55 protein-coding genes and 1 tRNA gene (2 of these 56 cut by a window edge) are annotated in these 56,071 nt (G+C 68.2%); 24 read left to right on the top strand and 32 right to left on the bottom strand.

Annotated elements, in window-relative coordinates:
* Both AB0I34_RS18710 and AB0I34_RS18705 read left to right on the top strand, forming a co-directional pair.
* Positions 1-667: the 3' portion of an adenosine deaminase gene (locus AB0I34_RS18710; protein ID WP_360446554.1), read on the top strand. 347 nt of this gene lie to the left of the window's left edge; the window shows 667 of its 1,014 coding nt (coding positions 348-1,014); its start codon lies off the left edge, out of view; its stop codon occupies positions 665-667.
* A gap of 73 nt (positions 668-740) precedes the next feature.
* Positions 741-1,697, top strand: coding sequence for a hypothetical protein (locus AB0I34_RS18705; protein WP_360446553.1), 957 nt, complete (start codon positions 741-743; stop codon positions 1,695-1,697).
* A 3-nt stretch (positions 1,698-1,700) separates the two neighbouring features.
* On the opposite strand, the gene prmC is transcribed toward AB0I34_RS18705, so the two are convergent.
* The 11 genes from prmC to AB0I34_RS18650 form a co-directional block, all read right to left on the bottom strand.
* Complete coding sequence (gene prmC, locus AB0I34_RS18700) at positions 1,701-2,528, bottom strand: peptide chain release factor N(5)-glutamine methyltransferase (RefSeq protein ID WP_360446552.1); 828 nt, start codon at positions 2,526-2,528, stop codon at positions 1,701-1,703.
* Positions 2,525-3,601: a peptide chain release factor 1 gene (gene prfA, locus AB0I34_RS18695; RefSeq protein ID WP_360446551.1), complete on the bottom strand. Its 1,077-nt coding sequence runs from the start codon at positions 3,599-3,601 to the stop codon at positions 2,525-2,527. Before prfA ends, prmC begins: the two co-directional genes overlap by 4 nt.
* A 172-nt stretch (positions 3,602-3,773) precedes the next feature.
* Positions 3,774-3,980, bottom strand: coding sequence for a 50S ribosomal protein L31 (rpmE, locus tag AB0I34_RS18690; RefSeq protein ID WP_130387310.1), 207 nt, complete (start codon positions 3,978-3,980; stop codon positions 3,774-3,776).
* 109 nt (positions 3,981-4,089) lie between these two features.
* Positions 4,090-6,171, bottom strand: a complete 2,082-nt coding sequence (gene rho, locus AB0I34_RS18685; RefSeq protein WP_360446550.1) for a transcription termination factor Rho — start codon at positions 6,169-6,171, stop codon at positions 4,090-4,092.
* A gap of 337 nt (positions 6,172-6,508) precedes the next feature.
* Positions 6,509-7,441, bottom strand: coding sequence for a homoserine kinase (thrB, locus tag AB0I34_RS18680; protein WP_360446549.1), 933 nt, complete (start codon positions 7,439-7,441; stop codon positions 6,509-6,511).
* Positions 7,441-8,517 (bottom strand): threonine synthase, encoded by a 1,077-nt coding sequence (thrC, locus tag AB0I34_RS18675; RefSeq protein ID WP_360446548.1) that lies wholly within the window; start codon positions 8,515-8,517, stop codon positions 7,441-7,443. Before thrC ends, thrB begins: the two co-directional genes overlap by 1 nt.
* A 4-nt stretch (positions 8,518-8,521) precedes the next feature.
* Positions 8,522-9,814 (bottom strand): homoserine dehydrogenase, encoded by a 1,293-nt coding sequence (locus tag AB0I34_RS18670; protein WP_360446547.1) that lies wholly within the window; start codon positions 9,812-9,814, stop codon positions 8,522-8,524.
* On the bottom strand, positions 9,811-11,217 hold the full coding sequence (gene lysA / locus AB0I34_RS18665) for a diaminopimelate decarboxylase (RefSeq protein WP_360446546.1): 1,407 nt from the start codon (positions 11,215-11,217) through the stop codon (positions 9,811-9,813). The genes AB0I34_RS18670 and lysA overlap by 4 nt, the downstream gene beginning before the upstream one ends.
* A complete protein-coding gene (argS, locus tag AB0I34_RS18660) occupies positions 11,214-12,872 on the bottom strand; it encodes an arginine--tRNA ligase (RefSeq protein WP_360446545.1) in 1,659 nt (552 codons plus the stop codon). Before argS ends, lysA begins: the two co-directional genes overlap by 4 nt.
* An 85-nt stretch (positions 12,873-12,957) precedes the next feature.
* Complete coding sequence (locus tag AB0I34_RS18655) at positions 12,958-13,488, bottom strand: hypothetical protein (RefSeq protein ID WP_360446544.1); 531 nt, start codon at positions 13,486-13,488, stop codon at positions 12,958-12,960.
* Positions 13,489-13,534: 46 nt separating this feature from the next.
* A complete protein-coding gene (locus tag AB0I34_RS18650) occupies positions 13,535-13,720 on the bottom strand; it encodes a PspC domain-containing protein (protein WP_131356108.1) in 186 nt (61 codons plus the stop codon).
* 215 nt (positions 13,721-13,935) lie between these two features.
* On the opposite strand from AB0I34_RS18650, the gene AB0I34_RS18645 reads away from it, so the two are divergent.
* Positions 13,936-14,007, top strand: a tRNA-Arg gene (locus AB0I34_RS18645).
* Positions 14,008-14,321: 314 nt separating this feature from the next.
* On the opposite strand, the gene AB0I34_RS18640 is transcribed toward AB0I34_RS18645, so the two are convergent.
* From AB0I34_RS18640 to AB0I34_RS18605, 8 genes are all read right to left on the bottom strand, one after another.
* Complete coding sequence (locus tag AB0I34_RS18640; protein ID WP_360446543.1) at positions 14,322-14,471, bottom strand: DUF6338 family protein; 150 nt, start codon at positions 14,469-14,471, stop codon at positions 14,322-14,324.
* A gap of 36 nt (positions 14,472-14,507) precedes the next feature.
* Positions 14,508-14,861, bottom strand: coding sequence for a fumarate reductase subunit FrdD (gene frdD, locus AB0I34_RS18635; RefSeq protein WP_360446542.1), 354 nt, complete (start codon positions 14,859-14,861; stop codon positions 14,508-14,510).
* On the bottom strand, positions 14,858-15,238 hold the full coding sequence (locus AB0I34_RS18630) for a fumarate reductase subunit C (RefSeq protein WP_360446541.1): 381 nt from the start codon (positions 15,236-15,238) through the stop codon (positions 14,858-14,860). Before AB0I34_RS18630 ends, frdD begins: the two co-directional genes overlap by 4 nt.
* Entirely contained in the window at positions 15,235-15,978 is a 744-nt protein-coding gene (locus tag AB0I34_RS18625; protein ID WP_360446540.1) for a succinate dehydrogenase/fumarate reductase iron-sulfur subunit, read from the bottom strand. Before AB0I34_RS18625 ends, AB0I34_RS18630 begins: the two co-directional genes overlap by 4 nt.
* Before the next feature lie 2 nt (positions 15,979-15,980).
* Positions 15,981-17,723 (bottom strand): fumarate reductase (quinol) flavoprotein subunit, encoded by a 1,743-nt coding sequence (gene frdA / locus AB0I34_RS18620; RefSeq protein WP_360446539.1) that lies wholly within the window; start codon positions 17,721-17,723, stop codon positions 15,981-15,983.
* Positions 17,723-17,956, bottom strand: coding sequence for a hypothetical protein (locus tag AB0I34_RS18615; RefSeq protein WP_360446538.1), 234 nt, complete (start codon positions 17,954-17,956; stop codon positions 17,723-17,725). Before AB0I34_RS18615 ends, frdA begins: the two co-directional genes overlap by 1 nt.
* 89 nt (positions 17,957-18,045) lie before the next feature.
* The gene (gene zwf, locus AB0I34_RS18610; protein WP_360446537.1) at positions 18,046-19,542 is read right to left on the bottom strand and encodes a glucose-6-phosphate dehydrogenase; all 1,497 of its coding nucleotides are present in this window, start codon (positions 19,540-19,542) and stop codon (positions 18,046-18,048) included.
* Positions 19,543-19,610: 68 nt separating this feature from the next.
* Positions 19,611-19,988, bottom strand: a complete 378-nt coding sequence (locus tag AB0I34_RS18605) for a VOC family protein (protein ID WP_360446536.1) — start codon at positions 19,986-19,988, stop codon at positions 19,611-19,613.
* Positions 19,989-20,134: 146 nt separating this feature from the next.
* On the opposite strand from AB0I34_RS18605, the gene AB0I34_RS18600 reads away from it, so the two are divergent.
* The 3 genes from AB0I34_RS18600 to AB0I34_RS18590 are packed head-to-tail and all read left to right on the top strand — an operon-like array spanning position 20,135 to position 22,311.
* A complete protein-coding gene (locus AB0I34_RS18600) occupies positions 20,135-20,464 on the top strand; it encodes a YciI family protein (protein WP_360446535.1) in 330 nt (109 codons plus the stop codon).
* On the top strand, positions 20,461-21,648 hold the full coding sequence (locus AB0I34_RS18595; RefSeq protein ID WP_360446534.1) for a sigma-70 family RNA polymerase sigma factor: 1,188 nt from the start codon (positions 20,461-20,463) through the stop codon (positions 21,646-21,648). Before AB0I34_RS18600 ends, AB0I34_RS18595 begins: the two co-directional genes overlap by 4 nt.
* Positions 21,649-21,681: 33 nt before the next feature.
* Entirely contained in the window at positions 21,682-22,311 is a 630-nt protein-coding gene (locus AB0I34_RS18590; RefSeq protein WP_360446532.1) for a maleylpyruvate isomerase family mycothiol-dependent enzyme, read from the top strand.
* Here AB0I34_RS18590 and AB0I34_RS18585 read toward each other — a convergent pair whose 3' ends face one another.
* Positions 22,312-23,415 (bottom strand): hypothetical protein, encoded by a 1,104-nt coding sequence (locus AB0I34_RS18585; RefSeq protein ID WP_360446530.1) that lies wholly within the window; start codon positions 23,413-23,415, stop codon positions 22,312-22,314. It abuts the gene before it with no gap.
* A 632-nt stretch (positions 23,416-24,047) separates the two neighbouring features.
* Here AB0I34_RS18585 and AB0I34_RS18580 point away from each other — a divergent pair.
* The 5 genes from AB0I34_RS18580 to AB0I34_RS18560 all read left to right on the top strand — a co-directional run bounded on the left by AB0I34_RS18580 (position 24,048) and on the right by AB0I34_RS18560 (position 31,825).
* On the top strand, positions 24,048-27,365 hold the full coding sequence (locus AB0I34_RS18580) for a hypothetical protein (protein ID WP_360446528.1): 3,318 nt from the start codon (positions 24,048-24,050) through the stop codon (positions 27,363-27,365).
* Complete coding sequence (locus tag AB0I34_RS18575) at positions 27,343-28,212, top strand: hypothetical protein (RefSeq protein ID WP_360446526.1); 870 nt, start codon at positions 27,343-27,345, stop codon at positions 28,210-28,212. Before AB0I34_RS18580 ends, AB0I34_RS18575 begins: the two co-directional genes overlap by 23 nt.
* Positions 28,213-28,739: 527 nt before the next feature.
* Positions 28,740-29,273: a helix-turn-helix domain-containing protein gene (locus tag AB0I34_RS18570; protein WP_360446525.1), complete on the top strand. Its 534-nt coding sequence runs from the start codon at positions 28,740-28,742 to the stop codon at positions 29,271-29,273.
* 10 nt (positions 29,274-29,283) lie between these two features.
* Positions 29,284-30,042: a precorrin-6A synthase (deacetylating) gene (cobF, locus tag AB0I34_RS18565; protein WP_360446523.1), complete on the top strand. Its 759-nt coding sequence runs from the start codon at positions 29,284-29,286 to the stop codon at positions 30,040-30,042.
* Positions 30,043-30,247: 205 nt separating this feature from the next.
* A complete protein-coding gene (locus AB0I34_RS18560; RefSeq protein ID WP_360446521.1) occupies positions 30,248-31,825 on the top strand; it encodes a carboxylesterase family protein in 1,578 nt (525 codons plus the stop codon).
* On the opposite strand, the gene AB0I34_RS18555 is transcribed toward AB0I34_RS18560, so the two are convergent.
* The 3 genes from AB0I34_RS18555 to AB0I34_RS18545 all read right to left on the bottom strand — a co-directional run bounded on the left by AB0I34_RS18555 (position 31,818) and on the right by AB0I34_RS18545 (position 34,445).
* The gene (locus tag AB0I34_RS18555) at positions 31,818-32,429 is read right to left on the bottom strand and encodes a TMEM175 family protein (RefSeq protein ID WP_360446519.1); all 612 of its coding nucleotides are present in this window, start codon (positions 32,427-32,429) and stop codon (positions 31,818-31,820) included. The genes AB0I34_RS18560 and AB0I34_RS18555 overlap by 8 nt on opposite strands.
* 22 nt (positions 32,430-32,451) lie before the next feature.
* Complete coding sequence (locus AB0I34_RS18550) at positions 32,452-33,882, bottom strand: MFS transporter (RefSeq protein WP_360446517.1); 1,431 nt, start codon at positions 33,880-33,882, stop codon at positions 32,452-32,454.
* Between the two features lie 80 nt (positions 33,883-33,962).
* The gene (locus AB0I34_RS18545; protein WP_360446515.1) at positions 33,963-34,445 is read right to left on the bottom strand and encodes a MarR family winged helix-turn-helix transcriptional regulator; all 483 of its coding nucleotides are present in this window, start codon (positions 34,443-34,445) and stop codon (positions 33,963-33,965) included.
* Between the two features lie 145 nt (positions 34,446-34,590).
* Here AB0I34_RS18545 and AB0I34_RS18540 point away from each other — a divergent pair, with 145 nt between their 5' ends.
* From AB0I34_RS18540 to AB0I34_RS18500, 9 genes are all read left to right on the top strand, one after another.
* Entirely contained in the window at positions 34,591-35,754 is a 1,164-nt protein-coding gene (locus AB0I34_RS18540; RefSeq protein WP_360446513.1) for an MFS transporter, read from the top strand.
* 10 nt (positions 35,755-35,764) lie between these two features.
* Positions 35,765-36,868: a precorrin-3B synthase gene (locus AB0I34_RS18535; protein WP_360446511.1), complete on the top strand. Its 1,104-nt coding sequence runs from the start codon at positions 35,765-35,767 to the stop codon at positions 36,866-36,868.
* The gene (locus AB0I34_RS18530; protein ID WP_360446509.1) at positions 36,862-37,497 is read left to right on the top strand and encodes a precorrin-8X methylmutase; all 636 of its coding nucleotides are present in this window, start codon (positions 36,862-36,864) and stop codon (positions 37,495-37,497) included. The genes AB0I34_RS18535 and AB0I34_RS18530 overlap by 7 nt, the downstream gene beginning before the upstream one ends.
* Positions 37,494-39,020, top strand: a complete 1,527-nt coding sequence (locus AB0I34_RS18525) for a precorrin-2 C(20)-methyltransferase (protein ID WP_360446507.1) — start codon at positions 37,494-37,496, stop codon at positions 39,018-39,020. Before AB0I34_RS18530 ends, AB0I34_RS18525 begins: the two co-directional genes overlap by 4 nt.
* 77 nt (positions 39,021-39,097) lie before the next feature.
* Complete coding sequence (locus tag AB0I34_RS18520) at positions 39,098-39,832, top strand: hypothetical protein (protein WP_360446505.1); 735 nt, start codon at positions 39,098-39,100, stop codon at positions 39,830-39,832.
* An 86-nt stretch (positions 39,833-39,918) separates the two neighbouring features.
* Complete coding sequence (locus AB0I34_RS18515; RefSeq protein WP_360446503.1) at positions 39,919-40,614, top strand: hypothetical protein; 696 nt, start codon at positions 39,919-39,921, stop codon at positions 40,612-40,614.
* Positions 40,615-40,665: 51 nt separating this feature from the next.
* Positions 40,666-41,817, top strand: a complete 1,152-nt coding sequence (locus AB0I34_RS18510) for a N(5)-(carboxyethyl)ornithine synthase (RefSeq protein ID WP_360446501.1) — start codon at positions 40,666-40,668, stop codon at positions 41,815-41,817.
* A 106-nt stretch (positions 41,818-41,923) separates the two neighbouring features.
* Positions 41,924-42,598 carry an SDR family oxidoreductase gene (locus tag AB0I34_RS18505; protein WP_360446499.1) on the top strand — a complete coding sequence of 225 codons (675 nt, stop codon included), beginning with the start codon at positions 41,924-41,926 and terminating at the stop codon, positions 42,596-42,598.
* Between the two features lie 11 nt (positions 42,599-42,609).
* A complete protein-coding gene (locus AB0I34_RS18500) occupies positions 42,610-43,092 on the top strand; it encodes a 2,4'-dihydroxyacetophenone dioxygenase family protein (RefSeq protein ID WP_360446497.1) in 483 nt (160 codons plus the stop codon).
* On the opposite strand, the gene AB0I34_RS18495 is transcribed toward AB0I34_RS18500, so the two are convergent.
* The 5 genes from AB0I34_RS18495 to AB0I34_RS18475 all read right to left on the bottom strand — a co-directional run bounded on the left by AB0I34_RS18495 (position 43,082) and on the right by AB0I34_RS18475 (position 48,711).
* Positions 43,082-44,080, bottom strand: coding sequence for a LacI family DNA-binding transcriptional regulator (locus AB0I34_RS18495; protein WP_360446495.1), 999 nt, complete (start codon positions 44,078-44,080; stop codon positions 43,082-43,084). The two genes, AB0I34_RS18500 and AB0I34_RS18495, sit on opposite strands and share 11 nt — an antisense overlap.
* 85 nt (positions 44,081-44,165) lie before the next feature.
* On the bottom strand, positions 44,166-45,497 hold the full coding sequence (locus tag AB0I34_RS18490) for a GH1 family beta-glucosidase (RefSeq protein WP_360446493.1): 1,332 nt from the start codon (positions 45,495-45,497) through the stop codon (positions 44,166-44,168).
* Between the two features lie 33 nt (positions 45,498-45,530).
* On the bottom strand, positions 45,531-46,424 hold the full coding sequence (locus AB0I34_RS18485; RefSeq protein ID WP_360446491.1) for a carbohydrate ABC transporter permease: 894 nt from the start codon (positions 46,422-46,424) through the stop codon (positions 45,531-45,533).
* The gene (locus AB0I34_RS18480) at positions 46,421-47,353 is read right to left on the bottom strand and encodes a sugar ABC transporter permease (protein WP_360446489.1); all 933 of its coding nucleotides are present in this window, start codon (positions 47,351-47,353) and stop codon (positions 46,421-46,423) included. Before AB0I34_RS18480 ends, AB0I34_RS18485 begins: the two co-directional genes overlap by 4 nt.
* A gap of 2 nt (positions 47,354-47,355) precedes the next feature.
* The gene (locus tag AB0I34_RS18475) at positions 47,356-48,711 is read right to left on the bottom strand and encodes an extracellular solute-binding protein (protein ID WP_360446487.1); all 1,356 of its coding nucleotides are present in this window, start codon (positions 48,709-48,711) and stop codon (positions 47,356-47,358) included.
* A 136-nt stretch (positions 48,712-48,847) separates the two neighbouring features.
* On the opposite strand from AB0I34_RS18475, the gene AB0I34_RS18470 reads away from it, so the two are divergent.
* Positions 48,848-49,627: a VOC family protein gene (locus tag AB0I34_RS18470; protein WP_360446485.1), complete on the top strand. Its 780-nt coding sequence runs from the start codon at positions 48,848-48,850 to the stop codon at positions 49,625-49,627.
* A complete protein-coding gene (locus AB0I34_RS18465; protein ID WP_360446483.1) occupies positions 49,624-50,367 on the top strand; it encodes an SDR family NAD(P)-dependent oxidoreductase in 744 nt (247 codons plus the stop codon). The genes AB0I34_RS18470 and AB0I34_RS18465 overlap by 4 nt, the downstream gene beginning before the upstream one ends.
* Here the strand turns inward: AB0I34_RS18465 and AB0I34_RS18460 are convergent.
* Positions 50,364-51,257: a LysR family transcriptional regulator gene (locus tag AB0I34_RS18460; protein ID WP_360446482.1), complete on the bottom strand. Its 894-nt coding sequence runs from the start codon at positions 51,255-51,257 to the stop codon at positions 50,364-50,366. The genes AB0I34_RS18465 and AB0I34_RS18460 overlap by 4 nt on opposite strands.
* Here AB0I34_RS18460 and AB0I34_RS18455 point away from each other — a divergent pair.
* On the top strand, positions 51,256-52,368 hold the full coding sequence (locus tag AB0I34_RS18455; RefSeq protein WP_360446480.1) for an oleate hydratase: 1,113 nt from the start codon (positions 51,256-51,258) through the stop codon (positions 52,366-52,368). The two genes, AB0I34_RS18460 and AB0I34_RS18455, sit on opposite strands and share 2 nt — an antisense overlap.
* Before the next feature lie 17 nt (positions 52,369-52,385).
* Here AB0I34_RS18455 and rox read toward each other — a convergent pair whose 3' ends face one another.
* Together rox and AB0I34_RS18445 are read right to left on the bottom strand one after the other, a co-directional pair.
* On the bottom strand, positions 52,386-53,846 hold the full coding sequence (gene rox / locus AB0I34_RS18450; RefSeq protein WP_360446478.1) for a rifampin monooxygenase: 1,461 nt from the start codon (positions 53,844-53,846) through the stop codon (positions 52,386-52,388).
* Between the two features lie 56 nt (positions 53,847-53,902).
* Complete coding sequence (locus AB0I34_RS18445; RefSeq protein ID WP_360446476.1) at positions 53,903-55,153, bottom strand: MFS transporter; 1,251 nt, start codon at positions 55,151-55,153, stop codon at positions 53,903-53,905.
* Between the two features lie 125 nt (positions 55,154-55,278).
* Between AB0I34_RS18445 and AB0I34_RS18440 the strand changes: the two genes are divergently transcribed.
* Positions 55,279-55,806, top strand: a complete 528-nt coding sequence (locus AB0I34_RS18440) for a 2'-5' RNA ligase family protein (protein ID WP_360446474.1) — start codon at positions 55,279-55,281, stop codon at positions 55,804-55,806.
* Here AB0I34_RS18440 and AB0I34_RS18435 read toward each other — a convergent pair.
* On the bottom strand, positions 55,796-56,071 hold the 3' portion of the coding sequence (locus tag AB0I34_RS18435) for a DUF5937 family protein (RefSeq protein WP_360446472.1). 780 nt of this gene lie beyond the right edge of the window; the window shows 276 of its 1,056 coding nt (coding positions 781-1,056); the start codon falls outside the window, past its right edge; it ends in the stop codon at positions 55,796-55,798. The two genes, AB0I34_RS18440 and AB0I34_RS18435, sit on opposite strands and share 11 nt — an antisense overlap.

Below are 56,071 nucleotides of genomic sequence, written 5' to 3'. Positions count from 1 at the left end.
CGAGGCGCTTGAGGACGCGCGGGTCGCGGCCGAGAAGGAACTCGGGATCACGCTGCGGTGGATCTTCGACATCTCCGGTGAGGACGGGGTGCCGGGCGCCGACGAGACCCTGCGGATCGCGACCGGGATCCGGCCCGAGGGCCTGGTCGGATTCGGCCTCGGCGGACCGGAGATCGGCGTACCGCGGCCGCAGTTCCAGCCGCACTTCGAGGCCGCGCTCGCCGCCGGACTGCACAGCGTGCCGCACGCGGGTGAGACGACCGGTCCGGAGACGATCTGGGACGCGGTCCGGGTGCTGAAGGCCGAGCGGATCGGCCACGGTACGTCGGCCATGCAGGACCCGGCGCTGGTCGACTACCTGGGTGAGCACCGGATCCCGCTCGAGGTGAGCCCGACGTCGAACATCGCCACCCGCGCGGTCGCGTCGTACGACGAGCACCCGCTGCGCGCGATGGTCGACGCCGGCCTGGTCGTCACCATCAACTCCGACGACCCGCCGATGTTCGGCACCAACCTGACCAACGAGTACGCCGTCGCCGCCCGTCTGCTCGAGCTCGACGAGGCCGGTGTCGCCGAGCTCGCCAAGACCGCCGTGCGGGTGTCGTTCGCCGAGGACTCCGTGAAGCACGCCCTGCTCCAGGAGATCGACGCCTACCTAGCCGGTTAGGGCGTGACGGGCGACCTGCGGCTGGGCGGCGTGAGTGGGTTGGTTCCTGCGCGGTTCGTGGTTGGCTGGAGCGATGCGGAAAGTCTGTGAGGTGCTGGCCATGGCCGGCGTACTGGTCGGCGCGGCCGCCTGCAGCGACGCGCCCGCGAGTGTCGGCTCCGCGCCGGCACCGGCGAAGACCACTCCCAGTCCGTCCGCTCCTGCCACACCACCGCCTCCCCCACCTCCGTCGGGCAACGGCGGCCTGCCGCGGGGCGGGCGCGTGATCTTCCCGAAGTACCAACTCGTCGGGTACGTCGGCCTGCCCGGCTCACCCGCACTCGGGCCATTGGACAAGGACCTGGAGAAGAAGGCGGCGACGCTGGAGAAGCTCTCCAAGTCGTACGCCGCCGAGCGCACACCGCAGCCGGTGATGGAGCTCATCGCGGTGGTCGCGAAGGGGTCGCCGGGCAAGGACGGGCTGTATCGCGGACGGCTGGCGGACGCGGCGATCGACGAGTACCTGACGGTCGCGCGCAAGCACAAGATGCTGTTGCTGCTGGACATCCAGCCAGGCCGGGCGAAGATCCTGCCCGAGGTGAAGCGGCTCGAACGCTGGCTGAAGGAACCCGACGTCGGCCTCGCGTTCGACCCCGAGTGGGCGGTCGGTCCGAGTCAGGTCCCCGGCCGGGTCTACGGTCACACGACCGGTGCCGAGCTCGACAGCATCGCGTCGTACCTGTCGGGTCTGGTCCGCGCGAACAACCTGCCGGAGAAGGTGTTCGTCTTCCACCAACTCTCCACCCGCATCGTCAGCAACGAGAAGGCGCTGACGAAACACCCCGGCGTCGTCACGATCAAGTCCGTCGACGGCATCGGCGCCCGCACCGACAAACTGAAGACCTGGGGCAAGCTGACGGCCGCCCTCCAACCGTCGGTCCATGCCGGCTTCAAACTCTTCTACACCGAAGACGCCCGGCAGGGCCCGCTGATGACCCCACCCCAGGTCCTCGCGCTCAAACCCCGCCCGGAGTTCGTGGTCTACGAGTAGGTGTTAGATCTTGCGGCCGGTGCTGAAGCGATGGCGGCCGGAGAGATCCAGTTGGTCGCGGACCTCGGCGAAGGACCGGGTAGCGGTGAACACGGCCGGAGCTGATTCGCCTTGTACGTCGGCGTGTTCGCAGGCGAACCAACCACCTGGTTTGAGCAGGCGGGCCGCGGTGGTCGCGACGACCTTGATCTCGTCGAGGCCATCATCTCCGGACCACAGGGCCAATGCCGGGTCGTGGTCGCGGACCTCGGCGGTGACAGATTCCCAAGCGGTCAACGGGATGTACGGCGGGTTCGCGATCACCGCGTCCACCTGACCGTCGTACTCCGGGAGACATCCGTCGATGTCGCCCTCGTGGAGGGTCGCACCGGTGCCCGCCAGGTTGCGGCGGGCCCAGACGCAAGCCTCGGCCGACAGTTCGACCGCGTGGACCGTGCTGTCGGGACGTTCGGTTGCGACCGCACCCGCGATCGCGCCGGAGCCGGTGCACAGATCGACCACCAGCGGGGACTTCACGTCAGCGAGGCGGTCGAGGATCCAGCCGACCATCACCTCCGTCTCCGGCCTCGGTACGAAGACACCGGGCCCGACCGCCAGCTCCCGATAGCGGAAGGCCGCCGTACCGGTCAGGTGCTGGAGCGGTTCGCGCTGCGCGCGGCGGGCGATCAGCTCGTCGTACCGGCGTACCTGATCCTCGGTCGGGTCGCCGAGATTGAGCCGGCTGGTGCCGGTGACGAAGGCGAGCAGTTCCGCGGCGTCGAAGTCAGGCGACGCGACGCCCGCGCCGCGCAACCGGGCCGCGGCGTCGGCGACCAGGGTCTTGGTGCTCACTGGGATTCGACGGCCTCGAGCCGGGCGGCGAGGTCCGCGTCGGTCAGCGCCTGGATCACCGGTGCCAGGTCGCCGCCGAGGACCTGGTCGAGGTTGTGCGCCTTGTAGCCGACGCGGTGGTCGGAGAAGCGGTTCTCCGGGAAGTTGTAGGTGCGGATCCGCTCGGACCGGTCGACGGTCCGGATCTGCGAACGGCGGGCGTCGGACGCCTCCTGGTCGGCGGCCTCCTGCGCGGCGGCGAGGAGCCTGGCCCGCAGGACACGCATCGCCTGCTCACGGTTCTGCAGCTGGGACTTCTCGTTCTGCATCGACACCACGATGCCGGTCGGCAGGTGGGTGATGCGGACGGCCGAGTCGGTCGTGTTCACGCTCTGCCCACCCGGACCGGACGATCGGAACACGTCGATGCGCAGATCGTTCTGGTCGATCTCGACGTCGACGTCCTCCGCCTCCGGCAGCACCAGGACACCGGCCGCGGAGGTGTGGATCCGGCCCTGCGACTCGGTCACCGGCACCCGCTGGACCCGGTGCACGCCGCCCTCGAACTTCAGCTTCGCGTACGGCGCCTCACCCGGCTCCGGAGTGCCCTTCGCCTTGACGGCGACGGTGATCGACTTGTAGCCACCGAGGTCCGACTCCGCGGAATCCAGAACTTCGGTCTTCCAGTGCTGCGACTCGGCGTACTTCAGGTACATCCTCAGCAGGTCGCCGGCGAACAGGGCCGACTCGTCGCCGCCCTCACCGGCCTTGATCTCGAGGATCGCGTCCTTGTCGTCGCTCGGGTCCCGCGGCACCAGCAGCACCTGCAGGCGCTCGGCCAGCTCCTCGCGACGGGCGGTCAGCTTCGCCGCCTCCTCCGCGAACGCCGGGTCCTCGGCCGCCAGTTCCTTGGCCGCGCCGATGTCGTCCGCGGTCCGCAGCCACTCGTCGTACGTGCGGACCACCGGCGCGAGCGCGGCGTACCGCTTGCCGACCCGGCGGGCGTTGGCCTGGTCGGAGTGCAGCGCCGGATCCGACATCTGCCGCTCCAGCTCGGCGTACTCGGCCTTGAGCGTCTGAACCGCCTCGAACATCCCGCACTCCTCCTCTCGCAACGCGCCGATATCCCAGCCGCGCCAGCCCCGCGCAAAGGGGGTGCGGGTGGCGAAGCCCCCGCTCGCGGCAAGCGAAGCGCGGCCGCACAATACGCGAGGGCGAGGTGGCCTGCGCTGTCCGCAGGCACACCTCGCCCATCGCCGTCGCCAGCTACTTCTTGGCGTACCGCTTCTCGAAGCGGGCCACCCGGCCACCGGTGTCGAGAATCTTCTGCTTGCCGGTGTAGAAGGGGTGGCACTGCGAACACACGTCGGCGTGGATCACGCCGTTCTCCGCGGTCGAGCGCGTGGTGAACGTGGCGCCACAGGTGCAGGTCACCGTGGTGTCCACATACGTCGGGTGGATGTCGCTCTTCAAAGGATCTCCTAGGTTCAGGTGCCCCGGGTCGCCCGCGGACGCGGACGTGAACCGGAACCGACAGACCAGTTTGCCACCCGAGGGCGGCAAACTGGTAATCGACTGCTTCTCAGTTCCCGTCGTCGGTGCTGCGCGCGCCGCCGGCCGACGGGGTCGTCTTGTTGACCTGGAGCAGGAACTCGATGTTCGACTTGCTCTCCTTGAGCTTGCCGATCAGGAGCTCCAGGGCAGCCTGGCCGTCGAGCGCGGACAGCACCCGGCGGAGCTTCCAGACCACGGTGGTCTCGTCCTTGCTCATCAGCAGTTCCTCGCGGCGGGTGCCGGAGGCGACCACGTCGATGGCCGGGAAGATGCGCCGGTCGGCGAACTCGCGGCGCAGCCGCAGCTCCATGTTGCCGGTGCCCTTGAACTCCTCGAAGATCACCTCGTCCATCTTCGAGCCGGTCTCGATCAGCGCGGTCGCGAGGATGGTCAGCGAGCCGCCGTCCTCGATGTTGCGGGCCGCACCGAAGAACCGCTTCGGCGGGTACAGCGCGGACGAGTCCACACCACCGGACAGGATCCGGCCGCTGGCCGGCGCCGCGATGTTGTACGCCCGCCCGAGCCGGGTGATCGAGTCGAGCAGTACGACGACATCGTGGCCGAGCTCGACCAGCCGCTTGGCCCGCTCGATCGCCAGCTCCGCGACCGTGGTGTGGTCGTCGGCCGGACGGTCGAACGTCGACGCGATGACCTCGCCCTTCACGGTGCGCTGCATGTCGGTGACCTCTTCGGGCCGCTCGTCCACCAGCACCACCATCAGGTGCACTTCGGGGTTGTTCGTGGTGATCGCGTTCGCGAGCGCCTGCAGCACCATCGTCTTACCGGCCTTCGGCGGCGAGACGATCAGGCCGCGCTGGCCCTTGCCGATCGGGCTGACGATGTCGACGATCCGGGTGGTGAGCACACCGGGCTCGGTCTCCAGCCGCAGCCGCTCGGTCGCGTACAGCGGGGTCAGCTTGTTGAAGTCCTGCCGCTGCTTGGCGATCTCCGGGTCCGCACCGTTGACGGTGTCGATCCGGACCAGCGGGTTGAACTTCTCCTTGCGCTCACCCTCCTGCGGCTGCTTCACCGCACCGGTGATCGCGTCACCCTTACGCAGGCCGTAGCGCTTCACCATCGACAGCGCGACGTACACGTCGTTCGGGCCGGGCAGGTAGCCGCTGGTCCGGACGAACGCGTAGTTGTCGAGGACGTCGAGGATGCCGGCGGCCGGGACGAGGACGTCGTCCTCGCTGATCGTCGGCTCCGGGTCGAACCGCTCGCCGCGGCCCCGGTTCCGGCTGGTGTCGCGACCGCTCTGGGTCTCCCGGGTGCGGTCCCGGTCCCGGTCGCGGCCCCGGCGGCGCCGGCGACGGCTCTCGCCTTCCTCGCCGCGGTCGTTCTGGTCCTGGCGGTTCCGCTGGTTGTCCCGCTGGTTGTCGCGGTCCTGGCCACCCCGGGTCTGGGTGTCCCGGTTGCGGTCGCGGTTGCCGTCACGGTTCTGGTTGTCCCGGTCACGGTTCGCGTCACGGCTCGCGTCGCGGTTCCCGTCCCGGGTGTTGTCCCGGTTCCGGTCGCGGTTGCGGTCACCGTCGCGGTTGTCACGGTTGCGGCTCTCACCGCCCTGCTCGGCCCTCGGCTCGGCCGTCTTCGGCTCGGCCGCTTCGACCGGGGAGGAGCCGTTCTGCGCGGCGCTGTCCTGCGCCGGAGCCTGCGCGGCCGGCGCCTCGACCGCGACCGGCGCTGCCGTGGCGTGGTCGGCATCGGACTGGCCGGCACCGTTCTGGCCGACGGTCTTCTCGGCCGCGGCGCGGGTCCGGCGGCTGCCGCCCTCGCGCTTCTCGGCCCGCCCGGCCCGAGCGGCCGGGGCGTCGGCCGTCGGCGCCTCGGCGGCACCCTCGTCCAGGGTCGGCTGGCTCGACTTCGGGCGCGAACCGCCCGTGGAGCTACCGGCCTGGGCGGCCTTGATCGCCTCGATGAGCTGGCCCTTGCGCAGCGCGCCGGTGCCCTTGATGCCCAGCGTCCCGGCGAGCTGCTTGAGCTCGGGGAGCAGCATGCCCTCGAGGCCGCCTCCGGCCTTCCGGCGACGCGTGGCGGTGGTGGCCGCGGCGTCAGTACCCGGGGCCGGTGACGTACCGGCTCCGCTGGAGGCTTCAACAGTTTCTGTCACGTGAGGTCCTTCCCACACGGATGGACGATGTCCCTGAAAGGCTCATCGCCCGGAATCATCACCCACGACCGACGAAACGGCGACGTGGGTATCAAGAGGCTCTCGCTCGATCTGAGTCCCTCCGGACGTTTCCGGCGCAGGCGGCGCAAGATCAGTCCGCAGGAGGGTCGCCACACAACACAAGGTGCCGGGAGCACAGCCCGGATCGTGGCGAGAGTTCACCGATCACCTGGAGGGGATCGGGTGAGTCGAGACTAGCACCACTGTGGGTCGTTCTGCTGACTCGAGGGGTACAACGTGTGTCAATTGCCGATCATTCCCCTTCGGCCCTGGCACGCTATCCGGACTCCATCGACCAGACCTGCACGCCGACTGGATCAATGGCCAGGTCGTACCGCGTCCAGCCGTCGGGTGCGTCCGGCGTACCGCGGAAGAATGCGGGCTGACCTGCAGCTTTACCTGCCGGCGCAGAGGTTTCAGCTGGGCGGCCCAGTACGGCAACCGTCGGGCCGGCACCGCTGACGATCGCGGCCAGTCCGCTCCCTCGCAACTTGTGCACCAGCGCCAGGCTCTCCGGCATCGCGGGCGCGCGGTACTCCTGATGCAGGCGATCCTCGGTCGCGATCAGCAACAACTCCGGGCGCGTTGTCATCGCGGCAACCAACAATGCAGCCTTCCCCGCATTCGCGGACGCGTCACTGTGGGAAACAACGCCAGGCAACAATCCGCGCGCCTCCTTTGTCAGCACGCGATTGTCGGGTACATAGGCCACCGCAGCGAGCCCGTCCACAGGGTCCAACCTGATCGCCCGTCCTGCGTCCCCTTCGGTCCACGCGATCGTGAATCCACCCAGTGCGGCCGCGGCCACATTGTCCGGATGCCCTTCGATCTCGTTCGCCAGTACGACGATCCGATCGCGATCCACCGGTACGCCGGCCAGCCCGTACGCCGCCGCGAGTCCGCCGACGATCGCGGCCGATGACGAACCGAGCCCGCGGCCGTGCGGGATCCGGTTCTCACACCGCACCGTGAATCCGGGCACCGGCACACCCAACGCGTCCAGGCCGGCACGGATCGAACGGACCACCAGATGCGACTCGTCCAACGGCACCTCGCCCTCGCCGGACCCGGTCACCTCGACAGTCACCCCGGATCCACCGGGCGTCACGACCAGGTCGTCGTACAGGGTCAAGGCCAGGCCGAAGGCGTCGAAGCCCGGGCCGAGGTTGGCGCTGGTCGCGGGCACCCGCACCCGGACCTGGTCCGGCATCAGGCGAGGCCGGCGACGCGCGCAACGGCGTCGGTGTCGGGGGGTGTGACCGGGGACTCGTCCACCTTCGCGTGATCGAGCGCCGTGTCGATGTCCTTCAGGCCATGGCCTGTGACAGTGATCACGACGGTCGAGCCGCCGTGCAGCCATCCGTTCGCCTTCGCGTGCAGCAATCCGGCGACACCGGCCGCCGACGCCGGCTCGACGAACACACCCTCGCGGGCGGCGAGCTCACGTTGTGCGGTCAGGATCTGCTCGTCGGTGACCATCTCGATGCGGCCGCCGGACTCGTCCCGGGCGGCCTCGGCCAGCGTCCAGGACGCTGGGTTCCCGACCCGGATCGCGGTCGCGGCGGTGTCCGGCTTCTCGACGATCGCGCCGCGCACGATCGGGGCCGCACCCTCGGCCTGGAAACCCCACATCTGCGGGGTCCGCGAGGCCAGCTTGTCCTTGGCGTACTCCTGGTAGCCCTTCCAGTAGGCCGCGATGTTGCCCGCGTTGCCGACCGGGAGCAGATGTAGATCGGGTGCGTCGCCGAGCGCGTCGCACACCTCGAAGGCCGCGGTCTTCTGGCCCTCCAGGCGGACCGGGTTCACCGAGTTCACCAGCGCGACCGGGTAGTGCTTGCCGAGCTCGCGGACGATCCGCAGGCAGTCGTCGAAACCGCCGTCGATGGTCACCAGCCGGGCACCGTGAACGATGGCCTGCGCCAGTTTGCCCTTCGCGATCCGGCCGGCCGGGATCAGCACGAGCGGGACCAGCCCGGCCCGGACGGCGTACGCCGCGGCCGACGCCGAGGTGTTGCCGGTCGAGGCGCACACCACGGCCTTGTCACCGGCCTGTGCGGCGAGCGAGATCGCGACCGTCATACCGCGGTCCTTGAACGAGCCGGTCGGGTTGTTGCCCTCGACCTTGAGCCAGACCTCGCAGCCGGTCTGCTCGCTCAGCCACTGCGCGGCCACCAGCGGCGTCCCGCCTTCGCCGAGCGTGACCACGGGAGTGTCCGCCGAAACAGGCAGTCGGTCCCGGTATTCCTCGATCACGCCTTGCCACTGATGAGGCCGCTGCTGAGCCATGCCGTTATCCGCCTTCCACCCGCATCACACTGCTGACTTCACGAACGATGTCCATGTCGCGCAGGGTCTCCACGGTTGCGGACAATGCGGCGTCGGTCGCGGTGTGGGTGACCACCACCAACTGCGCGTCACTCCCCCGGCCCTCCTGGCGGACGGTCTGGATCGACACGTCGTGCTCAGCGAAGGCGTGGGCCACCGCCGCCAGCACACCGGCCTTGTCGGCCACGTCCAGCGACACGTGATAGCGGGTCACCGCGTCACCCATCGGCCGCACGGCCCGCTGGGTGTACGACGACTCGCCGACCCCCGGCACACCCTTGAGCCGGTTGCGCGCGGCGGACACGAGATCCCCGAGGACTGCGCTGGCCGTCGGGGCGCCGCCGGCACCACGACCATAGAACATCAGCTGCCCGGCTGCCTTGGATTCCACGAAGACGGCGTTGTACGCGTCCCGGACGGAGGCGAGCGGGTGGTTCGCGGGGATCATCGCCGGGTACACCCGGGCGCTGACCGAGTCGGTCGTCTCGTCCAGCTCACAGATCGCCAGCGACTTCACCACACAGCCCATCTCGCGGGCCGAGGCGATGTCCGTCGCGGTCACGTCGGTGATGCCCTCGCGGTGCACGTCGGCGATGGAAACCCTGGTGTGGAAGGCCAAACTCGCCAGCAGCGCCGCCTTCGCGGCCGCGTCGAAGCCCTCGATGTCCGCGGTCGGATCGGCCTCGGCGTACCCGAGCGCCTGGGCCTCTTCCAGCGCCTCGTCGAACCCGGCGCCGGTGCTGTCCATCTTGTCCAGGATGTAGTTCGTGGTGCCGTTGACGATGCCCATCACCCGGGTCACGTCGTCACCGGCGAGCGACTCGCGCAGCGGCCGCAGGATCGGGATCGCCCCGGCCACGGCGGCCTCGAAGTACAGGTCGCGCTGGTACTTCTCCGCGGCGGCGAACAGCGTCGGGCCGTCCTCCGCCAGCAGTGCCTTGTTCGCCGTGACCACGGACGCGCCGTGCTCGAGCGCGGACAGGATCAGCCCGCGGGCCGGCTCCAGCCCACCGATCACCTCGATCACCAGGTCCAGGTCGCCGCGCGACACCAGGGCCTGCGCGTCGGTGGTGACCAGGGACGGATCGACGGCGATGTCCCGCTCGCGACCGGCCCGGCGTACCGCGATGCCGGCGATCTCCAGCCGGGCGCCCACGCGGGCGGCGAGGTGATCAGCCTGCTCGGTCAGGATCCGCACGACCTCCGTGCCGACCACGCCACAACCGAGCAGGCCCACCTTCAAGGGTTTCTCGTTCACGCGTCCGCCCCCATGTCGAGTGCCAGCAGGTCGTCTTCGGTCTCCCGGCGTACGACGACCCGTGTGTGACCGTCCTTCACCGCGATCACCGGTGGCCGCGGTACATGGTTGTAGTTGCTCGCCATCGACCGGCAGTACGCACCCGTCCCCGGTACGGCGATCAGGTCGCCCGGCCGCACGTCCGACGGGAGGAACTCGTCCTTGACCACGATGTCACCCGACTCGCAATGCTTGCCGACCACGCGGGCCAGCGACGGCTCGCTGTCGGAGTACCGGTTGGCGAGCGTGCAGGAGTAGTCGGCGTCGTACAGCGCGGCGCGGATGTTGTCGCTCATCCCGCCGTCGACCGAGATGTAGGACCGGGAGGCGCCGTAGTCGAGCTCGACCTCCTTGACCGTGCCGACCGAGTAGACCGTGCACATGGCCGGGCCGACGATCGCGCGGCCGGGCTCGATCGAGACCCTCGGCACCTCGACCTCGAAGGCGCGGCACTCGTGCTCGACGATCTTGCCCAGCTCGGTCGCCAGCTGCGCCGGGTCGGACGGGTCGTCCTGGGTGGTGTAGGCGATGCCGAAACCTCCACCCAGGTCGAGATCCGGCATATCCACGCCGAGCTCCTCGGAAACCCTTGCGTGCAAGGCGATCACGCGCTTCGCGGCGACCTCGAACCCGGACGAGTCGAAGATCTGCGAGCCGATGTGCGAGTGCAGGCCGAGCAGCTCCAGCTCCGGCGCTTCGTTGACCCGGGCAACGGCTTCGAAGGCGGCACCGGAGGTGATCGAGAAGCCGAACTTCTGGTCCTCATGCGCGGTCGCGATGTACTCGTGGGTGTGCGCCTCGACGCCCGCGGTGACCCGGATCATCACCGGTGCGGTCGTGTTCCGCTCCCGGGCCAGCTCGATCAGCCGGGTGATCTCGTACTGCGAGTCGACGATGATCCGGCCGACGCCGGCGTCGAGCGCCCGCGCCAGCTCCTGCTCGGACTTGTTGTTGCCGTGGAACCCGAGCCGCTTCGGGTCGGCGCCGGCGCGGAGCGCGACGGCCAGCTCTCCCCCGCTGCAGATGTCCAGGTTCAGGCCTTCTTCCATCACCCACCGGACGACCGTCGTACACAGGAACGCCTTGCCGGCGTAGTACACGTCGAAGTCCTTGAAGGCGTGCTTGAACGCGCGGGCGCGGGCGCGGAAGTCGTCCTCGTCCAGCACGAACGCCGGGCTGCCGTGCTCGGCGACCAGGTCGCGGAGGTCGACGCCGCCGATCACCAGCGAGCCCTCGCCGGACTTCTTCGCCGTGGACGACCACAGCTGCGGGACCAGGTCGTTGACGTCGCGCGGGGTGCTCAGCCAGGCGGGCCCGCGGTGCCCGGCCTGCGCGTGCAGGGCCCCCGCCTCGTGCGCCCTCACATCCGCTCCGGTGCGGAGACGCCGAGCAGGTCCAGCCCGTTGGCGACCACAGTCCTGGTCGCGCCGACCAGGGTCAGGCGAGCCTTGTGCACCGGCTCCACCTCCTCGTCGCCGCGCGGGAGCACGCGGCAGCTGTCGTAGAACTTGTGGAAGGCGGACGCGGTGTCCTCCAGGTAGCGCGCGACCCGGTGCGGCTCGCGCAGCTCCGCCGCGGTCGCGACGATCCGCGGGAACTCGGCCAGCGCGCGGAGCAGGTCACCCTCGCGCTCGTGGCTCAGCAGGCCCGGCTCGAACTCGTCCAGCTTGATGCCGAGCTCGTCCGCGTTGCGCAGGATCGAGGCGAGGCGGGCGTGCGCGTACTGCACGTAGTACACCGGGTTCTCGCTGACCTGGCGGGTCATCTCCTCGATGTCCAGCGTCAGCGGCGAGTCGACCGGGTAGCGGCACAGCGTGTACCGCAGCGGGTCGACGCCGCCCTCCTCGACCAGCTCGGCCAGCGTGACGATGGTGCCGGCCCGCTTGGACAACCGCATCTCCTCGCCGCCCTTGAGGATCTTCACCAGCTGGCCGATCAGGATCTCGATGTTGTGCTCGGGGTCGTCGCCGGCGCAGGCCGCGATCGCCTTCAGCCGGTTCACGTACCCGTGGTGGTCGGCGCCGAGCAGATAGATGCAGATGTCGAAGCCGCGCTCGCGCTTGTTCACGTAGTACGCCGCGTCGGAGGCGAAGTACGTCGGTTCGCCGTTCGAGCGGATCAGAACGCGATCCTTGTCGTCGGTGAAGTCCGTGGTCCGCATCCACAGCGCGTCGTCGGCGTCGTACAGGTGGCCCTGCTCGCGGAGCTTCTCGATCGCGTGGCCGACACCGTCCTGCTCGTGCAGGCTGCGCTCGGAGAACCAGACGTCGAACTTGGTCCGGAAGTGCTCGAGCTGCGCCTGCTGCTCCTTCAGTTGGCGCTCGTACCCCGCCTCGCGGAAGGCGATCGGCTGCTCGTCGGCGGGAAGCTCGGTGATGCCTGGGACCTCGGCGACGATCTGCTTGGCCAGGTCCAGGATGTACTCGCCGTGGTAGCCGTCCTCGGGGATCGGCTCGCCGTGGGCCGCGGCCTGCAGGCTGGCACCGAACTTGTCCATCTGGGCGCCGCGGTCGTTGATGTAGAACTCGCGGCTGACCTTCGCGCCGGCCGCGGTCAGCACCCGGGCCAGGGCATCGCCGACAGCAGCCCAGCGGGTGTGGCCGAGGTGCAGCGGGCCGGTCGGGTTGGCCGAGATGAACTCCAGGTTCACTGTCTGGCCGTGCAGGCTGTCGGAACCGCCGTACGCCGGGCCGGCGTCCACGATCGCCTGCGCGATCTTGCCCTGGGCGTCGGCTGCGACCCGGATGTTGATGAAGCCCGGACCGGCGATCTCCACCGCGGTGATCGCGTCGTCGTCCTGCAGCTTGCCGGCCAGCAGCTCCGCGAACTGGCGCGGGTTCAGCCCGGCACGCTTGCCCAGCTGCATCGCGACGTTGGTGGCGTAGTCCCCGTGCTCGGGGTTCTTGGGCCGCTCGACCTTCAGCTCGCGCGGCAGCCCGCCCTCGACGGTGATGGTCCCGTCGTCGGCGAGCGCGGCCAGGGCCTGGAGGATCTTCGCAGCGAGCTGTTCCGGAGTCACCGCCTCAGCCTAATGGCCCCGCCCCGAAACCCTTGACTCACCATCCACAGCCCGGTACACGCCCGGGACGGCCAGGCCATCACCGTCAGTGGGTGGCGGTGATCTGGAATTGGGTCTTGGGGGTTAGCTCGGCGTCCCACGCGACGGGTTTGCCGTTGGCGGTGACCGTGAGAGTGGTGCAGGCGTCTGCCAGGCATTTGCCGTCGTACTTGACGCCCCAGAGGGTGAAGAACTGTTGGAGGGTGGGACGCTCGGCGGTCGTCTTGGCCTCGACGTACACCAAGCCGTCCGCGGTATGCGTATGTACGGCGGCCTGCTCGGCGCGGACCCGGTCGACGCCGACTCCGGCCGGCACCTGCACCGCCTTGCCGTCGACCGAGACCGCCATCCTCACCGTGTACGGCGACGGGCCGGAGAAATCGAGCGGGAGACGTTCGAACCCCGCCATGTCGATGTACGACACCCCGTCACGCGGCGCGTCCCACGGCGGCGGACCGGTCCGGATCTCGGCCGGACCGGGCGGCGCGGGACCGACCTGGCAGCCGCCGGCCACACTCGTCACGAGGAGCAGGGCGGACGCCGTCGCACCCGCCCGGCGCCACCTGCCTGCTCTCATGACGAGCCAGGTTGCCATGGGGCACCGGGGGTGCGGACCGCCGGGGTCAGTACTCCGACGGCATCAGGATCCAGAGCACCAGATAGATCAGGACCTGCGGGCCCGGGAGCAGACAACTGACCACGAAGATCAGCCGCATCGTGTTGGCCGAGATACCGAACCTGCGGGCCAGTCCGGCACAGACACCGCCGATCCAGCGACCGCTCGACGGGCGAACCAGTGTGCTAGCCATGAGTTCAGGTTTCCTTTCCACAGATGGACTTACCACCACTATGACTCCGAATCCGCCCGAGTCGATCCCTCCACACCGGCGATCCAGGGTGCGCTCAGGGTGCCCCGGGCACCCAGCTCGGTGACCCACCTGGGCCGGGTACGCCGGGCGCCGCGCGGAGCGCACCCGATTCGGGACTCAGCGCACTTTCCTGCTACTGTTCTGCACGTTCCTGAGCCCCCGTAGCTCAGGGGATAGAGCACCGCCCTCCGGAGGCGGGTGCGCAGGTTCGAATCCTGCCGGGGGCGCGGACGATCTGGGCGATTCATGCTCGCGGAGTGCGCGAGCTGTGGATCGCCCGTCGTGTTTTGTGGGGGTGCGACCCCCACACCCCGCCCGGAGGGGCTTCGCCCCCCGGACCCCCCATGGCGGTGGTTGCCGTGGGTGCCAACGGTTCCGGCCGGAGGTTGTGTGGGTGCCAACGGCGGGGGTTGCTGTGCCTACGGCTCCGTTTCGGCGGTGGTTGCTGTGCCTGCGGCTCCGGCTGCGGCGGTGGTTGCTGTGGTGCCTGCGGCTCCGGTTGCGGGGCGGTGGTTGGTGTGGGTACTGCGGGTGCGGTGGGTTATCGGGTGGTTGCTCGTAGTACTGCTTTGGGGTCTCGGGTGAAGGGGACCGGGCCGCGCCAGCGTTCGCGGAGAAACTGATACGTGATCCCTGGCAGCACGAACAGGGCCAGCAGTGCCACTTGAAGCACGGTCGAGGGCGTTCCCATTCGACTGAGGCTACTGCTTGGACAGCACCAGTCGGGTCAGACCGTCAGGAGGAGTGCGGCGGCCAGGACGGATCCCACGACCGCGCCGCCGTAGCACAGGATCACGATTGGTACGGCGTAGCGCTTGAGCTGTAGGCCGTCGTAGAGGGTGTAGCGGAAGCGGTGGGCCCAGTGGAAGAGGGCCAGGACGGACAGGCCGAACAGCACCAGCCGGGTCAGCGGATTGTGCAGTACGGCGAACAGATGCGCATGCGTCGGCGGTGTCAGCCAGTCCAGCGGGAACGCGAGACCGAACAGGAAAAGCAGGATCGGGAGCATCAACGCCGCGACCATGCCGCCGGAGCTGAACAGCATCCACAGCAAGGGTTCGGGCGAGCGGCGGTGGTTCATCGCAGCACCAGCCACGCGACGATTGCCGACAGCACCAACCAGGCAAGGTAGTGCGCGGCAACGATCTGCCGCGCCGGCACCCGGCGCCCGCGCGCCTTCACCACCATGGCTCGCGGCGCCAGCCCGAACCAGGTCACCACATGCAGCAGCAGGAACAACATCGCGATCACGTTGATCGCAACCATCCACCACTCGCCACTGCGGTCCAGGAACCGCTGGTACGACGCCGGCCCGTCGCTGACCGCGTTGACCAGCAGCAGCAGGTAGACCACCGTCCACGCGACGAACACGCTGCTCAACTCGCGGAGCACGAAGAGCAGATAGGAGCGCCGCTCGAGCCACCACAACAGGTGGACCGGCCGCTCGTACACACTCACCGCCGGCTCCTCGGCATCAGCAGGCCCTTGATCGCCTGGGTCGCCGCGGTCAGCTTGTACCGCTGGATCGCGCCCGCCGGGTCCACGCCCTTCGGACACGCGGCACTGCACTCGCCGACGAACGTGCAGGACCAGATCCCTTCCGGCGACGACAGGACGGCGAGCCGCTCGTCGGCACCCTCGTCCCGCGAGTCGAGGTTGTAGCGCTGCGCGAGCGCGATCGCCGCCGGTCCGACGAAGTCCTGGTCGAGGGCGTACACCGGGCAGGCCGAGTAGCACAGCATGCAGTTGATGCACATGCTGAACTGCTGATAGTCCTCCATTTGCTCCGGTGTCTGCAGGTACTCGCCTTCCTCGAGCGGGCTGTGCACATCCCGGACCAGCCACGGCTTCACGGTCGGCAGCTTGTCCATGAAGTCACCGATGTCGACGACCAGATCGCGGATCACCGGGAAGTTGTGCAGCGGCTCGATCCGGATCGGTCCGGGCGCATAATCGGTGAGGAAGGTGGCACAGCTCAGCTGGGGATCGCCGTTGACCGTCATCCCGCAGCTGCCGCAGATGCCCATCCGGCACGACCACCGGAAGGACAGCGTGCCGTCCAGATGATCCTTGATGTAGCTGAGGCCGTCCAGGACCGCCCACTGCTCACGCAGCGGAACCTGGTACGACTGCATGACCGGTTCGGTGTCCACCCCAGGCCGGAAGCGCGCGACCTCGAGGGTGATCTCGTCTGCCATCACTACCTCCCGTACACGCGTTCGCCCGGTGGCCAGCGGGTGATGGTCACCGGTAGGTAGGTGACGCGGCCGGTGCCGTCCGGTTGACGGCGTACCAGCGAATGCGCCAGGAAACGATCGTCGTCGCGGGCCGGGAAGTCGGTACGCTGGTGTGCACCGCGCGACTCCTCCCGGCGGAGCGCACAGGCGATGATGCTCTCGGCAACATCCAGCATGAACCCCAGCTCGAGCCACGCGATCAGCTCGGTGTTGAAGTTCGTGCTGTGGTCGTCGATCGCCGCGTGCTGGTACCGCAGCCGCAGCTCGGCCAGCCGGTGCTCCGCCTTGGCCAGCGAGTCGCCGTCGCGATAGATCCCGGCGCCGTTCTCCATCGTGGTCTGCATCTCGGTGCGGATGTCCGCGATCCGTTCATGACCCTCGGCACGCCGGGCCAACTCCCCGGACAGCCGCCGCTCCTCGTCCCGGCCCTGCGCCAGCACAGCCTCGGGTACGGCGACCCGGTAGCGGCCGGCGAACACCGCGGCGGCCCGGCCGGCCCGGGTGCCGAACACCAGACACTCGGGCAACGAGTTCGACCCCAGCCGGTTGGCGCCGTTGATGCTGACACAGGCCACCTCGCCGGCGGCGTACAGGCCCTCGAGCGACGTGGCGCCCCGGATGTCGGTGTGGATCCCGCCCATCATGTAATGCACTACCGGCCGCACCGGCACCAGTTCCTTCACCGGGTCGATGTTCTGGTAATTCGTGCACAGCTCGCGGACGAACGGCAGCTTGGCGTCGATCAGCTTCGCGCCCAGGTGCCGCAGATCCAGGTGGACGACCGGCCCGTACGGCGTATCGGTCGTCCGGCCCTTCTCCACCTCGTGGACGAACGCCTGGGACAACCGGTCCCGCGGGCCGAGCTCCATGCTGCGCATGACCGGCGTCGGCGACGGCGTACCGAGGTCGTAGTCCTGCAGGTAGCGATAGCCGTCCTTGTTCAGCAGCCAGCCGCCTTCGGCCCGCGTCGCCTCGGTGATGAGGATGCCGGTGAACGGCAGGCCGGTCGGGTGGTACTGCACGAACTCCATGTCCTTCAGCGCCGCACCGGCCCGGTATGCCAGCGCCATGCCGTCACCGGTCTTGATGTTCGCGTTCGTGGTGAACGGGTAGACGCGTCCGCACCCGCCGGTGCACACGATCACCGTGCTCGCGGTGATGGTCTCGATCCGCCCGGTGGCCAGTTCGATCGCGACCACGCCGTACGCGCGGCCGTCGTCGACCAGGATCTTCGTGACGTACCACTCGTCGTACCGGACGATGTCGGAGTAGGAGAGCGCGGTCTGGAAGAGCGTGTGCAGCAGGTGGAAGCCGGTCCGGTCGGCGGCGAACCAGGTGCGCTTCTTCTTCATGCCGCCGAAGGCCCGGACCGCGATCCGTCCGTCGGGCTGCCGGCTCCACGGGCATCCCCAGTGCTCGAGCCGGAGCAGCTCGCGCGGCGCCTCGGCGACGAACGCCTCGACCGCGTCCTGGTCGCAGAGCCAGTCGCTGCCGGACACCGTGTCGTACGCGTGCTCGTCGAGGCTGTCGTCGTCCGCGGCAACGGCCGCGGCGCCACCCTCCGCCGAGACCGTGTGGCTGCGCATCGGATAGACCTTCGACACGACCGCCACCCGCAGTGCAGGGTTCGTCTCGGCGACCGCGATGGCAGCACGCAGCCCGGCGCCGCCGCCCCCGATGACCACGACGTCATGGAAGGTGGTCATCAGGCCTCGTGCTCGCCGCTGTGCTCGTCGGACAGGACCTTGCCGTCGTGCCGGACGGTCTGGATCCGCACACTCCCGTCATGGAACTCGTGCTGCATGTGCCGGCAGCCGCAGGCGTAGTGCATGTCGTCGAGCCGGAAGCCCTCGAAGTCGTCCTCCTGGCTTCGGTCCGCATCGCCGAGCCGCCCACAGGGCGCCCGCTCCCCCGTGAGGTGGGTCTTCGTCCCGGTCATCCTCCTACCCCCTAACCGCTCGAGGTGTTTGTGACCTACATCACGCCTCGATAGTGCGCCTAGGTTTTCGCGGCGGCAATGCCTGAGAACTACTGCTTGCGCTCTCGCCATTCGCGTTCGAAGGGGAGACGCCAGGCTCGGGGCGCGATCAACTGGTGGATCGCGTTCGGGCCCCAGGTGCCGGGCTGGTAGGGCTTCACCGGCGGCGGATCGTCCAGCAGCAGGGCCGAGCGGTCCCACAACGACTCGATGCCTTCCGCGGTGGTGAACAGGGTGTGGTCGCCGCGCATGGCGTCGAGGATCAGGCGTTCGTACGCCTCGAGTACGTCGCCCGCGCTCTCGGTCTCCTGGGTGGAGAACTGCATCGAGAGCTTCTCCAGCCTCATCCCCGGCCCGGGGCGCTTGCCGTAGAACGACAGCGAGACCCGCGACGAGTCGGCCAGGTCGAAGGTCAGGTGGTCCGGTCCCTGCGAGCCGACGCCGGAGCCGGCCGGGAACATCGTCTTCGGGGCCTCCTTGAAGGCGATCGAGATGATCCGCTGGCCTTCGGCCAGCCGCTTGCCGGTGCGCAGGTAGAACGGCACGCCGGCCCAGCGCCAGTTGTCGATGCCGACCTTCATCGCGATGAAGGTCTCGGTGTCGGAGTCCGGCGCGACCCCGTCCTCGTTGCGATAGCCGCCGTACTGGCCGCGGACCACGTCCTGGGTCTGGATCGGCAGCATCGAGCGGAAGACCTTGTTCTTCTCCTCGGAGATCGCCCGCGGCTCCAGTGCGGTCGGCGGCTCCATCGCGACGAAGGACAGCACCTGCAGTACGTGCGTGACGACCATGTCCTTGAACGCGCCGGTCGGCTCGTAGAACGTGGCCCGCTGGTCCAGCCCGAGCGACTCGGGGATGTCGATCTGCACGTGGTCGATGAAGTTGCGGTTCCAGATCGGCTCGAACAACCCGTTCGCGAACCGGAACGCGAGAATGTTGAGCGCCGCCTCCTTGCCGAGGAAGTGGTCGATCCGGAACACCTGCGACTCGTCGAAGGTCTCGTGCACGAAGTCGTTCAGGTCGATCGCGCTGGCCAGGTCGTCGCCGAACGGCTTCTCCATCACCACCCGCGCATGGTCGACCAGGTCCGCGTCGCGCAGCATCGCGATCACGGACTGGGCCGCCTTCGGGGGCACAGACAAGTAGTGCAGCCGGCAGGCGTCAGGGCCGAGCAGCGCCTCCGCCGACTTGACCGCGGCGGCCAGCGCCTCGGGGCCGGCGGTCACCGGCACGTAGTCGAGCCGGTCGGCGAACTGGGCCCACTCCGCGTCGCTCATCCGGTGCGTGCCGAACGTCTCCACCGCGTCGCGCGCCCGGGCCCGGAACTCGTCCGTGGTCAGGTCCTCGGTCGCCGACCCGATGATCCGTACGTCGGGAGCGAACTTGGACTGCTGCAGGTACGCCAGACCGGGCAGCAGCTTGCGCTTGGCCAGGTCACCGGTCGCGCCGAACAGCACGATCACGTGCGGCGCCAGCGGCAGCGGGTCGCGCCGCGACGGCCGCGACCCCGGTGCCGGATACGCGATGGTCTGGGTACGGTCAGGCATTCAGTCCTCCCACGGACGCCACCGGAGCCAACATCCGCAGTGTAAATGCCTGAAGTGACGCTCCGGGATCAGGCGGATTGCCAGAGTCCGAGGATGTTGCCCTCCGGGTCTTCGAAGTACGCGGCGAAGCCCATGTCGCCGACGGCCATCTTCTCGCCGACCTGCTTGCCGCCGAGGCTCTCCACGGTCTTCAGCGCGGCGTCCACGTCGGCCACGTCGACGGTGATCACCGGGCGGGTGAGCTCCGCCGTGCGCTGGAACATGCCGCCGTTGATGAAGCCGGGCTCGGACGGCATCGCCTGCTCGTCCACCGGTCCGGTCGACGCCATCGTGTAGTCCATCTCGGGCATCTCCATCAGGTTCCACCCGAACGCCTCGCGGTAGAACGTTCGCGCTCGCTCACCGTCGTCGTACGGAACCTCGAAGTGCACAATTCGGCCGGTCATAGCCATTCCCCTCCCCGGGTGGTCCACTGCTGCCGACGCTAGTCCTGGCAGGTCGTTTCAGCCAGGTCTGGACGAACTACGGTGGAGCTGTCTGTTTCCGTCCGGACCGTTCGTCGGTGGGGTGAGACCGGCTGTGGAGGAGGACCATGAAGTACCTGCTGATGATCTGTGGTGACGAGTCGCATGCGAACGACGGCTGCGGCGGCTGGTCGGAGGAGATGGAGCAACGCGGCGTGGTCGCGGGCGGTGCCGGGCTGCGGCCGCCGGCGGAGGCGACGACCGTCCGGGTCCGCAACGACGAACTGCTGCTCACCGACGGCCCGTTCGCGGAGACCAAGGAGCAGATCGGCGGCTTCGTGCTGATCGACTGCGCCGACCTGGACGAGGCGATCGAGATCGCCGCCAAGCACCCGGCTGCGGGCTACGGCACCATCGAGATCCGCCCGGTGCTGGAGCCACCGCCGGGGGTGAGGTGACGTTCGAGGAGATCTACCGGCAGGAGTGGGGTCAGGTGGTCGCCACCCTGATCCGCGTGACCGGTGACTGGGAGCTCGCCGAAGAGGCCGCGCAGGAGGCGTTCGCCGCGGCCCTGGAGCGGTGGCCGCGGGACGGCGTACCGGACAAGCCTGGTGCCTGGCTGACCACCACCGCACGTAACCGGGCGATCGACTGGCTACGCCGGGAAGCGGTCGGCGCCGCCAAACTGCAGGAGGTGGCTGCGATGACCGACGAGCCTGACCCGCCGTACGACGTACCGGACGACCGGCTGCGGTTGATGTTCACGTGCTGCCATCCCGCGCTGGCGATGGAGGCCCGGGTCGCGTTGACACTGCGGACGCTGGCCGGACTCAGTACGGCGGAGATCGCCCGGGCCTTTCTGGTGCCGGAGACAACTATGTCCAAGCGACTCACCAGGGCCAAGCAGAAGATCCAGCACGCTGGCATCCCCTACCGAGTCCCGCCGTCGCATCTCCTGCCCGAGCGGACGCCCGCAGTACTGGCTGTCCTCTACCTGCTGTTCAACGAGGGGTACTCCGATGTCGTCCGCAGCAGTCTGAGTGCTGAGGCGATCCGGCTGACGCGGCTGCTCGTGCAGCTCATGCCGGACGAGCCGGAGGCCGCCGGACTGCTCGCCCTCATGCTGCTCCACGACGCGCGCCGCTCCACCCGCCTGACGGCCGACGGCGAGCTCATCACCTTGGAGGACCAGGACCGGACTCGGTGGGACGGCGATCTGATCGCCGAGGGCGAGGCACTTCTCGAGGCGACGCTCCGCCGCGGTGCACCGGGGCCGTATCAGGTGCAGGCCGCGATCGCCGCTTGTCATGCCACCGCGCGTACGGCGGCCGACACGGACTGGCCGCAGATCGCGGCACTGTACGGACAGCTCAAGCAGACACCAGTGGTCGCGCTCAATCGCGCCGTCGCCATCGGCATGGCCGACGGGCCAGGCGTGGGGCTGCGGCTGGTGGATGACCTGGCCGCGGGTCCGTTGACCGGCTATCACCTGCTCCCGGCGACCCGAGCGGACTTCCTCCGGCGTCTCGGGCGCTGGTCCGAGGCGGCAGCGGCGTACCGGGAGGCGATCGAACTGGCCGGGACGGATGCGGAGCGCCGATTTCTGCGCAGAAGGTTGAGTGAGGTGTCTGTCCGGGCCTGATCCGTTCGTCGGTGGGACGAAAGGAGATTGCTCATGACTGACATCCGAGCGGCCATCGCGGGCGAGCGGACCGACCTCGCCGGCGTCCTCGCCGGTCTGCCCGCGGACGACTGGGACAAGCCGAGCCTGTGCCAGGGCTGGCGGGTGCGCGAGGTCGTTGCCCACATCACCATGCCGTTCCGCTACTCCACACCGCAGTTCCTGCTGGGGATGGTGAAGGCGCGCGGGAAGTTCGATCGGTACGCCGATCTGGCCGCCCGGAGTGACGCGGCGACCTTGAGCGCGGCGGAGCTGACGGCCTGCCTGCGCGACAACGTCGGCCACGGGTGGAAGCCGCCGGGCGGTGGGTACGAGGGCGCACTGTCCCACGACGTGATCCACGGCCTCGACATCACCGTTGCCCTCGGCATCGACCGGACCGTGCCGGCCGACCGACTGCGCCACATCCTCGGCGACCTGAAGCCACGCCAGCTCAAGTACTTCGGCGTCGACCTCACCGGCATCGAGCTCCGCGCGACCGACCTGGACTGGACCTTCGGTACCGGCGAACCCCTCACCGGCGCAGCTCAGGACCTGCTCCTGATCCTGTCCGGCCGCTCACTCCCTCCCGGCCACCTCACCGGCCCAGCAGCCGCCCGCTTCACAACAGCAGTCACCCACTGATCAGGACAGTTCGGCGATCCACTTGCGCAGGTCGGCGTCGGACACGTCGCTGGCCGGCGTCACGTGCGCGAACGGACCGGCGGCCGTCACGAGCGCGATCGTCACGTCCGTCGGTCTGCTCGCGAAGGACGCTGCCGCCGCGCCCTTGATGTCGACGCCGACCGGGGCGGGGAACGTTCCCGCCGTCTTCAGGATCGAGTCGACAAAGGCTTTTTCGTCCTCGGGGTTGAGCAGCGAGCCCTTCCAGTCCTCATCGGGAGCCGCGAAGAGGAAGCCCACCACGGCCGGTTTGCCGGCGTGCGTCATCGGCAGCACCCGGCCGAGGGTGGCGCGGATCCCGTCTGCCGGTCCCGACACGACGACGTACGGTTTGGTGGCGTACAAGGCCGTGTTGATGAAGCCGCCACCGACAGCCGGAAGCTCGGCGGGGTACATCCCCGGCGCCTCCTCCTCGTCGCCACCCGGCGGCTCGGTCGTCGAGAACGTGTCCTCACCCGGCGGCACCTCGGTGGAGAAGGTGTCGGCCTTGATCACCGGATCGAAGGTCACTTCGGTCACGACGTCCGCTCCGCCGTTCCGCATGAGCAGGCCTGTCTTCTCGTCGAGCGCGATCTCCCGCGCCTTCAGCGGCTCGGTCGGATCAGTGTCGCTCGGTACCACCTCGTCGCAGTGGTACCGAACCGCGGTCCGGCCGAACAACGTCTTCGGGCCCAACTTCTTCGCTCCGGGGCAAAGCTTCCGGAACTCGTCGGTGTCAGACCGGTAGAACCACGTGACGATGGGGAACTCGTCCTTGTCGGGATTCTCCATGCGCTGGTACTTCGGGGATTCCTCCGGAACGTAGATCAGGAGCGCCTTCCCGTCCCAGACCTGGGAATACCGGACGCTCGGACCGTCGATCACCGAGATCCGGTACCTCCCGCTCTGATCGGCGATGACCTCGAAGGTCTCGGAGGTGCCGCTCTCGTCGCTCACACTGCGAATCCGGACCACCTCCGACGCGGTCCCGCCCCCATCGGTCTGCTTCTCCCCACAGCCACCTGCCGCAGCGACCAGGATGGCGACAGCCGCGATCTTCCGCGCATTCCCCCACCACACAGCCATGACGACTGCGCTCCTCCCCTGTCGGCGAAGTTCAGGGGCGGTTGAGCTCAGTGTGCTCTCCCGGTCCCTGCCTGCACAGGGCCCAGGAGTCCGCCGCACAGCAACCGCGGGTGGGTGAGCCTTGCCGGGTGGCCGGGATCCCCGGAGATCGGTGCCGCTGGCCACGGTAGGGCGCGATGGCTCTCACCGACAGCATGCCGATCGCGCGGCGAACCCGTAGCAGAGCGGGCCTGAGCGTCTCGGTCCTCATGTGCCTACTGATTGCAGTCAGCTACTTTGCCCTCAGTCTGCGCACCGCATGTCCGCCTGCGGGGATCAAGGGTCCCGATCGTCACCGGAGGTGTGGCGCTGGATTAGCCGCGCCCAGCAGGACAGCGCACCGGCCTGCTGCGTCCGGGAACGCGATTCACACAGTCGGTTCCCGGCACCGCGCCGGTGAGCTGAGTGAAGAACCCGATCGTGGGGACCGCATATGCCACCTCCGCCGCGAAGCCGCCCGACGACACAGACGTTTCCGACTTCGCGGACCCGACGAGTGCCGACGTGTCCGGATGATTTGAAGCGCGAGCCGGGCCAATGCCGGCACGACAGACTAAGCTGGCTGGCCTGGTCATCCGAAGTGAAGGTTGGGTATGGACGATTCTCTTCAGGACCTGCTCCCCCGTCTCATCGTCGGGCCGACCTTCGTATTGCTCGGCCAGGCATCTGCGAATTGGGGTGACGGGGAGCCCGCGGTTACCGGGACGCCTGCCCTCGGCAGCCCAGTCCCGGCCTACCAGGCCGCAATCGCAGATCTGAATGCGGCGGAGACATCCGGTCAGCTCGCCGTAGTAGCCCAATTTCCATGGAACGGCGTCTTCACGTCGCGCATCGACTCGGCACTGGAACGCGCGTTCACGGCCGGCTGGCGGCGTGTCAGGTCGATCGGTTTGCCCCAACTCGGCAGGCACCCGCGCAGCGCAACCGAGCTACAGATCCGTCACCTGTTCGGGGGCATGCACCTACCCGAGGACGAGCGTCCCCCCTCGGATCTGGTGGCTGAGGTGGAGGCAACCGCCAGGGCGAACGAAAGTCTCAGCATACTTGCTGAGCGCTTGGTGACTCCACGCGGAGTCGTAGTCATCGACGGCTACGTCGCCGGCGATTGGCTGTCCACCAAGGACCTCTTCGTCTTCCTGAGCAAGCTGGGAGCTGACCAGGCTCATCTGTTCTCCGTGACCCCAGAGTTGCTCGAGGACAGGTTCATCCGCACCGCCCTCGATCGTGGCTTGCTGCACACCCACCTCGAATCTCTCGCTCAGATGCTTGGGGATGCCGAGGCCGCAGGACGACTGGACATGTCGGCCACCGGGCGTGGTACCGGCGGCCGTCGGTTGATCCCGGCCCGAGCCCGCTTCGTCGAGATGGACATCGGCACCTGGAACCAGATCATCAGTACGGCCCGGCCCATCGATACGAGCCTGCTCGAACCCTTTCCCACGGCTTCCCAGGCCGTCACCTATCAGCGCTTCCGCAACCTGCTTGGGTACAGCGACGGCGCGCCGCCATACAAAGCGGTCGCGAGCGGATACAAGCTGCGCCGTGACTTTGAGGACGTGCTGATGCAGCGCGTCACCCGCAGCCTCGGCGACCTCTCCACGCTCGACCCGATCATCCTGTCCGGACAGACGGCGACGGGAAAAAGCCTCGCGCTGTGCGGCCTGGCACTGGATCTGGCGCGCAGTGGCCAGGCTGCAGTCCTGCATCAGGCCCGACGCGGTGACCGACCCGCGGCAGCCGATATCGAGCGATTTGCGCGATGGGCGGAGGAGGTGGCCGACCTTCCGACCGTGTTCATCTGGGACGGCATGGTCGACGATGACGACTACTACTCGTTACAGAGGAAGCTGCTTGCACGCGGACGCCGCGTCCTGATCGTTGGCAGTAGCTACCGGGTCGTTGGCAGATCGTCCCGGAACCTAGCCGTCAGTGCCAAGCTATCCAAAGAAGAGATCGGCAGTGCTCGAGTCTGGCTTGGCCGGTTCGGCATGCAGCTTCCGGCTAGCGGCGATGCCGAGCTGGATTCATCGTTCCTGGCGATCTTGTACCGGTTGATCCCCGACTCCCAGTACGGCATCCAGCGAGGGCTCGCCCGGGAAGCCCGCAACTACGAGGCCGCGTTCGAGCGCCTAGTCAAGGACAGCAAGTCCGAGAGGATCGGACTTACCGCGCTTGCGCAGGCCATGGCCGACGCCGGTTACGACATCCAATCCTTGCGACCGTCGGAACGACCGCAAGACGAGCTAATCGATCTCTCCTTCTTCGAGCGGAGTACGGCGGAACAGCTCACGGCAATCATCCTGGTCGCGGGCAAGTGGGGTCTCACCATTCCCTTGGAGCTGGTCCTACGGGTGATCGGGCGGGATGGCTGGGCACACCTCGCAGAACTCGTACCGGAGTACGACCTCTTCCGCTGGGAAGAGGAAGCCGACGGCGGGCAGGTGCTGGGAGTGCGCACCCAGCTCGAAGCCGAGCTGCTGGCAAAGGAAGATCTCAGGATTGACACTGAGCTAACCGTGGTGTGCGAGATGATTGAGGCGTTACGCCCCGACTCGACGCACAACGGCGGAATCGAAGTCGACTTCATTGTCGCGCTCGTCAACAAAATCGGCCATAAGTCACCCGAGGCGTCCCGGTACTCGAGGCATTGGTTGCGGGTCGCTACCGCGTTCCGGAACCTCCGGGAGAAGCTGGGCCGTGCCCACCACCGGCTCGTTCTAGCGGAAGCGAACCTCACGCGCGAATTCGTTAAGAGGGACCAGGGAAGCAACCAGAACGACCGTGTCACGCGATTGACCTTGCTGGCCGAGACACAGCACCTGCTAGAAGAGACAATCGAGGAGGCGGACATCTCCCCGACCGCCAAACGCAACCTCTTGGTGGAGCTGGGCAGCACAGTCGGCACTCAGGTGTACGAGCAGGCGCTCACCGCCGAGAGCGAGCACCTAGCCGCACTGATGAAGGACGTGACACGGTCGGTGCTAGCCGCCCGACGGCTCGATCCCGAGAACTACTATCCGGTCGACGTCGTGGCATGGACCACCTCGCGCGCCATGGAGAACGAGAAACTGGACGACTCAGTCAGGTTGGACCTCCTGGCGAACGCTGCTGCTTCACTGGACTCGGTGGATCCCGGCTCGTTGAGCCCTAGTCAACGAGCCCTCTATGACACACGGCAGAGCGACATGGGGCGGCTGCTCAAGGACCCCGCGCTAGAGCACCGGCATCTTGAGGCTTTGAGGGCGAACAACGACCCGGCGGCCCACTACTTCCTGGCCCGCCTTGACGCTCGAAAAGGCACGGATGGCATGCAGAGAGCAGTTGACGGGCTTCTCGCCGCTCCCTCTGAGGTCCGCGAGGATTGGCGCTGTTCCCGGTTGCTACTCGATCTCTTCTGGGAGTTGAGAACTGGCAAGAAATTCCTCCGCGGCGAACGGGAGGTTCTTGCGTTTTCCAAACAGGACTGGCAGGAATGCATCAGGCTCGTCAACGCAGTCCAGTCGGCCACGTCGTTTGACCAGTATCGCCTTGAATTCCTCCACGGCCTGGCGCTGTTCCACCTCGGACAGTTCAAGCAGTCGGAGGCCGTCTTCAAAGATCTCGACCGTCGCACTGTGGAGCTTTCTTCCCGGGTCGTGGCGACCTACCTCGCGTCCACACCTGCAGGCAAGCCACAGCTGCATGGCGGACGTGTGATGTGGACATCACCGGACGGCCGCCGGGGCGTAGTTTGGGTCGACAACCTCGCCATCGAGATGACGTTCATCCCGAGACGGTTCACAGTCTTCGAGCCGCCGCAACGTGGTGAGACACTTCCGGACTTCCACATCGCATTCAACATGCGGGGAGCGCTGGCCGATCCAGTCAGAGCAATTCGCCGTTCGGACGGTGGCCACCGTCATGTGGGATGAGATCGAGCAACTCCAGGCGACCATCGATGACCTGTCTCTCAACAAACGCATCTGCACCGGTCAGCCCTTCGACACACTGGACACAACAAACCTGCCGCGTGTCGTCGACAGCGAGGAAGGCTTCCGTGCACTCGTGTCCGAGTTCTATAAGCTGTGGCACGAAAAGTGGAGAATCGATGTGGGCTTTCTCCTGACGAGCGGCAAGTCGGCCGCCGGTCAGGCGAAACACTTCGGCTGGGTGCTGAAGCAGATCAGAACGGCCCACCAGCACTCCACCGACAGGGGCGCCGTGCGAGCGTTGATGGACTGGCAATACCAGACCTGCGGCAAATACGTCCTTAGTGCGCCCGAGGAGTGGGCGAAGTGTGCCAGCGAACTGATCGTCCAGCTGCGCGGCGCGGTCAGCGATCTGACCACTATCGCCGACGGCCTGCGTCATCACGAGAGTGACCGACTGGCCTGGCAAACCAGGGTCAACGAAAGCGTCGGCTCTGCGGTGATTCGCGTTGCCACTGATCTCGGCCTCAGGCTCACCCCTAGGAACATCGATTATCACAAGCGACAGGTTGAGGGTCGCTGGCAAATGCACAAGGTGCCCGCAGGAACGGACGCACGTCTAGCACTGGACTCGCTGGTCGAGCGCCAGTTGTTGTCGTTGGCGGATGAGCTGCCGTGTAGCTACCTGGATATCCTGCAGGAGCTGAACGTCGTAGGTTCAAGGCGAGCACTCGCGGCAATCCAGCTTGCCCATGCCGTTGCTGCGATCTCCAGGACTCGGGGTGAGGCATTCCTGAAGCTGGTCGCCACGACATGGAGTACTTTGCAACCTCTCAAACCTTCGCGGTGAACTGGGCCTTGGCCAGGCCGTCGCTCGAGTGCCTTGTCGACTCCACCTGATGTCAGAGGAGCTGCTGCCGGAGTGGAAGGGTGGCGGACCCCAGGGTGGTGCGGCTGCTCGCGGGCTGATGGTGGAAGGGGCGGCCGCCGTAGCGGAGCCATTGGGGCGGCCCGTCGCATCGAAGACGAGGTTGACTCGGATGTGGGTTGGTTGACCGGACGGGTCGAGCGCGAGGGCGTAACCGTGGCGGTAGGACGCGAGCCGGAGGGCGACTTCGCCGTTGACCTTGGCGACCAGTTCGCCGTCGTCGGCGACCAGGTCCAGCCCGAGGTCGCTCGGTTGGCCGTCGAACCCGATCTGCTGCGAGACGTCCGTCCTTCGTACGCCGCCAACCGGTGCGTCGCCAGTTCCCGCGGCACGCGCGCAGGTTGCTCCCGGCGACGCGAGCGGAGCGACTCGGCAGTCTGCTCGGTCGAGGGCGAATGCTTCCGTTCGGGATATTATTACCAAACTTGGGAGCATTGGGAGGCCTGGCCATGAAGGAGTCGCCGGCGCCGGTGGCGGAGCTGCTGCTGCACCCGGTCCGCTGGCGGATCGTGCAGCGGGTGCTCGGGCGCGAGCTGACCACCACCGAGCTCAAGCACGACCTGCCGGATGTCCCGGCCACGAGCCTCTACCGGCATGTCGCCGTACTGATCGAGGCCGGCTATCTCACGGTGGTGCGCGAGCGGCGGGTCCGCGGTACGACGGAGCGCACGCTGTCGCTGGACCAGACGAAGGTCGGGCGGATCGACGAGCGGGAGGCGCGCGCGATGACGCCGGAGCAGCACCGGCAGGCGTTCCTGCTGATGCTGACCCGGCTCGCCGCCGACTTCGACCGCTTCGTCGAGCGCGGCGACCTCTACTCGCGGCTCGATCAGTTGGGCTACAGCCAACTCGCCCTGTACGTCGACGCCGACGATCTCACCACTCTGCGCGAGGGCCTCAACGCCCTCCTCGAACCCCACCTCCAGGAGCAGCCCGGCAAGGAACGCCTGACCCTTTCGCTGGTCTCGCTCCCGGACGTCTAGGCTGCCGCGCATGCGGGAGATGGTGGTGATCGGGGTCGGTGCGGGCGATCCGGAGCAGGTGACGATGCAGGCCGTCGCGGCGCTGAACCGGGTCGACGTGTTCTTCGTGCTGGACAAGGGCGAGGTCAAGCAGGAGCTCGTGGACCTGCGCGAGGAGATCCTGCGCCGGTACGCGACAGACAAGGACTACCGGGTCGTGGTCGGCCGCGACCCCGAGCGGGATCGGACCACTTCGGCGTACGTCGAAGCCGTTGACGACTGGCGGCGGCGCCGGGCCGATGTGTGCGCTGAGCTGATCGCGGCGAACCTCGGTGAGGACGAGGTGGGCGCGTTTCTGGTCTGGGGCGATCCGTCGCTGTACGACAGCACGCTGGCGATTCTGGATGACATCCTGGCTCGCGGCGACCTGGCATTCGAGGTCGAGGTGATTCCCGGGATCAGCAGTGTGTCGACGCTGGCCGCGCGGCACCGGGTCGGGCTCAACCAGGTCGGCCGGCCGATCCAGATCACCACCGGCCGACGACTCGCGAAGGCTTGGCCGGAGGGCGTGGACGACGTGGTCGTGATGCTGGACGCGCAGACGGCGTTCACGTCGTACGTCGATGAGGACGCCGAGATCTACTGGGGCGCGTACCTCGGGACCCCGGACGAGCTCCTCATCTCGGGCCCGCTCCGCGAGGTCGCACCCGAGATCGAGAAGGTCCGCGCCGAGGCCCGCGACCGGAAGGGCTGGATCATGGACACCTACCTGCTCAGAAGACACAGGTAAGACGGCTACGCCGCCCCGAAGAGCACGCCGCCTTCGGCGGCGGGGGTGGGAGCTCAGAAGACACAGGTAAGACGGCTGCGCCGCCCTGAAACACACCGCCTTCAGCGGCGGGGGTGGGGCTGCGCAGAGCAGTTAGACCAAAGGTGTAGGTGGTTTGGCCGTCGGGGCGAGGCGGCAGACGACCTATCCGCGCGAGGGTCTCGGTATGACGAAGAAACTCTTGGCGATACTTGTGGCTGGGCTTGCTCCGGCCGCTCTTCTGGTGGGTGCGGCGCAGCCCAGTGCGGCTGCGGAACCGACTGTCGTACGGACAGACGCCGGGCTGGTGCAGAGCACGGCCGTCGGAGATGCGCTGGTCTACAACGGGATCCCGTACGCCGCTCCGCCGGTCGGGCCGTTGCGGTGGAAGGCCCCGCAACCCGCCAAGCCGTGGGACGGCGTACGGCAGTCCAAGATCGGCAACCCGTGTCCGCAGCAGGCCAACCCGGAAGTGCCCGACGGCGCGTCTGCCGAGGACTGCCTCTACCTGAATGTCACGACCCCCGCAGCCAAGTCGGCGAAGCCGCGAGGCGTGCTCGTGTGGATTCCGGGCGGTGGTTTCTTCTCCGGCGCCGGCTACAACTACGGCGCGTCCAAGCTGGCCGCCCGCGGCGATGTGATCGTGGTGACGATCAACTACCGCCTCGGCATCTTCGGGTTCTTCGGCTACCCGGGCCTGCCGGGCTCCGGCACCTACGGCCTTCAGGACCAGCAGGCAGCACTGCGCTGGGTGCAGCGCAACGCGCGAGCCTTCGGTGGCGACCCGCGCAACGTCACAGTGGCTGGTGAGTCCGCCGGCGGCATGAGCGTCTGCGCGCAGCTCACCTCCCCGACCGCGACAGGCCTGTTCGCGAAGGCGATCATGCAGAGCGGCTCGTGCAACTTCAACTGGGACGACAACAGCCAGTACCCGGGCCAGGCGGCCGACGCCCCCTTCATCCCGGTGAGCAGAGTCCAGGCCAACGGCAAGGAATGGGCCGAGGGCAACAAGGACAAGCTCGGCTGCACGCCCGGCCAGTCCATGCTCGCCTGCCTCCAGGCCGCGAAGTCCGACGTACTGGTCGAGGACATGCTGCAGTTCACCCAGGTCGCGTACGGCGGCACTGCGACGATGCCACTGAGCCCCGCGAAGGCGCTGAAGGCCGGACTGTTCCACCGCGTGCCGGTCCTGTCCGGCAACAACCACGACGAGGCCGCAGCGTGGCTGGTTGCCTTCGGCGACGTCACAGCCGAGAACTACCCGCAACTGGTGACCAACATGGTCGGCGCACGGCAGGCAGCGAAGGTACTGCGTGAGTACCCGCTCAACCGGTACGAGTCTGCCGCGGCGGCCTGGACTGCCGTCACGACGGACCGGATCTGGTCCTGCACCCAGATCGCCAGCGATCAGCAGGCCGCCCGCCGCGTGCCGGTGTACGCGTACGAGTTCGCAGACAAGCACTCGCCCCTCGCAGACGACGGGCTGGGCGCCATCCATGCCGCGGAGTTGCCGTACCTCTTCAGCCTCGGCAACTACGACTTCCCCTTCCCGGAGCCCCAGCAGCGGCTGTCGAACCAGATGATCGACTACTGGACGGCGTTCGCCCGCACCGGCAACCCGAACGGCCCCGACCGGCCGCACTGGTCCCCCACGACGAGTCGCACAGTGACCGGGCTCTCACTGGCTCCCACGGACCAGACCGGCATCCGGCCGGTGAACCTCAGCACCGAGCACCACTGCGGTTTCTGGGCCGGGATCAGCTGACCTTCCGCACCAGGTCCCAGACCCGCACTACCACCGGGGACAGAATCAGCAGGAGCAGCGCGTAGAACTTGACCCCCGGAACAAGGGTCGCGAGCAGGAAGGCGATCAGCGTCAACCCGGTCAGCGCCAGGGAGCCGACCAGCTCCCGAGTGCCGACCGGATTGTCCGGGTTCTCGAGTTCCGCATGGCCGTGGATCATCCAGGTGAGCGCCGACTGGCAGATGCTGAGCACCAGAATCGTCCCGGTGTAGAGCCCCGCGGTGAACTGGTCGCTCTCGTAGGTGCCCACGATCTCGGTCGGGAAGGGCAGGAACACGATCGTGAGCAACCACGCGAGGTTCAGCCGCATCATCGGTGAGGTGTACGCGCGGACGTGCTCGAACACCCGGTGATGGCCGAGCCAGAAGTTCGCGATCACCACGAAGCTCAGCAGGAACGAGAACAGCTGGGGCCAGTGCTCGGTGATCACCTCGGGAGCGTCCAGCCCGTCCGCCTTGGACTCGGTGACCACCTCGACCAGCGGCAGGATCAGCAGGGTGATGGCGATGGCGACGACCGCGTCGCTGAACAGGACCAGCCGGTCCGGGTTCCTCGTCTTGCTCACGGCCGACAACAGTAGCGGCCGGTCAGTTCCGCGGAGCCCTCAGCAGAGTGGCCGACAGCACGAGCGCACCGAGGACGAAGGCCGCCGCGGCGAGCCAAGCGACTCCGTAGCCGTCCCGTAGCGCCAGTACGTCGCTCGCACCGTCAGCCAGCCGGCTGGTCGTGGTGGATGCGGCCAGAGTCGCCAGTACGGCGGTCCCCACCGCAGCACCGGCCTGTTGTGCAGTGTTGTTGAGCCCCGAGGCCAGTCCGGCGTCGCCCGCTTCGGCGCCCGACATCGCGAGCATGATCGCTGCCGGGATGGCCAGGCCGATGCCGGCTCCCATCACCGCGAGGACGGGTGCGACGTTGACGACGTACGAACCATCGACCGGTGCCTGGCTGATCCAGAGCAGGGCGGCCAGGAAGGCTGTCAGTCCGGCGGTCAGCATGTTGCGCGGGCCGAAGCGGACGGTCAGGCGTGGCGCGATGGACAGCGACATCAGCGCGTTCATGATCGGCGCCGGAAGGAAGGCCAGGCCGGTGGTGAGGGAGTCGTAGCCCAGGACCCGTTGCACATAGAGCGCGGTGGTGAACTGGAAGCCGAAGCCGGCCGCGAAGAGCAGGACGACGACGACGTTGGCGACCGTGGTCTGGCGCTTGCGGAAGATGTGCAGTGGCAGCAGCGGATTCATACTGCGGGCCTGACGGAGTATGAACGCGGCCAGGAGCAGAACCGCCGCGGCGGCCAGGACTAGCGTGCGCGCGAGCTCCGCGTGCGGCTCGGCGGTCTGGACGATCGTGTACACGGCGAGCGACAGCCCCGCGGTGACCAAGACAGCGCCGAGTACGTCGGCGCCCTTGGTGAGACCGAGCCCCTCTTCTCCTTGCAGGAGCCGTACGGCGAACGCGAGCGAGATGATGCCGATCGGCACGTTGATGAGGAAGGACCAGTGCCAGCCGACGGTCTGGGTGATCACACCGCCCAGGATCAGACCGATCGACGCACCACTGGCCGAAGTGAAGCTGTAGACCCCCATCGCGCGTGCTTGCTCGCCCGGGGCCGGGTAGAGGCCGACGATCATGCCGAGAATCACCGCCGAGGCGAGCGCTCCGCCGACTCCCTGCAGGAACCGGCCCGCGATCAGCACCTCCGCGCCGCCCGCCGTACCGCACAGCAAGGACGCTGCCGTGAACAGGCCGAGCCCGGCCAGGAAGACCCGCTTGCTTCCGATCAGGTCCCCGATCCGTCCGGCCAGCAGGAGTAGTCCCGCGAAGGCGATCAGGTACGAGTTCATCACCCACGCGAGGCCTGCCTGTGAGAACCCGAGATCACTCTGGATCGTCGGCAACGCGACCGTCACCACGGTGCCGTCGAGGATGATCATCAACTGCATGACGCACAACACCAGCAGGGCTTTCGTCCGTCCGGCCGCCACCGGACGCCCCACCTGAACCGCCGTTTCCACTGCCATCACCCATCTCCTTGCCCAGCTCGAAGCAGAACAAGTACGACGGTAGCAGATAGTTCCGTACTAGACGATCCCTTTGTGGACTACCTTGTGCGTTGCCGGGCGCGGCGGACCGATACCGCTTCCACCTGGACGGACAGATGGCCGTCGACCAGGTCGACGAGCGCGTCGACGAAGGGTTTGCGTTCGCTCGCGGTGAGGGCCTCGAGGACGTCGGCGTGGACCCGGTCGACGATGCGCTGCCCCTCGGCGGCGATCTTGGCGCCGGCCGAGGTGACCGCGATGATGCGCGCGCGGCGGTCGGTGGCGGAGGGCTTGCGTTCGGCGTACCCGGCCTCTTCGAGCGCGTCGACGGTGACGACCATCGTGGTCTTGTCCATGTACGCCAGTTCGGCGATCTGTATCTGGGTGCGCTCCTCCTCCAGGGCGTGCCGCAGGACGCACTGCATCCGCACCGTCAGTCCGATCTCTGCGAGTGCAGCGGACAACTGTGTCTCGAGCACATGACCGGCATGCGTGAGGTAGCCGGTGAGGTCGGGAACCGTGCGGACTGGAGTCTTCGCCATAACCTCCAGGGTAACGCGGGATTATCTACTGCCAGATCATCTCGTGCCGATCATTCTCCGTCGGCTTGGTAGCGGGAATGCGACGTGCAGGGCGGTGTCGTGAAGTCGCGAGTGTGGGGAGTGGGTGGGCGGTTGGGTGGTGGGCATGACTGTTGTTGAGACGCGGGTGGCGGGGGTCCGGTGGTTCGCGGTTGTGGCGGTGACGTTGGGGATTTTCACGATCACGACCACGGAAATCCTGCCGATAGGACTGCTCACCCCGATCGGGTCCACCTTCTCACTCACGCCCGGACGCACCGGCTGGCTGATGACCATGCCCGGCCTGGTCGCGGGCGTCGCGGCGCCGGTGATCACAGTGCTCACCGCTCGGCTGGACCGGCGGCTGATGCTGTGCGCACTGATGGTGCTGCTCGCGATCGCCGGCTTCCTCGCCGCGGCCGCGCCGGTGTACTGGATCGAACTGCTGGCCCGCTTCCTCGTCGGCCTGACTGTCGGCGGCTTCTGGTCGATCGGCGCCGGTCTGGCCGCGCGACTCGTCCCCGAACGGTGGACCGTCCGCGCGACCGCAGTCATCTTCTCCGCCGTCCCCCTCGGCTCGGTCCTCGGCGTACCGGCGGGCACGGTCCTGGGTGAGCTGGCCGGCTGGCGTACGTCGTTCGCCGTGCTCGGAGTGCTGTCGCTGGTGGCGCTCACTGCTCTCTACATCACCGTGCCGCCGCTACCGCCGCTGCAGGTGACCAGGCTCGTCGTACTCCGGGATGCGCTCCGCCGCAGCAAGGGCGCGATCGTCGTCACCTGCATGCTCGTGACGGCGCACTTCGCCACCTACACCTACGTGACGCCCTTCCTCCGCGAGGTCGTCCGACCGGAGCTGATCGGTGTGTTCCTGCTGGTGTACGGCGCAGCCGGCCTGGTCGGCAACCTCATCGCGGGTACGGCGGTCGCACGCAGCGTCCACCTCACCTTCGCCGGATGCGCCGCCTGCATCGCCACCGCGACCCTCCTGTTGCCGGTCCTGGGTCGCAGTACGGCGGGAGCCGTAGCCCTGCTGATCGTGTGGGGCATCGGGTACGGCGGTGTGCCGGTCTGCTCGATGAACATGTTCGCCAAGGCCGCACCGGCCTCGCGGGAGGCGGCGACCGTCCTGTTCACCGGTTCGTTCCAGGCCGTGCTCTCCACCGGGGCGCTGCTGGGCGGTCTGGTGGTGGACACCTGGTCGGTGTCGACCGTCATGGTCGCGGGCGGGGTGTGCGCGGCGCTGACCACCGGAGTGCTGCTGTGGTCCAGAGCACAGGAGGCGGGGACGTAGCATCGCGGTTGTGTCGAGGACTCAGACGGATCGGTGCCCGGGTGTGCTAGCGGTGCACCAGGCTGCCGACGGAGGCCTTGCCCGCGTTCGCCTGCCGGGTGGCGTAGTCGGTGCAGACCAGTTCGACGTACTGCGGACGGCCGCCGCGGACCTCGGGGACGGGCGGCTCGAGCTCACGTCGCGGGCGAACGTGCAGATCCGCGGACTTGCGCCTGATGCGCCGGTGGAGCTGTCTCAGCGGTTGTTCGAGGCCGGACTGTTGCCGTCAATGCCGCATGAGCGGGTGCGGAACATTCTGGCGTCGCCGCTCTCCGGTCTGGACCAGGAGAGCCGGTACGACGTTCTGCCGATGGCGGCTGCGGTAGACCGGGAGCTGTGTGCCCGGCCTGAGTTGGCAGAGCTGCCTGGGCGGTTCCTGTTCGCGCTGGATGACGGGCGCGGGGACCTGGCCGGGGTGCGGGCCGATGTGTTCGTCCGGGCGGTGGATGAGCGTGAAGGGCTGTTGAGCCTTGGCGCTCGCGGTGTGCGGGTGGGCTGGAGTGATGTGGCTGAGGTGATGGTCGCCGCGGCTGAGGCGTTCCTGCAGGAGCGTGAGGGGCAGGAGTGGCGAATCGCGGAGCTCGACCGTGGTGAGGAGCGGATCCTCGACCGCCTGGGGTTGCAGGCTACGGAAGAGCTGCCGACTGCCGTGACCACAGTCGCAGCAGGCAAGCATGGAACGGCGCTGGTGGTGACGGTGCCACTCGGGAGCCTCAGCCAGGAACAGTCCGCAGTGCTCGCCCACCTGGGCCAGGACTTGAGGGTGACTCCTTGGCGGTCCGTCGTGGTGCCGGCGGAGGCTGGTGCGGGGTTGGACGGGGTTGGTTTGGTCACAGATCCTGAATCGGCCTGGAACGGTGTGACAGCGTGTGCGGGGCAGCCTGGGTGTGCGAAGGCGCTGGCAGATGTACGGGGCGACGCCGAGCGGGTGACGCCGCGGCTGCCGCGGCACGAGCGGCCGATGCACTGGTCCGGCTGTGAGCGGCGCTGTGGCAAGCCGGCCGGCGAGTTCGTCGACGTACTTGCCGTGGGCAACGGATATGTGATCGACGGTGAGCGGATGGGGACGTGGTGAGCGGGTTCGAGTACGTGCGCGACGGCGCAGAGATCTACCGGCGGTCGTTCGCGACGATCCGGGCGGAAGCCGCGCTCGGCGACCTCCCGGCCGACGTCGCCCAGGTGGCGGTCCGGATGATTCATGCCTGCGGAATGACCGACCTGGTCGCTGACCTGGCCTGGTCGCCGAACGTGGTCAAGAACGCCCGGGCCGCACTCCAGAACGGCGCACCGATCCTGTGCGACGCGCAGATGGTGGCAGCCGGTATCACCCGGCGGCGCCTGCCCGCGGACAACCAGGTCATCTGCACCCTGAGCGAGCCGGGTGTCCCGGAACTGGCCCAACAGCTACAGACCACCCGTAGCGCCGCAGCGGTCGACCTCTGGAACGACCACCTGGCCGGTTCTGTCGTTGCCATCGGCAACGCGCCGACCACGCTGTTCCGGCTGCTCGAGCTGCTCGCGGACGGCGCGCCGCGACCGGCCGCGATCCTCGGCATCCCGGTCGGTTTCATCGGTGCCGCCGAATCCAAGGACGCGCTGGCGGCGAACGATCTCGGCCTGGAGTACCTCGTCGTGCGCGGCCGCCGAGGCGGAAGCGCGATCACGGCGGCCGCCGTCAACGCCATCGCAAGCGAGGAAGAGTGACAGGCAGACTGTGGGGCGTCGGACTCGGCCCGGGTGACCCCGAACTGGTCACGGTCAAGGCAGCCCGGCTGATCGGGGCCGCCGACGTGATCGCGTTCCACAGCGCGCGGCATGGCCGCAGCATCGCGCGCTCGGTCGCGGCGCCGTACCTGCGGGACGGCCAGCTCGAGGAGCACCTGGTCTACCCACTGACCACCGAGACGACCGATCACCCCGGCGGCTACCAGGGTGCGATGGATGATTTCTACACCGACTGCGCGGCCCGGCTGGCTGCGCATCTCGACGCCGGCCGGGACGTCGTCGTACTGGCTGAGGGCGATCCGTTGTTCTACGGGTCCTATATGCACATGCACAAGCGGCTCGCCGACCGGTATCCGTGCGAGGTGGTCCCCGGCGTGACGTCGGTGAGCGCGGCGGCTGCCGTACTCGGGCGACCGTTGTGCGAGCGGGACGAGATCCTCACCGTGCTGCCGGGCACGCTGCCGCCCGATGTCCTCGCGGACCGGCTCCGGACCACGGATGCGGCCGCGGTGATGAAGCTCGGGCGCACGTTCGAGAACGTGCGGGAGGCGTTCGAGCTGGCCGGGCGCGCCGACGAGGCCTGGTATGTCGAACGTGCGACGACGGATGCGCAACGTACGGCTCCCCTGGCCGAAGTGGATCCCGAGAGCGTGCCGTACTTCTCGCTTGCGCTGCTCCCGAGTCCGATCAACAACACCTTCACCGCACCGGCGCCCAGGACCGCCACGGACGGATCCGTCACCGTGGTCGGACTGGGTCCGGCCGGGCCGGAGTGGATGACACCCGAGGTCCGGGCGGCGATCGCGAGTGCCGACGACCTGATCGGCTACGGCCCGTACGTCGACCGGCTGCCGGACCGCGCTCGTCAGCGCAAGCACGGGTCGGACAACCGGGTCGAGTCCGAGCGGGCCGCGTTCGCCCTCGATCTGGCCCGGAAGGGCTCGAAGGTGGTTGTGGTCTCGTCCGGTGATCCCGGCGTGTTCGCCATGGCCAGTGCGGTCACCGAGGTCGCGTCCGAGCCGGAGTACGCCGACATCGCCGTACGCGTGCTGCCCGGGATGACCGCGGCGCAGGCCGTCGCCAGCCGGGTGGGCGCACCGCTCGGGCACGACTTCTGCGTGCTGTCGCTGTCGGACCGGTTGAAGCCGTGGGACGTGATCGCGGGGCGGCTGGCCGCGGCCGCCGCGGCAGACCTGGTGATCGCGATCTACAACCCCGCGTCGAAGTCCCGGACCTGGCAGGTCGGCGCCACCCGCGACCTGCTGCTCGAACACCGTTCGCCCAGTACGACGGTCGTCGTCGGCCGGGATGTGGGCGGTCCTGGGGAGTCGATCACCGTGACAACGCTGGCCGAACTGGACCCCGAGCAGGTTGACATGCGCTGCCTGTTACTGATCGGGTCGTCCCAGACCCGCACCGTGCCACGCCCGGCCGGACCCTTGGTCTTCACTCCCCGCCGATACCCGGCGACGGACAGTGAGCCCACGCCAGGGGCCGGTTAAATCCGCCCTTCGGCAGTGTCGGACCAGACTCCGTTGGGTAGGTCTGGCGCGAGGCTGACCAGTGAGGAGAAGCGGAGATGGCTCAGCAGTACGGCGACACCGCCACAGCGCAGTACAGCGGCGACACCGCCACCATGACTGCCCCCGGTTCGGCCGCGCCCGACTCGGACGCGACCACCACCCAGCGCTACGAGGAGGCACGCGCCGCCGCGCACCGTGCGATGAGCAACGTCACGATCGTCCCGGACCAATTGCCCTTACCAACGGCCACCACCGAGCCCATCACCGACCCGGACCTGCTCGCCTACCGCGGCTTCAAGTTCGGCGCTGCCTTCTTCGGCTGGTTGATCTCCATCGCGATGTCGGTGCTGCTGCTCGCGGCCGCGGCCGCCGCGGCGGTCGGTACGGCGGAGGTGCTGGACTACTCCCGCGCTGACGCCGAGGCCCAGCCCGGGGCCGCGGGCATCACCGCAGCGTCGGTCGTCGTACTGATGGTGACCCTGGCGTTCTTCACCGGCGGGTACATCGCCGGCCGGCTGGCGCGGTTCGACGGCGGCCGGCAGGGCTTCGGGGTGTGGATGCTCGCGCTGCTGTTCTCGGTGCTCGCGGCCGGTGCCGGGGCGTTCGGAAACAGCCAGTACGGCTGGCTCGACGATCTGAACCGGCCGGACGTGGCGCTGTCCAACGACACCCTGGCCATGGGCGGGATCGTCGCCGCCGCGGCCCTCGTCGTCCTCGCGCTGCTGTTCGCGATCCTCGGCGGCAAGGCCGGCCAGCGCTACCACGACAAGATCGACACCCTGCTGGACTGACGGTCACCGACTCACCACGCATGGTCGACGCCCCCGCGGGGTACCGGAGGGGCGACACGGGGCCTGTCTGGTGAGGAGAACTGACCATGGTCCAGCAGTATCGGGACGACACTGACACTCAGCAGGTCGACGAGACGCGTTCGCTGCGCCGCGCCGAGCACGACCCTGACTCGCGGCCGGTGAGCCACGTCGACGATGTTGACAACGACCAGGACACGCGGCCGCTGCACCGGGCGAACGTCCGGACGTCGGCCGCGACCGAGGTGGACCCGGCGTACCGGGGCTTCAAGGGCGGTTCGGCCTTCTTCGGCTGGCTGGTCGCGATCGGGCTGATCGCACTGCTGACCGGGATCGTCGGCGCGGTCGCGGCTGCGGTCGACTACGCGACCACCATCGACTGGAACGCGGCCGAGTCCGACGCCGGCACCATCGGCATCGCGTCCGGCGCGGTCCTGCTGCTGATCCTCGCGATCGCCTACTACAACGGTGGGTACGTCGCGGGCCGGCTGGCACGCTTCGACGGTGCGCGGCAGGGCTTCGGCGTCTGGCTGATCGGTTTCCTGGTGACGGTCGTCGTCGCGGCGATCGCCGCGCTGGCCGGTTCGCAGTACGACGTACTGGATCGGGTCGACCTGCCGTCGGTGCCGATTGCGAACGAGACCCTGACCACCGGTGGAGTGATCGCGGTCGTGGCGGCTGTCGTGGTAACGCTGCTCGCCGCGTTGATCGGTGGCAAGGCCGGGCAGCGCTACCACCGCCGCATCGACTCCAGCGTCGACTGAACGGCCTCCGGCCGGTCTGTGCTACAACAGGCCGTAACCAAAGGGGCCCTCGTGGACCAGTCAACGCTCGGCGTCATCGGCCGTTCCCGCAAGGAGAACGAGTACCGGCTGCCGATCCATCCGCACCACTTCGACCGGATCGACGACGAGCTGCGGCAGCGCATCGTCCTCGAGTCCGGGTACGGCGAGCGGTTCGGAATCTCCGACGAGCAGTTGGCCAAGTCCGTCGCCGGGGTCGTCGACCGGGACGAACTGATCGCTGTGGCCGACGTCGTCCTGCTGCCCAAGCCGCAGCCCGAGGATCTCGCCGAGCTCCGGACCGGACAGGTGCTCTGGGGCTGGCCGCACTGCGTCCAGGACGACAAGGTCACCCAGCTCGCGATCGACCGCGAACTCACACTGATCGCGTTCGAGGCGATGAACCACTGGACCGCCGACGGCCGGTTCAGCCTGCACGTGTTCCACAAGAACAACGAGCTCGCCGGCTACTGCTCCGTGCTGCACGCGCTCGAGCTGATCGGCTCGACCGGTGACTACGGCCGCCGGCTGCGGGCGGTGGTGATCGGGTTCGGCGCGACCGCCCGGGGAGCCGTCACCGCCTTGAACGCGCACGGCGTGCACGACGTCGACGTCCTGACCGGGAGGGGTGTGACCGCGGTCGGTTCGCCGATCCACTCGGCCCGGATCATCCAGTTCGACCACGACGACCCCGAGGACAACGACCCGCGCCTCAGCCACGCGCTGACCGACGAGGGCAGAGTGCCCCTGGCCGGATTCCTGGCCGAGCACGACGTGGTCGTGAACTGCGTGCTGCAGGATCCGGACGCCCCGCTGACGTTCCTGGTCGAGGAGGACCTGGAGCAGTTCGCGCCGGGCAGCCTGATCGTCGACGTCTCCTGCGACCTGGGCATGGGGTTCAGCTGGGCCCGGCCGACCGGGTTCGGCGACCCGACGTTCGTGGTCGGTGACCACATCACGTACTACGGCGTCGACCACAGCCCGTCGTACCTGTGGAACTCGGCGACCTGGGAGATCAGCGAGGCCGTGCTGCCCTTCCTCCGCCCGGTGCTCGGCGGCCCCGCCGCCTGGCACGCCGACGCCACCCTCGGCCCCGCGATCGAGATCGAGGCCGGCGTCATCCGCAATCCCGGCATCCTCACCTTCCAGCACCGCTCCCCCGACTATCCCCACCCGCGGCTCTGATTCCGGGCATCCGGACGAGCCTTGACCGGCCCGCGCTCCGGATCGGGCCGATCCGGCGTGCGGGTACTTCTTGCCGCCTGCATGAGCGGCCACGAAGCTGAGCTGCATGTCCGGTACCGCTCTCGTCGTCGGAGGCACCAGCGGGATCGGCGCGGCGACGGTACGCCGACTCAGCGCCGACGGGCTGCAGGTCGTCGCCGCAGGTCTTGATGCCGGCCCAGCGGGGGTGGAGCTCGACCTGCGTGAGCCAGGCGCACTCGAGCGACTGATCTGTTCGCTCGACCGGCTGGACATCCTGGTGAACGCGGCCGGCATCATCCGCCGCGGCGACGAGCACCGGCCCGAGGTGTTCCGGGAGGTCCTCGAGATCAACCTGACTGGCGCGCTGCGGGCGTCCGAAGCCGCACACGACCTGCTCGCCGCGAGCCGCGGCTGCATCGTCAACCTCGCCTCGATGCTGAGCTACTTCGGTGGTCCGCTCGTTCCGGCGTACAGCGCCAGCAAGGGCGGCATCGTCCAGCTGACCAAGTCCCTCGCGGTCGCCTGGGCGGCCGACGGTATCCGGGTGAATGCGGTCGCACCCGGCTGGATCGCCACGGACCTGACCGCCGCACTGCAAGCCGATCCGGCCGCCGCCGACCGGATCATCTCCCGTACGCCGATGGCCCGCTGGGGAAAGCCCGAGGAGGTCGCCGGTGCGATCGCCTTCCTGGCCGGCCCGGACGCGGGGTTCGTCACCGGCGCCGTCCTGCCCGTGGACGGCGGCTACCAGAGCACGTGAAGGAGCAGTCGATGATCCCGGTTTCAGCAGGTGTTCCGGCGGAGATCGCCGTACCCGCGGTTCCCGACGACGACCGGTTGTGGGTTCAGCAGGCGCCGGGGGTGTGGTTCCGGCCGCTGATGCTGAACACGGTCACCGGCCAGTGGTGCAACCTGCTGAAGGTGACCCGGGCCGGCATCGTGTCCCGGCACCGGCACCCGAGCGCGGTCTTCGGCTACGTGATCAAGGGCAAGTGGCAGTACGACGAGCACGAGTGGGTCGCGGAGACCGGGTCGTTCGTATACGAGCCGCCGGGCGAGATCCACACGCTGCGGGTGCCGGAGGACTGCACCGAGATGATCACGTTCTTCAACATCTCCGGCGCGATGATCTACGTCGACGAGGCGGGCAACCAGATCGGCTACGAGGACACGTTCACGAAGATCCAGCTGTGCCGCGACCACTACGGCGCGAACGGGCTCGGCGCCGACTACGTGGACCAGTTCATCCGCTAGCCCGGACGACTAGCTCGGTCGGCAGGATGCGGGGACCGTCGTCGGTCCCGTCGATCCGGCGGAGCAGTACGTCCACCATCTCCCGGGCCACCAACTCGAGCGGCTGGCGGATCGTGGTCAGCGGCGGGTCCGACTCCCGCGCGATCCGGGAGTCGTCGAACCCGCCGACGGCCACTTCCTCCGGGACCCGCCGACCGGCTCGCCGGAGCTCCACCAGAGCCCCGGATGCGAGCAGGTCCGAGGCCGCGAACACCGCGTCGAGGTCCGGGCTGGCCTTGAGCAGCTTCGCCATCGCCTGCCGGCCGGCCTCCTGGCTGTAGTCGGTCGCGGAGACCACGAGCCGCTTGAGCGCCTTCCGCCCGAGCACGTCCTGGTAGCCCTGCAACCGCTCCTGTCCGCCGGCGATCTGCGGCGCGCTGATCATCCCGATCCGCTGGTGCCCCTGCTCGACCAGGTACCGCGTCATCTGCCGAGCACCCTCACGGTCGTCGGCAGCGACGTACGGGAGGACGTCGCCGGGTGCGAGCGGCTTGCCGCAGGCAACGGCCGGTACGCCGCCCTCGGCCAGCTCGGCGATCAACGGGTCGCCGAAGTGGGACGAGATCAGCAGTACGCCGTCGACGTGTCCACCGCGAACGTACCGAAGGATCCGGTCCCGGTCGGCGTCGCTGGACTCCAGCATCAGCACCAGGCTGACGTCCTGGTCGGCCAGGGCCTGCGTGCACGACCGCAGCAGCACGCTGAAGTTCGGGTCCTCGAACAACCGCTCCTGCGGCTCCGAGAGCACGAACCCGATCGCGTTGGACCGCTTCGTCACCAGGCTCCGGGCGCTCTGGTTGACCGTGTACCCGGTGTCGGCCATTGCCTGCCGGACCGCCTCGAGTGAGGCGGCACTGACGTAGTGGCCACCGTTGAGGACCCGTGACACCGTGCCGCGCGAGACTCCGGCCAGCTCGGCGACGTCGTCGATGGTCGGCCCACGCCGCATCGCCCGCCGCGCCGCTCCCCGCGATTTCGGGTGAGCGGCGGGTTCGCTTCTCGACGTCCCCCTGCCTGCCACGGGCCCAATCATGTCAGGCCGGTCTGTCTCCCGAGGGGAGGGCGTTGGCGCGCGCCACCCGGCCCAGCCAGCCCGCGCTGGTCTTCGGAGTACGGATCTGGGTCGCGTAGTCGACGTGGACGATGCCGAACCGCTTGGCGAAGCCCTCGGCCCACTCGAAGTTGTCCAGCAGCGTCCAGACGAAGTACCCGCGGACATCCACGCCGGCGGCGATCGCAGTACGAAGTGCACTCAGGTGGCCATGGAGGTAGTCCACTCGCTGCGGGTCGTCGACAGTCCCGTCTTCGGCCGGTACGTCGTCGTACGCCGCGCCGTTCTCCGTGATGTAGATCGGCGGGATGGCTGGGTAGGTGGTCTGCAGGTCGACCAGTACTTCACGCAAGCCGTCCGGCTGGACCGGCCAGTTCACCGAAGTCACCGGAACGCCCTCAGGAAGGACGGTCTCGTCACCGGTGGGACCGGCCTGCACGAGGATCCGTCGGTAGTAGTTGATCCCGAGGAAGTCTATCGGCGCACTGATCAGTCCGAGGTCGCCGTCTTCCACGGCATCGAGGTGGATCGGGTAGGTGCCTCGCAGGACCGGGTCGAGGAACAACCGGTGGCTGTCGACGTCGACCCGTCGGGCCGCGTCGGCATCAGCCTGGGAGTCGCTCGCCGGCGCGACCGGGCTGACATCCAGCGTGAGGCCGACCTGTTGTCCTGCTGCGTGCCGGCCGTCGCGCAACGCCTGCAGCGACAGGCCGTGAGCCAGCAGGAGGTGGTGGACGGCGCGATCACGCAGTACCGAGTCCTTGATCCCGGGTGCGTGGATGCCGCTGCCGTAGCCGGCGTGACTCGACACCTTCGGCTCGTTGAGCGTGATCCAGTGCTGCACGACGTCCCCGAGCGCCTCGTGCACCACCGCCGCGTAGTCCGCGAACCGGTACGCCGTGGCGCGCGCGGGCCAACCGCCCTTGTCCTGCAGGGCTTGCGGGAGATCCCAGTGATAGAGAGTCACGTACGGGACGACGTTGCGGGTGAGCAACTCGTCCACCACCCGGCGGTAGTGATCCAGGCCCTTCTGGTTGATCGCACCCGAGCCGTCGGGCTGGATCCGCGGCCAGGCGATCGAGAACCGGTAAGCGCCGAGCCCGAGCTCCGCCAGCAACCCGATGTCCTCGGCGTACCGGTGGTAGTGGTCACAGGCAACATCACCGGTGTCGCCACCGGCGATCGCTCCCGGGACCCGGCAGAACGTGTCCCAGATCGACTGACCACGACCGTCCGCGTCCACCGCGCCCTCGACCTGGTACGCCGCGGTGGCCGCACCCCAGACGAAGCCGTCGGGAAAGCGCGCGTCACTCATACATAGCCCTTCGTTGATCAGTGATAGAACGGGTCAGCCCTTGACGGCGCCGCTGACCAGGTCGATGCGCCAGTAGCGCTGCAGGAACAGGAAGAGTGCGATCAGGGGCAGCACCGACAGGAACGCGCCCATGATCACCAGCGAGTACAGAGCCGGCTGGCTGGCACCCTGGTTGAGCATCGAGAACAACCCGACCGTCATCGGGAAGTGCCGGTCGTCGGAGATCATGATGTACGGCAGCAGGAAGTTGTTCCAGATCGCGACGAACTGCAGCAGGAAGATCGTCACCATGCCAGGGATCATCGGCGGCATCCCGATCGACCAGGCCAGCCGGTACTCCCCCGCACCGTCGATCCGTCCGGCCTCCAGCATGTCGTCCGACACCACCGCGGCGGCGTAGATCCGGGACAGGTAGATGCAGTACGGGCTGATGATGCTCGGCAGCAGCACCGACCAGTACGAGTTCACCAGGCCGAGCTTCGACATCAGCAGGTACTGCGGCACCGCCAGCGTGATCTGCGGGACGAGGACTCCTGCCAGGATGCACCGGAACAGCGTCTCCCGGCCGCGGAACCGGTACTTCGCCAGCGCGTACCCGGCCGTCACCGAGATCGCCACGGACAGCAACGACCCGGCCCCGGCGTACAGGAGGCTGTTGCCGGCCCACTTCCAGAAGATGCCGTCGCGGAACTCGAGCAGGTGCGACACGTTGTAGCCGAAGCCGCCGTTGAAGCTGGGCCAGAACGAGAACGTGGTGAACAGGTCACCAGGTCCCTTGGTGGCGGCGATCACAACCCAGGCCACCGGGAGCAGGCAGTAGAGGGCCCCGAGCAACAAGATGCCGGTCGACAGATAGCGCGTACGCCGGGGTGCGCGCTCGGTGGATCGCACCGTCGGGTCGGACCGCTCCAGAACCGCCGTGCTCATCGGTCCTCCCCGAACGCGCGCTTCTGCAGGAAGCTCAGCACCGCGAGCGAGACGGCCAAGGTACCCAGGGCAAGCAGTACCGAGGCCGCGGCGGCCGTGTAGATGTCGTTGTTGACGAAGGCGTCGCGGTAGATCGTCATCAGCGGCACCCAGGTGAACGAGATCGAGTCGGTCAACGGCTGCAGCGTCGACGGCTCGCTGAACACCTGCAGCGACGCGATCAGCGAGAAGATCCCCGTCATCACCAGTGCCGGGGCGATCAGCGGAACCTTGATCCGCAAGGCAATTTGCAGCTCGCTCGCGCCGTCCACCCTGGCGGCGTCGTCCAGCTCGGCCGGCAACCCGCGCAGTGCGGTGTAGAGGATGATCATGTTGAACCCGACGCCGCCCCAGATGCCGATGTTGGCGACCGAGAAGAGCACGCTGCCCGAGCCGAGGAAGTCCGGGGCCGGCAGCCCGACCGCCTCGAACGCGGCCCGGATCGGACTCACTCCCGGCAGGTAGAGGAAACCCCACAGCAGCGAGGCGATCACACCCGGGACGGCGTACGGCAGGAAGATGCCGAGCCGGGTGAACGACGTGAGCCGGGCTCCGCGTGAATCGAGCAGTAGCGCGAACAGCAGGGCCAGGCCGAGCATCGTCGGCACCACGATCACGCCGTACCCGAGCATCCGCAGGACCGAGTGCGCATACGCCGAGTCGGTGATGGCGCCGACGTAGTTGGCCAGGCCAACGAACGACTCCTTGCGCAGCCCGAGGCCGCCACCGGTGACCCGGGACGCGCGGACGCTGAGCCAGATCGTGTAGCCGATCGGGATGATCAGGAAGAGCACGAGCAGCACCAGCGCCGGCAGCAGCAGGACGTACGGCGCGGCGCCGCCTCGCTGCCGCGGTCGGTGAGTCCTGGCCGCGGCGGACAGAACAGCCACCGTCAGGACTCCTTGATCTGGAAGCCCTGCTTCTTCAGATCCGCGACCGATGCCGCCTGCAACTGATCGACGGCCGCACCGAAGTCGCCCTTGCTCTGGATCGCCTTCGCGAACAGGTCGCTGTACTGGCTGTAGGTGACGTTCACGTTCGGCGCCCAGGTGAAGCCCCGGGCGGTCTTCGCGATGTCGGCCGCCTCGGTGAAGAACGTCGGCTGGTTGGGCATCATGGCCGGCGCCTTGGCCAGCGCGGGCGTCGACTGACCCGCGGTCGCCGCCGGATAGATGCCGCCGAAGGAGACGAACGCCTCCAGCGCCTCCGGGTCGGTGTTCAGCCATTTGACGAACTTCTGTGCCTGGGCCGACTGCTTCGACTTCGCCGCGATCGCGGTCGCGGATCCACCCCAGAAGCCGGTGGTCGCCGTACCGGACTCCCACTGCGGCATCGGGACCATCGTCCACTTGCCCTTCGTGGTCGGCGCGACGCCCTGGAGCACACCCGCACCCCAGATGGCGCTCGGCCAGGCCAGCAGCGTGCCGTCACTCATCGCCTTGTTCCACTCCGGCGTGTACATCGGCTTGCCCTGCAAGGTTCCGGCGTTCACCAGGTCGCCCCAGAACTTCGCGAGCTTCTTGGTCGGCTCGTCGTTGATCGACACGGTCCAGGTGCCGTTGTCGTTGGCCCACCAGTTCGCGCCGGCCTGCTCGGCCAGGCCCGCGAACCAGCCCGGGTCGCCGGACGAGAAGGTGGCCAGGTAGCGCTTGGAGTCCTTGGACCGGACCTGCTCGGCGAGCGCGCCGAACTCGTCCCACGTCTTCGGCACGGTCAGGCCGAACTGCTCGAACAGATCGGACCGGTAGTACAACATCATCGGGCCGACGTCCTGCGGGATCGCGTAGGTCTTGCCGCCGAACGACGTGAGTCCCCAGGTGCCGTCGGTGAACGCACCCTTGACCTCGCCGGCCAGCGAGCTGAGGTCGGCGGTGACACCGTTGGTGATCAGCACCGGCAGCGCCTGGTACTCGGCGTGGATCAGGTCCGGCGGGTTGCCGGCCCGGTGCGCGGTGACGATCTTGGTGAGCAGTTCCTCGCCCTGGGCCTGGGCGCTGACCGTCACCTGCTGGTTCGGGTTCTTCTTGTTCCAGATCGCGACGACCTTGTCGATCCCGGTCGTCCAGGTCCAGAACGTCAGCTTGGCCGGCGCGTCCGGGTCACCGGACGGTTGCGGCGCCGCGGCGGGCTCATCGTCGCCGGAGCACGCGGCCAGGGCGGCCGGCAGGGTGGCGGCAAGGCTCACCCCGGCCACTCCGCGCAGGAAGCTGCGGCGACCGACAGCGGGTCCGATGGTCGAACGAGCCATGGTGAACCTCTCCGGATCAGTCGATTCTGTGATCGCTCACGGATTTCTGTGAGCGATCACAGACTCAGCCCCGGGAATCGCGGCTGTCAAGACTTCGGGGCTGCCATTCTGTGAGCGGTCACGGTACTGTCCTGCCATGCCCGCATCGCTGCCTCCCGGACTGCGCCGGGTCGAGATCGGCTGCCGCGATCTCGACCGTTCCCTCGACTTCTACCAAGCCCTGCTGGGTTTCCGGTCGCTGCCGGACGCTCCGCGACCGGCCGACCGCAGACGGTTGCTCGGCCACGGCACCGTGGTCCTCGAGCTCGTCGAGGTCGGGGCCGACGGCAACCAAGGCGGTTGGGTGAACGACGATCTGCAGGGCGGGATCCGGCATCTCGGGATGAAGGTGGCCGGGGTCGACCGGCAGATCAAGCGGCTGGAGGACGCCGGGGTGACCGTGCTGTCGCAGCCCCTCGACGTACTCGGCGACGTACGGATCGCGTTCTTCCTCGACCCTGACGGTGCGCGGCTGGAGTTCATCCAGGGCAACCTGAGCTACGAACGGATCTCGTCGCCGGTGCTCGCGGCGGCCGAGGCCGCACAGGTCCCTGGTGAGGAGCCACGGTTCGATCATGTTGCGGTGACGGTGTCGGACCTGGGAGCCACGCTGGACTTCTGGCGCGACCGGTTCGGGTTCGAGGTGATCGGTGAGATCAGGCATCACGGGGATCCACGGGGGTTCCTGATGACGTATCTGCAGGCCGGTCCGGCGGTGCTCGAGGTGTTCAGCTTCGACGTACCGATCGTTCCGAACGATCTGTCGGCTGCCGGTCCTGCTGTTCTCGGGCCGCGCCGGCTGGTCCTCGATGCGCCGGGTGAACAGCAACTGGTCGCACCCGATGGGGTGCCTGTCACGATGGGAGGCTCACGGTGAGCCGCATTCTGGTCACCGGATCGAACGACGGGATCGGAGCGGAGATCGCCCGGGTCCTCGACGCGCAGGGCCACGAGGTGATCCGGCACGCACGGAGCGCGGAACGTGGCGGCGGTGCTGGGTTCGTGGTCGGTGAGCTGTCGTCATTGCGGTCGACACGTGAGATGGCGGCCGACGTACTGCGGCTCGGGGCTCCGGACGTCGTCGTACACAACGCGGGATGGGGTTCCAAGGACGAGAGCCGGCCGGTGACCGAGGACGGTTTGGAGCAGACGTTTCAGATCAACGCGCTGGCGCCGCTGCTGCTGACGGCGTCGTTGCCGAAACCGCGACGGATCGTGTTCGTCAGCTCGGACTCGATCTCCCGCGGCCGGATCCGCCTCGACGACCTTCAGCACGAGGACGAGTGGACGCAGGACGCGGCGTACGCCGACTCCAAGCTGGCGATGACCGCGCTGGCCTTCGCGCTGGCCCGGCGGTGGCCGGACGTGCTGTCGAACGCGGTCCATCCCGGGTGGGTGAGCACGAAGATGAGCGGGTACGCCGCGCCGCTGACCGTTGCCCAGGGCGCCGATACCCCTGCCTGGCTGGCGGTGTCGGACGATCCGGAAGCGCTCGTCACCGGCACGTTCTTCCAGGACCGCAAGGCGATCGAGGTCAACCCACAGGCGTACGACGTTGACCTGCAGGACGCGCTGCTTACGCGCTGCCTGGAGCTGTGTGACGCCACTCTGCCCTAGGGCCAGGTCGGAGGTTGCACGGCCTGGACCGCGGTGATGACCTGCTCCAGGGCGGGAGTCCGCGGCCGGTCGCGGTGCACGAAGATTGCTACCTGCCGTTCGACTCCCGCGTCCCTGATCGGGACCAGGCGTACGCCAGTGAGATTCGCGGTGGTGACGGCGAGTGCGTTGGTGACCCCGGTGCCCAAGCCGTGGCGGACCAGCGAGAGCAGCGTCTGGGGTTGGTTGGTGCGGTAGACACTCTCCGGATTGAGCCCGGCGGACGCGAAGGCCAGGTGTGACTCGAACTGGCGTCCACCGGAGGTCTCCCCGATGGAGATCAGCGGCAGGTTCGCCAACTGGTCGAGCCCGACCGACTCCGCGGAGGCCAGCGGATGGCCTTGCTGGAACACGGCGACCAGCGGCTCGGTCCAGAGGACCTCGTGGTCCAGCGACTCCGAGGCGACCAGGGGATGCACCGGGCGGATCGCCAGGTCCACCTCGCCCCGGCCGAGCGCACCCTCGAGCTCGATGCTCGGCCCCTCGACCAGGTGCAGCCGAACCTCCGCCGGGAGGCGCTGCGCGACCTGCGGGAAGAGCCACGCCGCGGCGCTCGGGTACGTGCCGAAGCGAACCTCTCCCCCGGCAGACGCCAGGTCGTTGAGGCGGCGAAGAATCTCCTCGGCGTGCGGTACCAGCGCGCGTCCTTCCGGGGTGAGGCGCGCCGGGTGAGCGGTGCGGTCGAAGAGCTGGACGCCCAGAGCGCGCTCCAGCTCGGCGACGTGCTCACTGATCCGGGACTGGCCGCGGAACACCGCCTTGCCCGCAGCGGAGAAGCCGCCGTGGCGAGCCACCGCGACGAAGCTCACGATCCAGTCCATCCGGAAGCCGTACGCGGCGGTGAGATCCATGCCACAAACGCTAGCCGGGAAGACGCCGCCCGGCCGGGACGTTGGACGGGATGTGCGAGAGGTCGAGGTGGTGGTGATCGGCGCCGGGCAGGCCGGACTGTCGGCTGCCTACCATCTGGTCCGGATGGGATTCACGCCGTACGACGAGGTCGTCGTACTCGACCGGAATCCGGCGCCCGGCGGAGCGTGGCAGCATCGGTGGGACTCGCTGACCATGTACGACGTCCACGGGATCGCGAACCTGCCCGGGGTGCCGGTGCCGCCGAGTGCTTCCGATGCCCGTGCCAATGAGTTCGTGCCGGGGTATTTCGCGGACTACGAGAAGCGGTTCGGGTTGCCCGTCGTACGGCCTGTCAGCGTTGAGAGCGTGTGGAAGGTGGACCGGCTGTTCGAGGTGAGGACGTCTGCTGACACCTATCGTGCGGAGGCTGTGGTGAACGCGACGGGGACGTGGAATCGGCCGTTCATTCCTTGGTATCCGGGGATCGAGAGCTTTCGTGGGCGGCAGTTGCACACGGCGGACTACCGCGGGGCGGCTGAGTTCGCGGGGCAGCATGTGCTCGTCGTTGGCGGCGGCGCGTCGGCGGTGCAGTTGCTCGCCGAGATCTCCGAGGTCGCGACGACCACGTGGGTGACCCGACGGCCGCCGGAGTGGCGGACCGGTGAGGACTTCAACCCGGAGTACGGGCGAAAGGTTGTGGCCAAGGTCGAGGAACGCGTTCGCGCCGGCCTCCCCCCACGAAGCGTCGTCAGCGTGACCGGCCTCCACCTCCGGGAGCAGGAGCAGGCTGCGTTGGAGCGCGGCGTCTATACCCGCCTCCCCATGTTCACCCGCATCACCCCCACCGGCGTCGACTGGGCGGACGGGCGAAAGTTGGACCTCGACGCAATCCTGTGGGCCACCGGCTTCCGCGCCGATCTGGCCCACCTCGCCCCGCTCCACCTCCGCGAACCCTCCGGCGGAATCCGCATGGACGGCACCCACACAGCCCTCGAACCCCGAGTCCACCTCGTCGGCTACGGCCCGTCCGCCAGCACGATCGGCGCCAACCGAGCCGGCTTCACCGCAGCCCGCTCCCTCCGCAACCTCCTGAAACCAGCCGCCGCCTGAGGTGGACGCCGGCGAGATCAGTCGATGGGCTTGCCGAACCAGCGGGAGAGGTGGGCGTCGAGGTCCTGCTGGTCGTCACCGGTCCAGGCGACGTGGCCGTCGGGGCGTAGCAGGACGCACGGAACATCCAGGGCCGCAGTGGGATCCGCGAGGTAATCGACGCGGTCTGACCAGCCGCCGACGGTCAGGCGTTCGGTGCGGTCCAGGAGCAGCCCGCGGCCGCGATGCAGCAGACCGTACAGGTGGCCCTGCTGCAGTTCGAGGTCGCGCAGGCGGCGGCCGAGCAGGTCGGGGCCTTCGCCGAAGTCGTAGCGGATGCCGATCGCGGTGATCTTCTCGATCAGATAGCGGTTCACCTGGTCGAAGTCCATCAGTTCGGTGAGCAGCCTGCGCACGGCCTGCGGGCCTGGTTCGTTGGACAGCAGTTCCATCTGGGCGCGGGTGTTGTCCAGCACGTCCTCGGCGACCGGATGACGTTCGGCCTGATAGGTGTCCAGCAGTGTTTCCGGCGCCCAGCCACGGACCTGTGCGGCCAGTTTCCAACCGAGGTTGAACGCGTCCTGAACGCCCAGGTTGAGGCCCTGTCCGCCGGTGCGTGGGTGGATGTGTGCCGCATCGCCGGCCAGCAGCACCCGGCCGACCCGATACCGCTCGGCCAGCCGGGTGGCATCCCCGAAGCGGGACAACCAGCGCGGGGAGTGCACGCCGAAATCGGTTCCGGCGATGGCGCGCAACTGCTGTCTGAAATCCTCGAGGGTGGGTTCCCCGCGATCGTCGCTGGGTCCCGAGACGGGGACCACGACGCGATAGACCCCAGCGCCTGCGGGCCCGAGCACGAATCGCTGATCGGTCTCGCGGACTTCGGTCACCTTGGCAGCGATCTCCTCCGGTGGCACACCCACTTCCAGCTCGCCCATCAGCGTCCAGGTCCGCGACGGCTCGCCGGGGAAGCCGACGCCGAGCAGTTTGCGCACCGTACTGCGCGCGCCGTCACACCCGACGAGATAGCGCGAACGCAGCCTTCCCCCGTCGGCCAGCTCGACGGTCACACCCTCGTCATCCTGCTCGAACCCGGCCACCGCACCACCACGCCGTACCTGCGCACCCAGTGCGATCGCATGCTCCTCGAGCAGGCGAACGACGACCGGCTGCGGGATGCCCAGCAAAGAGGCGTGCGCGGAATCCAGGCCCTCGGGCGCGGGCTTGGCGATGGCGGCGAAGAATCCACCGGCCGGACGTCGCCTTCCGTGGTCGAGCAGGCGATCCAGCAGTCCTCGCATTGCCATCAACTCGAGACTGCGAATGTGCAGACCGACGATGCGCACGAACGACACGGGCTCGGTGTCCTTCTCCAGAACGAGTACCCGCACATCGTGCAGCCGCAGTTCAGCGGCCAGCATCGCGCCAGTCGGCCCGCACCCGGCAATGATCACGTCGAACCTGAGGGACGGCTCGGCGGTGAACTGTGGAGAGTCCATAGCCACCGCAAGCTACAAGCCCGATCGTCACCCGTCCAACCGTTTCCCGCCACTCGTCAGCGTGTGGGGTTGGCGCTTGCTGGCGTGGTGGCAGTCCGTTGGACGAATGGATCGGTGGTGGGCCAGTGGGGGTGTTTGCGGACGGCTACTGGGAGCAGGGTGCCGGTGATCAGGAAGATGGTGGCTGTCAGCAACCAGCCGGGCCAGCCCCAGGCGACGGCGATGGTGGTGAGGATGAGCGGCGCGATGAGGTCGCCGACTTGGTGACCCATGGCATAGGCGCCTTGGTATTGGCCCTGGGCGCCGGGTGGTGCGAGTTCGAAGCTTATGCCCCAGCCGCCTGCCGATTGCAGCATCTCGCCCAGGACGTGGATGAGGGCCGCGACGATCAGGAGGCCGACTGTGACGGCGCCCGAGGTGACGTCGGTGAGAGCGAGGACGATGCAGGCTCCGGCGAGGAGTACGCCGGCCCGACGGCCGGCACGGGCGGCGCCGGGGAGGTGTTCGGTGCCTCGGGCAACGCGGAGCTGGAGCAGGATCACGGCGACCGAGTTGATCACCAGCAGGACGGAGATCAGCCAGCGCGGCGCGTCGGTCGCGGTCGCCACCCACAGCGGGATCGCGATCTGTGCCATCGCGTTGTGCATGCTCAGTACGCCGTCCAACGCGACGAAGGCGAGGAACGGACGGTCCTTCAACGCGGTCAGTCCGGACGGACCGGTTGCCGACGACACCTTCTTGACCTCGGGCATGCCGAAGCGGACCAGAGCCGCGGTGATCACGTACGTCGCCGCGTTGGCGAGCAGTGCGGCGACGTACACCTCACGCCGGTCAACGGCGAGAACGACGCCGGCGACAGCCATGCCGGCACCCATGCCGATGTTGGTCGTCACGCGAAGGATCGCCCGCGTGCGGACCCGCTGGTCGGATGGCGACAGACCCGCGATCAGCGCTCCCTTCGCGCCACGTTGACCGGAGTCGGCGATCGCGGTGATCCCGGCGACCACGACGTACGGGAGGAACGAGCGGACCTGCGTCAGCGCGCTCATCGTGATCGCTTGCAAGACGAGGAAGCCGACGTACGCACGGTTCGGTCCGAGACGATCCGCGACCACGCCGAGCGGAGTGCTGGCCACGAGCCCGACCAGGCCCGCGATGGTCAGCCCGATGCCGACCTGACCGACGGACAGGCCGGCTGCCCGGGTGAGATAGAGGGCGCCGACGGCGGCGTACACGCCGTTCCCGAACGTGTTGACGAGAGTCGCGCCGATCAACCGACGGACGGCAGGCGGAAGAGAAGCTGTCACCCCCTCACCCAACTACCGCCCGCCCCATCCGCCCAGTGGACTGACAGATCCCGTCAATGCATCAGCCACCGAAGCATTCCTGTGCCGATGTCTTCATGGGGGTTGGCTCGGCTAGCGTGGGCGGCATGTTCGAAGGGACTGATTCGGCGGTTGTGGTTGCTGTTCCGGCGGCCGAAGGCGCCGTCAGCGCACATCGTGCGAGGTTCGACCCGGCCGCGGTGTGGGGTGTCCCTGCGCACGTGACGGTGCTGTATCCGTTCGTTCCGCCGGCCGAGCTCGATGAGGACGTGCTCCGCACCCTCGCCGACGCTGTGCACACGGTGCCGCGGTTCAGGGCGGACTGGAACGCGACCGGCTGGTTCGACGAGGACGTCTTGTGGCTGGCGCCCGATCCCGCCGAGCCGTTCCGGGCGTTGACCAAGGCCGTGTTCCGGGCGTTTCCCGACTACCCGCCGTACGACGGTGAGTTCCAGGACCTGATGCCCCACTTGACCGTGGCGAGAGACGGCACACCAGCCGAGCTGAGAGCAGTAGAACGTCAGGTACGCGAACACCTCCCGATCTCCATGCTGGTCACCGAGGTCCAGCTCATGTGCGGATCGGACGCACCCCACTCCTGGCGGACGATCCGCGACATCCCGCTCAGCGCATGATGAGGTTGAGGAGATCCCCGCCTAGGTGATTGAGGGTGGTTTCGTCCAAGCGGTAGGCGACGAACCGGCCTTGGCGTTCGGCGGTGACCAGGCCGACTCGGGTGAGGGCTCGGAGGTGGCGCGTCACCTGAGTCGGGTGGAGCCCCCACAACGCCGCGATCTCGCCGGCCGTCCGCGGTTCGCTGGCGACGGCTCGGCAGACTTGGAGGCGGTCGGGGGCGGCCAGCGCTTCCAGGCGACCGAGCATCTGTTGAGCGGTCGGTAC

It is taken from the genome of Kribbella sp. NPDC050281 (genome assembly GCF_040655855.1).
Classification (GTDB): Bacteria; Actinomycetota; Actinomycetes; order Propionibacteriales; family Kribbellaceae; genus Kribbella.
Note: the sequence above shows the minus strand (reverse complement) of the source record. Positions and strands in the feature narration are given on the sequence as shown.

Coding starts and splice junctions, on each gene's coding strand:
- thrC (WP_360446548.1), bottom strand. CDS start 8,517: ATGGCTCAGCAGCGGCCTCATCAGTGGCAAGGCGTGATCGAGGAATAC.
- AB0I34_RS18560 (WP_360446521.1), top strand. CDS start 30,248: ATGACGAAGAAACTCTTGGCGATACTTGTGGCTGGGCTTGCTCCGGCC.
- AB0I34_RS18440 (WP_360446474.1), top strand. CDS start 55,279: ATGTTCGAAGGGACTGATTCGGCGGTTGTGGTTGCTGTTCCGGCGGCC.
- AB0I34_RS18590 (WP_360446532.1), top strand. CDS start 21,682: ATGACTGACATCCGAGCGGCCATCGCGGGCGAGCGGACCGACCTCGCC.
- frdD (WP_360446542.1), bottom strand. CDS start 14,861: ATGAACCACCGCCGCTCGCCCGAACCCTTGCTGTGGATGCTGTTCAGC.
- AB0I34_RS18655 (WP_360446544.1), bottom strand. CDS start 13,488: ATGAGAGCAGGCAGGTGGCGCCGGGCGGGTGCGACGGCGTCCGCCCTG.
- AB0I34_RS18470 (WP_360446485.1), top strand. CDS start 48,848: ATGCCCGCATCGCTGCCTCCCGGACTGCGCCGGGTCGAGATCGGCTGC.
- AB0I34_RS18545 (WP_360446515.1), bottom strand. CDS start 34,445: ATGGCGAAGACTCCAGTCCGCACGGTTCCCGACCTCACCGGCTACCTC.
- AB0I34_RS18495 (WP_360446495.1), bottom strand. CDS start 44,080: ATGCGGCGTGGGCCGACCATCGACGACGTCGCCGAGCTGGCCGGAGTC.
- AB0I34_RS18625 (WP_360446540.1), bottom strand. CDS start 15,978: ATGGCAGACGAGATCACCCTCGAGGTCGCGCGCTTCCGGCCTGGGGTG.
- AB0I34_RS18585 (WP_360446530.1), bottom strand. CDS start 23,415: ATGGCTGTGTGGTGGGGGAATGCGCGGAAGATCGCGGCTGTCGCCATC.
- AB0I34_RS18460 (WP_360446482.1), bottom strand. CDS start 51,257: ATGGATCTCACCGCCGCGTACGGCTTCCGGATGGACTGGATCGTGAGC.
- AB0I34_RS18570 (WP_360446525.1), top strand. CDS start 28,740: ATGAAGGAGTCGCCGGCGCCGGTGGCGGAGCTGCTGCTGCACCCGGTC.
- prfA (WP_360446551.1), bottom strand. CDS start 3,601: ATGTTCGAGGCGGTTCAGACGCTCAAGGCCGAGTACGCCGAGCTGGAG.
- thrB (WP_360446549.1), bottom strand. CDS start 7,441: ATGCCGGACCAGGTCCGGGTGCGGGTGCCCGCGACCAGCGCCAACCTC.
- cobF (WP_360446523.1), top strand. CDS start 29,284: ATGCGGGAGATGGTGGTGATCGGGGTCGGTGCGGGCGATCCGGAGCAG.
- AB0I34_RS18475 (WP_360446487.1), bottom strand. CDS start 48,711: ATGGCTCGTTCGACCATCGGACCCGCTGTCGGTCGCCGCAGCTTCCTG.
- AB0I34_RS18455 (WP_360446480.1), top strand. CDS start 51,256: ATGCCACAAACGCTAGCCGGGAAGACGCCGCCCGGCCGGGACGTTGGA.
- AB0I34_RS18580 (WP_360446528.1), top strand. CDS start 24,048: ATGGACGATTCTCTTCAGGACCTGCTCCCCCGTCTCATCGTCGGGCCG.
- AB0I34_RS18500 (WP_360446497.1), top strand. CDS start 42,610: ATGATCCCGGTTTCAGCAGGTGTTCCGGCGGAGATCGCCGTACCCGCG.
- AB0I34_RS18550 (WP_360446517.1), bottom strand. CDS start 33,882: ATGGCAGTGGAAACGGCGGTTCAGGTGGGGCGTCCGGTGGCGGCCGGA.
- AB0I34_RS18520 (WP_360446505.1), top strand. CDS start 39,098: ATGGCTCAGCAGTACGGCGACACCGCCACAGCGCAGTACAGCGGCGAC.
- frdA (WP_360446539.1), bottom strand. CDS start 17,723: ATGACCACCTTCCATGACGTCGTGGTCATCGGGGGCGGCGGCGCCGGG.
- zwf (WP_360446537.1), bottom strand. CDS start 19,542: ATGCCTGACCGTACCCAGACCATCGCGTATCCGGCACCGGGGTCGCGG.
- AB0I34_RS18650 (WP_131356108.1), bottom strand. CDS start 13,720: ATGGCTAGCACACTGGTTCGCCCGTCGAGCGGTCGCTGGATCGGCGGT.
- rox (WP_360446478.1), bottom strand. CDS start 53,846: ATGGACTCTCCACAGTTCACCGCCGAGCCGTCCCTCAGGTTCGACGTG.
- AB0I34_RS18540 (WP_360446513.1), top strand. CDS start 34,591: ATGACTGTTGTTGAGACGCGGGTGGCGGGGGTCCGGTGGTTCGCGGTT.
- AB0I34_RS18705 (WP_360446553.1), top strand. CDS start 741: ATGCGGAAAGTCTGTGAGGTGCTGGCCATGGCCGGCGTACTGGTCGGC.
- AB0I34_RS18485 (WP_360446491.1), bottom strand. CDS start 46,424: ATGAGCACGGCGGTTCTGGAGCGGTCCGACCCGACGGTGCGATCCACC.
- AB0I34_RS18640 (WP_360446543.1), bottom strand. CDS start 14,471: ATGGGAACGCCCTCGACCGTGCTTCAAGTGGCACTGCTGGCCCTGTTC.
- AB0I34_RS18505 (WP_360446499.1), top strand. CDS start 41,924: ATGTCCGGTACCGCTCTCGTCGTCGGAGGCACCAGCGGGATCGGCGCG.
- AB0I34_RS18515 (WP_360446503.1), top strand. CDS start 39,919: ATGGTCCAGCAGTATCGGGACGACACTGACACTCAGCAGGTCGACGAG.
- AB0I34_RS18615 (WP_360446538.1), bottom strand. CDS start 17,956: ATGACCGGGACGAAGACCCACCTCACGGGGGAGCGGGCGCCCTGTGGG.
- AB0I34_RS18490 (WP_360446493.1), bottom strand. CDS start 45,497: ATGAGTGACGCGCGCTTTCCCGACGGCTTCGTCTGGGGTGCGGCCACC.
- AB0I34_RS18600 (WP_360446535.1), top strand. CDS start 20,135: ATGAAGTACCTGCTGATGATCTGTGGTGACGAGTCGCATGCGAACGAC.
- AB0I34_RS18605 (WP_360446536.1), bottom strand. CDS start 19,988: ATGACCGGCCGAATTGTGCACTTCGAGGTTCCGTACGACGACGGTGAG.